The sequence below is a fragment of the Vibrio sp. B1Z05 genome (assembly GCF_052955985.1).
The window spans coordinates 1,614,798-1,672,468 of the sequence record NZ_CP130463.1; the positions used below are offsets into that span (position 1 = coordinate 1,614,798).

Here is a 57,671-nt window from a genome sequence, read left to right on the forward strand (position 1 = left end):
TCAGTGCATTATCACCAATCTCATTGATGGCTTGTTCCCAAGTGAGTTTTTTCCACTTGCCACCTTCGAGTTTCATTGGGTATTTAAGGCGTTTTTCGCCGCGACCATGCTCACGCAAAGCCGCACCTTTTGCACAGTGACCGCCAAGGTTAAAGGGATGATCAAAAGCGGGTTCTTGGCCAGTCCAGACACCATTTTGTACTTCGGCATAAATGCCACAACCTACCGAACAGTGTGAACAAATAGTACGTTTTATCTCTACATTAACATCACCAGTTTCTGGTTGGGCTTGGGCTTTTCTCATCATGCCCGGAGCAAGCATTCCAGCCCCAACCACGGCACCACCAGCGGCCAATGATGAATTACGCATAAAGGTACGACGGCTAATACCAAACTTTTTATTAGGGCTTGAGGTACTTTCAGAACGTTTAGTCAGTTTCATAGTGATGGGTTCCTAAAGTGAATTGTAGTAATCGCGGATATGCTGAGTTTCTCGATAACCCTTATTATCCTCCGACTGTTCGGCTTCCACCTTGGTCTGACTCGCCTGTGCAGATGTTGTTGCTGTGGTCATTATCGCACCGGCAACAACACCGCCACCTAGAGCCTTAATTGCTCTACGACGATGATTATCAATTTCTTTATTGTTTTTCATGACTCCATCCTCAACCTAATCCAACTCACTAGAACGAACAGCAATGCTCTGCTCACTCAACGCAACCTCTTCTAGCTCCATAAATTGGGCTAGCAGGTTTGCGACAACTCGATAAAACTCAGCCGCTTTCGCATCCTGAATTTGTTTCACTAAATCTTTATACCAACTGGCAATATGGCGATTAAAAAATACGCCTTGCTGAGGCGAATTATCCTCTACTAGCATCGCCATCACTTCGCACAACGCTGCCATGTGATCTTCTGGTTCTTTAACGCTGTCGTTACGCTCAAAGCCCAACGATGCAAGGTCTTGGCGCAATTCAATTAACGGTTTTTCCATTAACGCGCCATTTCGGTGCCATGAAGCAAAAGGCATCACTTCACCACGCCCAATACCAATAAATAAGTCTTGATATTCTTCTGCAACCGACTCAAGAGAAGTCTCTTTTGCTAACTGACAAAGCGCGCGCCAGTCAGCACTCATTGCACTTGACTCTTCCTCAGTATTTAACTGTGCCAACCACTGCATTAGCTGAGCATTTGGTGCTTGTCTAAACAATGTCGCTAGTAACAAATAAATGTCTGATCGCGGTGATTGTTGTACTTGGTTATGCATGCTCACCCTTAATATTTTAGCTGTTTTGTAGGATCTTTCGCCATTTCTTCATAAATATCGACAACTCGGCAGTCTTCACACATGGCAATTCGACGAATTGCTATCTCATCTGAAAAGTGGCTGTGCCCTTTTAATTTGCTCTGTAGCATGCTAATCATGGACTTAGGTGCAAACGCTTTTTCACAGCGTAAACACAGCGCCGGTTCATCTTTATTTAAAGTGAGTGCACTGCTGCGCTGCTGTTGATCCCAGTTAATTCTTGGGGTCAAATCCAAAGCCTTTTCAGGACAGGCAGCTTCACATAAGCCACATTGCACACAATCTTGCTCAATGAAATTAAGCATAGGGACTTGTCCTTCGTTGTGTAATGCCATAGTCGGACAAACCGCCACGCATGCCATACACAAGGTGCACTTATCGGTATCACACGCCACTGTGCCGTATGGAGCGCCCTGTGGCAGAGCTGCTTCTGTTTGGAGCGGAGTAAATGATTGCGCTAAGGCATCTAACGACTGGAATAACCTTGCGCGTTTATCACCTTCTATTTCCCCCACATGCACATTAAGAGGTGTTTCAATCAACACAGGTTTGGTTTGTCTAAGATCTTCAAGGTATAAAATATCGATACTTTCAGCATGAATACCAAGCTGTCTAAGCAAGGTCTTGGCCACCGTTACTTCTTCGTTTAGGACCCGAATGATCGTGGCAGGCATGCGACGACTGGCGGCAAACAACACTTGCGATGCGCCGTTACTCAGCGCGGCAAACCAAGTATCAATACCCACGGATGGTAGTTCATTAACCACAATAGGAATGACATTATCGGGTAACGCGCGTAGCGCCATTACGTTATAGGTTTCATGTTCTTCACTACAGAACAGCACAATAGGATTACTGCCACCTTGCGCCTGATAATTTTGTAAGGTGCGCTCTATAAACCCTTGGGTTTGGTTGGGATATGGCAAGGCGTATTCGATTGCGCCCGTAGGGCAAGATGTGGCACAAGTGCCCACTCCCTGACAAAGATAAGGATTGATTTCGATTTTGTAGCCAATTTCATCACGCCCTTCACTAGTCAATGCCCCTGCAGGACAAGACAAAATGCAACGCTCACAGCCTTTAACGCCACGCGAACTGTGCGCACATTTATCGGTATCAAGGCGGAAAAATTTGGGCTTATCAAAGGTTCCGATTAAAGCGTTGATTTCTTCAACAGCATCTTCAAGTTTTGGGTAGCCTCTGCCGACAGGGAAATATCCGACAGGAGGGACTTCAGTATCAATCAAAGCTTCTGCGCTAAAATCTAATACCACATCAAAATGCGGTTGCGCGATAGCGACCGGGGCAAGCTCTACTTTGGAAATAGAACTGCTTTGCAGAATATGAAAAGAGAAACGCCCTAGATATCCAGATAATTGGGCTAATGAGAAAAAGTATGGACTGATATCACCAGTTATCTTTGTGCCACTTGGCACAGCAAAGGTCACAGATGACATGGATGAAAATTGTTGTTGTAAGTTTTCTAAATTTTGCTCGGTAGCAATGATCAGTAACGCCCCTTGGCTTTCATAACTCACCGTTGGAGGAATAAGATTTGAAAGCTCTAACGTGTTGTTACAAGCGTAACTACGCGCTTGACCGTTGCTTGACGTTGATTGGGCCAAAAATTCCTTTAGCATTCTGATTCCGTAATTTAATGAAATAAGCGTGCCTAATATAAGCGCATCGTTTCATTAAGAATTGCAGATTTTTTGCATAAGGTTGTTAAATCCTTAATAAATTTGAGGTGTTAAACGGATAAAATTGTTAACTATGTGATTTCATAAGCATTTTAATTTAAAAAAATTTATTATTATAGATAATAATTCTCATTTAGATTTAACGATTATTTTGTTTAGTCATAGGTTCGTTATTCGCGATTTCATCCGAAGCATCTTGCTCTTGGTACTCCTCTTTGACTAACTGTGACGATGACGCCTCGTCCTCAAGCGTGAGTTCTACTTCTCGCTCTTCGCTAAGCGATGGTTCTTTGTCTACGTTCGGTTGATTATCTTCAGTTAAAACGCCATTGCTCGCGTCAGCTGTTGACGGCTCAATCAGGTCTTCACTTAATTGGTTGGCTTTTTCCGTCGTCCAGTGCCTTAACTTACTGGCAACCTCTGAGCTTAACGGTTTGATTTGACTAAAGTCTTGGTGATAATCATTTAGCTCATCTACTTCACTAAACTGCCCACTAAAGAATAAACTGCGTAACGCTCGCTTTTTAATTTCTGGCGCTGAATCTGAAGCAAGTAGAGCAGACATCGCATTGCCTTGCTTACGTTCTTCATCTTCAACATCTTCGCTTGCTAATTCATTATCAATGGCTTCACTTGCAATGGCTTCTTCTGTTTCCATCGTTTCTAATGAAGCCGGCTCCGCAGGAGCCGTCACTTCTGAAGGATCAACAAAATGCTCAATTTCATCTGTGGCTGAATTATCGAGAGCAAGACTGTCAAGCGGCCGTTCATCATCAGTCGCAAGCTCAACTTGCATGGCAGGTTCGATATCGTCACTTTTTTGCTGTTGCTCTTCGATATCGACGGGCGAAGCATGCTTATGTAGCAATCTTTCAAACAGACCTCGACTCATCGTAACTCTCCAAAGATAAACGGGTTTGATAACAAATTATTGACTGGCACGCCCTGCTCCCTTGCGTTTTTTACGCTTATGTTCGATTAGCTCGCCATGGCGAGCTAAATAGGCTTCCATCCACACTTGCACTGGTAAAGGAAGATCAACCGATAACACGAGATAATCACCGTCCAAATAGCTGCCCGCAACACTTTGTGAAACCGTGACGCTGACCAGACTTAACGTTTCGATGTCATTTTCCAATACCACAAACAACTTAGGGTTGTCGGAATTAAGGTTAAAACGGTAATCCGTACGTTCGTCTTTGAACAATTGGATCTCAGACTCTACTCCAAGGTCGCTAGCACAAGGGTCTAAAAATATCTCATCAACCTGCCAATTACTGGTTTGCCATTTAGAATTTTGTGTCTGATGTAGAATAATCTGACATCGAACAGGCCAATTATCTTCCGTTTTCATTACTACCTCGTTAAGCTAACTTATTATTATTTATATAGTTCTACATGAGTCGCCGTGATTGTGTGCAAGCCGATTTCCCTTCCTTGCCACATTTCTTCAATCACTATTCAGTATAGAAAAGGATATTCCAATGCCCCAAGCTCCTAATATCGTAGCGGTTGGCCAGCCCCCCTCGCAGACTCAAACTGTGACTGTTTTTGATGAATACGGAGAGCCTTTAAGTAAAGACATTGCGTGTGAATGTCCTCTTACTGTGCTGCTAAACTGGCGCGAAATTGTCACTCTGATGACTTTAGGTTCTCACCCCGGCCAATTGGTTCTGGGATATCTCAAAAACCAAAGCTTCTTATCAGACCCTACCCAACTTGATTCCGTGTTGATAGATTGGGAAACAAACAGTGTGGCAGTGGTCACCAAAGAAAACACAGATTTTCTGGAAAAAGCCTTAAAAAAGAAAACCGTCACCTCTGGTTGTGGTCAAGGCACCATGTACGGCAACGTCATGAAAAGCTTGGAAAACTACCAAGTGCCTCAAACTAACATTAAACAAAGTGGCTTATATTCGACACTGATGGCTCTCACTCACTACAACGACACCTACAAAAAAGCTGGCGCTGTGCATGGCTGTGCCATTTGTAAAGAAGGTGAAGTGATCTCTTTTGTGGAAGACGTTGGTCGGCATAACGCAGTCGATACCTTAGCCGGTGAAATGTGGCTCAACCAAGAGTCAGGACACGATAAGATTTTCTACACCACTGGCCGTTTAACCTCAGAGATGGTGATTAAAGTGGCGCAAATGGGTATCCCTACTTTGCTGTCTCGCTCAGGGGTCACACAAATGGGTTTAGAGCTTGCTGAACGTTTTGGTATCACCATCATAGCTCGTGCTAAAGGACTTCGTTTTCAGGTTTATCACGGCATTGAAAAAATAGAATTTGACGGCAAATCTGCCACTAACGACACACTAAACAAGGATCAATAAGCTATGTCTTTACATGCTCTTCTGCAACGCAGTAAAACCATCACGCTCACCTTAGCCTGTGCATTATTTTTTACTCTGCCAGCGCATGCCGACTCAAAAACACTGAAAATGGCTACCACTACCAGCACCTATCATTCTGGACTGCTCGATTACCTATTACCTAAATTTAAACAACAAACGGGTTATGAAGTGCAATTGTTGGTTACCGGTTCTGGAAAAGCGTTAAAAATGGGCGAAATGGGCGATGTCGATATTGTACTGACCCACTCACCAAAAGCTGAAAAAGCCTTTTTAGACTCACATTTTGGCGTAGATCCTCATGCGGTAATGTATAACGACTTCATTATTGTGGGCCCAAAAAATAATCCCGCCAAGTTAACCGATGCTGACAATGCAGCTCAGGCTTTACAGAAAATCGCTGACAGTAAGTCCGTGTTTATTTCTCGTGGTGATGATTCTGGCACCAATAAAAAAGAACTGGCTCTATGGGCAATCAATAATACCGCACACGACTGGTCTAATTACCGCTCAATTGGTCAAGGTATGGGGCCAACTCTTAACATGAGCTCTGAATTACAAGGCTATACTCTTACCGATAGAGGTACTTGGCTTGCGTATCAAGAGAAACTTGACCTTGCGATTTGGGTACAAGGTGATCCGGCTTTGTTCAATCAATATCAAATCATTCGCGTTAATCCTGAACGCTACACTGGGTTAAATGTTGCGGGTGCTAAAGCATTAAGCCAATGGTTTATTAGCGACAAAGCACAAAAGCTTATCAATGACTTCCAAGTAAAAGGACAAAAACTGTTTACGGCTAACGCTAAAACATCTCAATAATGGATATTGGTGAAACAAGTATAGAAGCAGTCAGGCTGCTTCTAAATTTTGACCCTACACTGTGGAAGGTAGTTTCTATCTCCTTCAGTGTGTCTTTGTTTGCGTTGAGTTTATCGCTATTGCCCGCTATCGGACTGGCATTGGTGCTCGCTTATGTCCCTTTCCCAGGCCGAAATTTTGTCACTTCAATCATTAATACACTGCAAGCCGTACCTACCGTAGTGATAGGGCTGTTACTGTATATGACCTTATCTCGCTCTGGGCCTGTTGGCGATTGGCAATGGCTATTTACACAAAAAGCGATGATTCTTGGGCAGATACTTATCGCAATGCCTATTCTTATTTCTATGCTTCAAGCTGGATTTCAAAGTGTCGACATGCGCAATGTTGAAACCTCTATCACGCTTGGGAAATCTTATCCGCAAATTTTTAGAGCATTGATGTGGGAAACCCGTTTTGCATTAATTGCCGCTGTGGTTACTGCATTTTCACGCATTGTCACAGAGGTTGGCTGTTCTATGATGGTGGGAGGGAATATTCTGGGTCATACACGTAATATTCCAACCGCCATAGCATTAGAGAGTCAACGTGGTGCGTTTGCACAAGGGGTTGCTTTGGGCATCGTGCTTTTGTTGCTTGCATTGATATTAAATTTTGTCTTAACCGCAATGCGCGGACAAAGTCATCTACGAGTCTAGAGGCAAGAATCAATGACCATACAGTTAAGAACTCAAGACTTATCCAAACGTTATGAAGACCGCGTATTATTTCACATTCCTCATTTGCAAATTGGCCCGAGTAACGCCATTTACTTAAAAGGGCAAAACGGTGTGGGGAAAACCACTCTGCTGAAAATTTTGGCAGGCTTAACCACGCCCAGTACAGGAACAATCAACGGCATTGAGATCTCGACCTTTTATCGGCTTTTTTCCCGTAAATTATTCCGAGATGTGGTCTATTTGCACCAATCCCCCTATATGTTTGATGCCACTTTACTGGAGAATATTCGCTATGCACTGCCCTTTGCCTCAAAACGTGGCTTACACAGTCGCAGTCAAGCGATTAATGCGCTTAGAATGGTAGGGCTTGAATCCCTTGCCGATGAACATTGCTCGGTATTATCGGGCGGCGAAAAACAACGTTTGGCGATGGCGAGAGCTTGGATAGTCAATCCTTCTATTTTACTCATGGATGAGCCTAGCGCCTCGTTAGATCTTGAGTCAACGCAAGGGATCATAACTCTGGCAAAAGATCTATTAGACCGAGGCGCAAGTATCGTGATCACTAGCCACCAGCAAAATGGGCTGACTAATCTTTGTGACACTCAATGGACCATTGAAAATCAAGGTCTAACGGTAACGCCTCACCTTAGAGTCATCGATGAAGAAACTAAAAAAATAAAATCAATAACAAATAATAAATTAGGTAACGAAACATGAAGTCAATAAGTTGGGTCGTTTTGGCCGGTGGTCAAGCCACACGAATGCAGGGACAAGACAAAGGGTTGGTCGAATTAAATCAAAAACCCCTTATCGAATATGTTCTAGAAGTTTTAAAATCGCACACTGATTCTATCTACATCAACGCCAATCGTTCACAAGAACGTTATCAAGAATACGCACCGGTATTTGCCGATCATTATCAGGGCTTTGTCGGCCCAATGGGTGGTATTCACGCCGGCTTAACCCATGTTGACAGTGAATGGGTGGGATTTGTGCCTTGTGATTGTCCGCAAATTTCGCCAACGCTTATCCAGCGCATGCAACAAGAAATCAGTGATGACGATGAGATCCTTGTCGCCCACGATGGTGACTTTGTTCAGCCCGTATTCACCGTTTTCCACCGTCGCGTGCTGGAGCGTTTACAGCAATTTTTAGACGATGGTGAACGCAAAATCATTCTCTTTTACGACCGCTGTAACACGCGCCAAATCGATTTTAGTGACATCAAAGGCAGCTTCGTAAACCTTAATTCTCAACAAGAACTCCAACAATTTAAGCAGTAATCTATGAAGACGATTCGTAATACTCCCATCCTTGGCTTTGCTGCTTTTAGTGGCACCGGAAAAACCACCTTACTTGAGCAGATCATTCCTAAATTGACTCAAGCAGGGCTAAAACTCGGCGTACTAAAACACGCGCATCATAATTTTGATATCGACCAACAAGGCAAAGACAGTTATCGCTTGCGTAAAGCGGGCGCAACACAAATGTATATTAGCTCGCGCTACCGTCATGCCATGATCAGCGAAACCCCTAACGAAGAAGCGACATTTGAAGAGTTGCTAGAGCAATTTGATCACAAAAACCTGGATATGATTTTAATCGAAGGTTTTAAAAGTCAGTCATTTCCCAAAATTGAACTGCGCCGTCAAGCGCTAGACAATCCATGGATGCACCCTAACGACGACAATATCATTGCCGTTGCCACCGATATTGATACCGAAAAAGAACTCAGTAAAGGCTTTAATGCCGCGCTACCTCAGTTTGATATCAACGATCTTGATGCAATAGCGAGCTTTATCATCCAAACCGTAGCGCCTTCCAAACAAAGTAACGCTGACGCCAGTGCTGCTGCGCAATGCTGCGATACCCTGTCACCGGCTTTTCTGTCGGTAGAACAAGGGATTGAGCGCATCTTAAATGCGGTATCGCCACTGACCCAAAGTACTACCGTAACAATCGACCACGCCTTACATCACGTATTAGCGCAAGACATTGTTTCGAGTATCAATGTGCCTCAGCACACCAACTCCGCAATGGATGGCTACGCGATTCGTGACCAAGATGTGGCGCTGGAAAGCTTTAAACTGGTTGGTGAAGTGATGGCAGGCCAAAGCTATCCATCTGAACTTAATGCCGGTGAAGCGGTAAAAATCATGACTGGCGCACCAGTGCCAAGCAACGGCACCACCGTCATCATGCGCGAGCAATCCGATACCTTTGAAAAAGACGGGCAACACTTTGTCACTTTTAACAGCGCATTAGTGAAAGCGGGACAAAATGTACGCTTAGCCGGAGAAGATCTTACCATTGGGCAAGCCGTATTTAGCCAAGGCCAAAAAATTGGCGCCGCCGAAATGGGCATGATTGCCTCTCTTGGCATCAATGAATGTGCGGTGATACGCAAGCTAAAAGTGGCGATTTTCTCCACCGGAGATGAAGTGCAGCACCCAAGCCAGCCGCAACAACAAAACTGTATCTATGATTCAAATCGTTACGCTTTGATGGGACTACTCAGCCAACTTAATTGTGAAATTATCGATTTAGGCATTTTAGAAGATGATCATTTAGCGATTGAACATGCAGTCTCTAAAGCCGCGGTAAGCGCCGATATGGTGCTGACTACCGGCGGCGTGTCTGTAGGGGATGCCGACTACATCAAAGATGTTTTAGAGCAAAACGGCAATATCGATTTTTGGCGCATCAATATGCGACCGGGTCGCCCTCTCGCTTTTGGCACGATTGGCGATACCCCTTTCTTCGGATTGCCGGGAAATCCTGTTGCCACTATGGTGTCCTTTATTAATTTCGTGCGCCCCGCTATCCATAAAATGCAAGGTGAAAGCAACTGGCAACCGACCAAATTGCGCGCTATTGCCAGCGAAGCTTTGCGCTCTCGCCATGGCCGCACCGAGTTTACTCGCGGTATCTATCAATTGAATGAGTTTGGGCAATTGGTGGTATCGAGCACAGGAAAACAAGGCTCTGGAATTTTACGCTCGATGAGTGAAGCGAACTGTTTGATTGAAATTGATCCGCTATACGCCAAAGTTGAGCCGGGTGAATTAGTCACCATCATTCCGCTTAATATCTAATCCATTTGCTAAAGGTTTATGGGGCTCTATTGATAGAGCCCTTTTTTATGCCGCTCAATTTCTAATATCTTAAGGAATATCAACATAGAGAATATCAACATGGGAATCATCAACATACACTGGCGGTTCTCGATTGGATTCAATACAATCAGCTAAAACCGCATCTTCACGTGCCAACGTACATAAATAGGTAGACCTTATCCCATGAGCAGCGACCCGCTTTTCACTCCATTTGAGCAATCCATCGCAGGAGTTGCGCTGCCAAAGCGATTCACATTCCCCTTTTATTATGAGCCTCACCCGCTAAGCGTGTTAGCTTCCGAGCAATTGCAAAAACAGCTGCACTCGGCTTTTGACTGCCAATTTGATTTAGAGCCAAGCTCGGCATCAAGCTCCCCCCAAAAACAAGGCAAAATGTTTGGCGTGCTAGTGGTAAAAAATCGCGACGGTGAGCTGGGTTTTTTAAGCGCTTTTTCGGGCAAGATTGATGATTCCAATCATCATCAGGGCTTTGTGCCACCTGTGTATGACATGCTCAACAGTGAAGGCTTTGTGAGACACGAATTTGACAAGATCAATGCCGTATCAAGTGAGCTAAACGCATTTACAAGCAGCGTCGATATAGCTCAGTTAAAAGCGCAGCTTGCCGAGATTAACCGCCAAGCCAGCGCGCAAATTCAAGCTCAGCAAGCGCAAATGGCAGACAGCCGAAAGCTGAGAAAGCAGCAGCGCTCACAAGCCAAGCAAGATTTAAGCTTTGATGATTACCAACAGCTAGAGCAGCAACTTGCCAAACAAAGTGTGTTTGAGAAAAATCAGCTCAAAGCAACTAAATCGCAGTGGGCGGAAAAACAAGCCAAGTTAACATCAGAGATAGAAGATGTTGAGCGTCAAATCAGTGAGCTTCGCTCACGCAGAGCGCATCTTTCTAACCAGATGCAACATAAGCTGTTCACTCAATATTCGTTTTTAAATGCCGATAATGAGCGCCAAGATCTCAATCAAATCTTTGCTCAAACGGCGTCTAAAGTGCCACCCGCAGGTGCCGGTGAATGCGCCGCGCCAAAGCTGTTGCAATACGCCTATTTAAATCGCTACGCCCCGATTTCACTGGCGGAATTTTGGTGGGGACAATCCCCAAAATCTGAGATACGTCAGCATAAACAGTTTTATCCCTCGTGCATGAGTAAGTGCCACCCTATTTTGTCGCATATGCTAAAAGGGTTACTGGTGGATGATAATCCGCTATTGGAAAACCCAGCCAAAGACAAGCCTCTGCCTATCATTTATGAAGATGAGCATATTGTGGTGGTCAACAAACCGGAAGGCTTTTTATCTGTTCCGGGACGCCATATCCAAGATTCGGCGTGGCATCGTCTGCAGCAGATCTATACCGATGCAGAAGGCCCGTTTGCCCTGCACCGCTTAGACATGGCGACCTCTGGGTTATTGGTGTTTGCACTGACCAAACGTGCCAACAAACATCTACAAAAACAGTTTATTGCCCGTGAAGTGACCAAGCGCTACGCGGCGCTCATTGATGGCGTAATCGATGGCACTCACATCAAAAATGAGGGAGATATTGAATTGCCAATGTGTCCCGACCTATTAGATAGACCAAGACAAAGGGTGAGCGTTGAACATGGAAAGCCCGCACATACTCATTATCAATTAATCGAGGTTGTGGACGGGAAATCAAAGGTATTTTTATACCCAAAAACCGGACGCACTCACCAACTTCGCGTTCACTGCGCACACAAAGATGGTCTTAACATGCCCATCATTGGCGATAGCTTATACGGCAAAAAAGACCTTAGACTGTATTTACATGCTCAACAATTAAGCTTCACCCACCCCGTCACTAAGGAGTGGATGACATTTACTGCGGATATTCCGTTCTAGCTTTTTCTTCGTTTTCTATTTATTTGCTTTCTATTTATTTGCTTTCTGCTCAGCAGACTGCTCGGATAATTGCGTCAATTGTTGCTGATAGGAAAAGTGCGCAACGATGCAGCGCAATACGCCGTAGTCGTATTTGCCTTCAAAGTGCTCAAATAACGGCTTTAGCTTTTGCTCGCTCAAGATATTAAGCAAAACAATCGCAGAATCTAACTGCTCAAGGGTTGAGTCATCCAGCTCAATCACTTGTTGTAATGGGCACAAACCAAGCTCTATCGCACTTGCCAGATGACTCAGCACCGTATTAGCCGCAATAGCGCGCTCTGCGGCGACCTGTTCAATGCTTTGATATTGATTGAACAGCGACAAACTGCTTTGCTCAGTCGCGCTTAACGTAGGCGCAGGTTTAGGTTGCTCATTAATAAGCTGCACAATTGCCTCACCATATTTCGCCAGTTTTGCCTCACCAAAACCAGAGATTTGCCCTAATGCCTCTAGGCTATCTGGGCGTTGTAATGCAATTTCGGCAAGGCTAGCATCGTGACAGATAATATAGGCCGGTACATTCTGCGTTTTTGCCAAACTGGCTCTAAGCTCGCGCAATTTTTCAAACACGCCTGAATCTTGTTCAGACAAAGCAGTGCTTTTCTTCGTGCTACTGGCTTTTTTCTTTTTGCTCTTACGCAATTCCCGAAATTCGATGCTTTGCTCACCACGCAGCACGGCGCGACAAAGCTCTGTCAGTTTTAGGTTGTTGTACATGCCTTCAACTTTTAGATAATTCATCGCAATGAGCTGGCGGAACACGCCTCGCCACTGCTCAGCAGTCAGTTCAGTACCGATACCAAAGGTGGATAAATTGTCATGCCCAAAGCGTTTAATTTTGTCATCGGATTTGCCTAGCAAAACATTCACTAAATGGGTCACGCCAAATCGCTGCTCGGAGCGATACACGGTTGAAAGGGCTTTTTGCGCCGCTTGGGTGCCGTCCCAGGTTTTTGGCGGATGCAAACAGTTATCGCAATTGCCACACGGCTGCGCGAGAGTTTCACCAAAGTAACCAAGTAATGTCTGGCGACGACAGGTACTCAACTCACAATAACCAAGCAGTGCATTAAGCTTACCCACCTGCACTTGTTTGTATTGCGCACTGCCGTCAGAGTTTTCCAGCATTTGCTTTTGCATCACTAAGTCTTGCAAGCCATACGCCATCCAAGCATTAGCAGGCGCGCCATCACGCCCTGCACGACCGGTTTCTTGATAGTAGGACTCGATACTTTTTGGCAAACTTAGATGACCGACAAAGCGTACATCGGGCTTATCTATACCCATGCCAAAGGCAATCGTCGCAACGATAATCACCCCATCTTCACGTAAAAAGCGTTGCTGATTTTGATTTTTTTGCTCGATGGACATGCCCGCATGATAAGGCAAGGCCACTCGGCCTTTTTCGGCCAGCCAAGCGGCGGTTTCTTCAACTTTCTTTCTCGATAAGCAGTAAATAACCCCTGCGTCTTGCGGATGGTTGTGTTCAATAAAATCCCATAACTCATGCTTAGCATTGGATTTTTCGCTGACGTGGTAACGGATATTGGGTCTATCAAAGCTGTGTACAAAAACCTTTGCATTGCCAAGTTGCAGCTGACTGATGATCTCTTGTCGGGTGCGCTCATCGGCGGTGGCGGTCAAGGCGATGCGTGGCACATTAGGAAAACGTTGCGGCAAGATAGACAGCTGTTGGTATTCAGGTCTAAAGTCGTGTCCCCATTGGCTTACACAATGTGCTTCATCAATGGCAAATAGGGAAAGATTCGATTGCTCCAATAGCGTTAACGTACGCTCCATCAAAAGACGCTCAGGAGAAACATACAGCAGTTGTATCTCGCCACGGGTGACTAAGGCTTCCACTTCCATTTGCTCATATCTGTCTTGAGTGGAATTTAAAAACGCGCACGACACGCCCACTTGTCTTAATGCATCTACCTGATCTTTCATTAAGGCAATCAGAGGTGACACCACTACCCCAACCCCTGAGCGCACAATGGCCGGAATTTGATAACAAATCGATTTACCACCACCGGTTGGCATTAAGGTCAGAACGTCTTGCCCACTGACTACACTATCCACAATCTCTTGCTGCTGATGACGAAAACTGTCATAGCCAAATACGTTTTTCAAAACGTCTAATGGTTGCAAAGAGTTTGGCTGTGAAGAGTGGCTGTATTCGGTATTAGTGTGTTCAAAGTGGCTCAAAGCGCGTCATCCTAATCGATGTGATAGAAAGGTAAGCATACCAATCGCAATTATTAACTGATCATTCTAGCGAGTTAGAATGATCAGTTAAACACTGCGTTGGTACAAGAAAAGATAGCAATGAGACACTATTGCCAAGACTGGCAATAGTGTGAATTTAGGGTTATTCAGGCTTTACTGACAACATTTCTTGCAATCCGCCGCCATTATGCACTTGTTTATAGCCTTGCGTAAGCAACAGTTGCTGCGCTTTTGCAGAGCGATTGCCACTTCGGCAATACACCACCAGCTGATCGCGACTTTTAATGAACGAAAGATCGGCGTGTGCCAGATTTTGCACCGGAATGTTAATCGCATTCTCTAGATGCCCGGCGGCAAATTCCTGCGGCGTTCTGACATCAATCACTACTGCCCCAGAATCAATCCAATCCCAAGCCATTTGCGCTCGTTCACTGGCGAGCGCAAATGTGGAAAACAATAGCGCGCACAATCCTAAAAATTTAAACATCTTTGACTAATTAACCGTTATTAGTAAATTTCCATAACCCAAGAGCCTAGCTTCTTCTCTTGCCATAGCTGGATAATAATCGGCTCTAACGCCACGATCACCCGTTGAAAATCTTCTGCGGTTTTATTGGAATTAAACCAGCCATTAATCGAGTCTAAATTAAACGCGAGTTGTTTTAAGTTGCCAGAGTTGGTCAACAGCTCTTCACCATTGGTGGCTTGCTCTTGCTGCGTTAATTGAATGCTCGACTCAAAATACTGGTCTCCAGCACGGTATAGATTCCATTCGTCGTTACGGGTTGCGATAAGGCGCATGTTCATTTCCCTGTAAAAAGTGGTGATTGGTTTAATAACACCATAGACACGCATCTAAGCAAAGGATGTATCTCACATTTACTTCCGTGCACAGATAAATTTAAAATAAAGGGGTAAACAAGATCCTGCAAAGTTGCTATTTACAGCACTGTAAAGAGTGCGACTTTTGTAGAAATTGGATAAAAACCTTAGTGTTTTATTATGAAATAAATCACACATACGACAGACTAAGTTATTGGCTAATATATAATCACATATACTAGCTTTTTATTCATAAGTAGTTAATGAAACCAAATTTTCCGTTTTTTTATACATTTTATTTGCATAAACAAGCGAAATTGGTAAGATGCTGACTGAAGAGATATAGGACAGTTTTTTAGCATGAGTATTCAAGTCAATCAGGTCAATAAATTCTACGGTGATACACAAGTACTGCACGACGTAAGCTTTACGTGCAATAAAGGTGACACTCTAGTATTACTCGGTCCAAGTGGAGCTGGTAAAAGCTCACTGCTCCGTATACTGAATCTGTTAGAAAGTGCTAACAGTGGCGATATGTCAGTAGCAAGTATGTCTTTTGATTTTGCAAAAGGCGTGACCGAAAAACAAGGTCTGCAACTAAGACACAAAGTGGGCATGGTATTTCAACAATACAACCTATGGCCACATATGACCGTCATTGAAAACCTAATTGAAGCGCCAGTGCGTGTAGCGGGTCTTTCGAAAGCGGCCGCCAAAGAAGAAGCCAAAAGAATTTTAGACATGCTGCAATTGGGTGATAAATCCGACGCATGGCCACTGCAATTATCCGGTGGTCAACAGCAGCGTGTCGCTATTGCTAGGGCCTTGATGATGAAACCCGATGTACTGCTGTTTGATGAGCCTACGGCAGCACTCGATCCAGAGATCACATCTCAAGTCGCCAAGGTTATCAATGACCTTAGCAAAACCGGAATTACACAAGTTGTTGTTACTCACGAGGTCGATTTTGCCCGTAAAGTAGCAAGTCATGTGTTGTATTTAGAAGATGGAAAAGTTGTGGAAAATGGCACTAACGAAGTGTTTAATAAGCCAACGACACAAAATTTCGCAGATTACCTTACCCACTAATTATACGCCTACAGACGCTGACAAGTTTTAGGCAGCGCAATGATTGGAGAAATACAAATGAAAAAAATCTTATTAGCATCCTTGATTGGTCTTACGTCAGCACATGCGATGGCAGCTCAGCAAGAAATTAAATTTGTAATGGAAGCGACTTACGCACCATTTGAATACGTAGATGCAAACAACGAAATCCAAGGTTTCGACGTTGATCTTGCAAATGCTCTATGTAAGCAGATTGAAGCGAAATGTACGTTCCACAACCAATCTTTTGATAGCTTGATCCCTGCCCTTAAGTTCAAACGTTATGATGCAGCTATCTCTGGTATGGATATTACTGAAGCGCGTCAACAACAAGTGAACTTCACTCAACCTTACTACGATAACTCAGCGGCTTTCATCGCGGTTAAAGGTAAAGTTGAAAACCAAGCTGCACTGAAAGGCAAACGCGTTGGTGTACAAAATGGTTCTACGCACCAATCATACCTAATTGAACAAAAACCAGGTGTGACTGCGGTTCCTTACGCAAGCTACCAAGACGCATTCATCGACATGCAAAATGGTCGTATTGATTCTGTATTCGGTGACACTGCAGTTGTGGCTGAATGGTTTAAGAAAAGCGACAAACTTAGCTATGTTGGCGAGCAAGTAACCAACAAACAATACTTCGGTAACGGTTTTGGTATCGCAGTCAATAAAGATAACCAAGCCCTGCTTGACCAACTTAATGCTGCACTGAAAACTGTAAAAGAAAACGGCGAATACAAAGCCATCTTTGAAAAGTACTTCGGTAAGTAATATGGAATTGACGGGTTACTCCGCGTCTCTCGCACAAGCAAGTTGGACTACGGTCCAACTTGCTTTTGTTAGTTTATGCGTGGGCTTAATTTTAGCCGTATTGTTTGCTTGTGGTGAGATGTCTCGCCATAAGTGGTTGGCATGGCCAACGACTCTATTTATCACCATTGTTCGAGGACTACCTGAGCTTCTGGTGGTGCTGTTTATCTTCTTTGGTTCTACTGAAGTTATCTTCATTATAACGGGAGAATTTGTCGACATTAGCCCCTTCATTTCTGGGGTAATTGCACTGGGTTTAATTTTTGCATCTTATGCATCGCAAACCATTCGTGGCGCATTAAAAGCAGTGCCTAGCGGACATATAGAAGCGGCAAACGCTCTAGGTTTGAGCCGTTCTCGCACCTTTATTAAAATCGTATTGCCACAAGCGGTACGTCACGCTATGCCGGGTTTGATGAACCAATGGCTAGTGCTATTAAAAGACACCGCATTAGTCTCTTTGATCGGCGTAACCGATTTGATGAAGCAAGCTCAGCTTGCCTCTGCAACGACTCACCAAGCCTTTACTTGGTATGCAACTGCGGCAGCCATTTATTTAGTTATTACGATTATTACTCAGAAAATAGTTAAGATCATAGATGCGCGCTTCTCTCTTCAAGACGCTTCTTCGAGTGCAGGAACAAAAGCATGAATTCACAACATTTCTACCAAATGCTTGACGGGTTGATGACCAGTGTACACCTCACTGTGGTTTCACTGATTGTTGGCTGTATTCTTGCGCTATTGATGACGCTAACCCTAATTCTGCGTACTCCAGGTGTTCATTGGTTGAGCCGTGGCGTCATTACCCTGTTTACCGGTACGCCATTGTTGGTACAAATCTTTCTGATCTATTACGGCCCAGGACAATTTGAAGCGATACATAACAGCTTTATTTGGCAATGGTTAAGTCAGCCGTGGTTTTGCGCTATGTTGGCATTGGCACTTAACACAGCCGCATACAGCACTCAATTGTTCAAAGGCGCATACAATGCGATTCCATCAGGGCAATGGCAAGCCTGCCGTGCACTGGGCATGAACAACGCACAAAGCCTTAGAGTATTGCTACCCTACGCGATTCGTCGCGCTATCCCAGCCTACTCCAACGAAGTGATTTTAGTATTTAAAGGCACATCCCTAGCCAGTACTATCACCATTATGGATGTTATGGGCTACGCACAACGCATCAACGCACAAACCTACGACACCCTCACCGTGTTCGGTGTCGCCGGTGTGTTCTACCTCAGCGTAAACGGAATACTCACTCTGATCTTCCGCCACATAGAACGCAAAGCCCTTGCCTTCGAAAACGCTCGCTAGCTAAATGCGGGGTCAGGTCTTGAAATTTGCACGCGTTGCGTGCAAATTTCAAGACCTGACCCCGCTCATATTTGCTCACAAAATAATCTAACAAACTGATTATTATTTGAATAATCACTAAATTAATTCCTTCCTTAGAATAATCTATTAAAATACACGTATACAAAAAGCGTGAGAATACCAATGAGCACAAGCCATAAACCATGGATAAACACTTATCCTAGCGACGTCCCAGAATTTATAGAGCCAAACAAATATAAAAATATTAATGAAATGTTTGATGACTCGTTTAACCGATTCGCAGATAAAACCGCGTTCATTAACATGGGTCACTCGCTCACCTATCAAGAATTGAATGATAAAAGTGACGCCTTCGCCGCGTATTTACAAACTGAGTTAAAAGCGAAAAAAGGCGACAGAATTGCGCTAATGATGCCAAACCTTCTTCAGTATCCAATCACTATCCTTGGCGCACTGAAAGCGGGATTGGTGGTGGTGAATGTAAACCCACTTTACACTCCAAGAGAGCTTGAACATCAACTTCGAGATTCTGGCGCTAGCATCATTGTCGCGGTGACAAACTTCGGTGATAGCTTACAAAAAGTGATTGACCAAACTAGCCTTAAACACGTCATTTTAACCAGTATTGGCGACCAGTTAGCGCCACATAAGCGCACCTTAGTCAATTTTGTGGTGAAGTACGTCAAGAAAATGGTGCCAAAATATCACCTGCCTAGCGCAATCTCATTACGCCGCGTGTTAACCGAAGGCAAGCGCATGGAGTTTAACGCGCCTAATATCGAACATGACGATCTTGCCTACCTGCAATACACAGGTGGTACCACTGGGGTTGCGAAAGGGGCGATGCTTACCCACAAAAATATCATTGCCAATGTACTGCAAGTGTTCGCCCACTTTGGCCCAAGAACTGCCAAAGAGAATGAGCTTGCGGTTACTCCCCTTCCTCTTTATCACATTTTTGCTAACTCTGTGAGTATGATGCTAATGATGTATATGGGCGGTACAAACCTGCTTATCACTAACCCTCGTGATTTAAAGAGCTTTGTTACCGACCTTGGCAAATACCCGTTTACCATGATTTTTGGTCTCAATACCTTATTTGCAGCTCTGCTCAACAACAGTAAATTTAAAGCACTGGATTTCTCTAGTGCCCAATTTACCATCGCTGGCGGAATGGCGACTCAAAAGCACACTGCTGATGAATGGCAAAAAGTAACAGGCATGCCCGTTATTGAAGGCTACGGCATGACAGAGTGCTCTCCAGTGGTTGCAGGCGGCGTTCACACCCAACAAGAGTATGTCTCTGCGGTAGGCGTGCCACTGCCAAGCACAGAGCTAAGAATTGTCGACGACAACGGACAACCTCTAGCCACCAATGAAGTCGGTGAAATTCAAGTACGCGGCGCACAAGTTATGAAAGGCTACTGGAAACAAGACGCTGAAACCAAAGCGGTTCTTACTGCCGATGGATGGTTAAGCTCTGGTGATATTGGCCGAATGGACCAAGATGGCGTTTTCTATATCGAAGATAGAAAAAAAGACATGATCTTAGTGTCAGGATTCAACGTCTTCCCAACCGAAATAGAAGAAGTCGCCACCCTACATCCCAAAATCGTAGAAGCCGCTGCAGTAGCCGTTGCCGATGACGTAGCAGGAGAACGCGTAAAACTAATCGTAGTCACAAGTGACCCTGTCACTGTCGACGATATCAAAAAGCACTGCCGCCAACACCTCACCGGCTACAAAATCCCTAAAGTCATCGAATTTAGAGACGAACTACCCAAAACCAACATAGGCAAAATCCTACGCCGCGAACTGCGTGACTAATTGCGGGGTCAGGTCTTGAAATTTGCACGGATGCATCTTTATCAAGCCACCGGATAATGAAAAACAGCAACTTTAGTTTATCGCTAATGGTTGCTGTTTTTTTATTGAAGAAGAAGTTATCCGAGCTATTTAACTGGGGATTTGTCTGATTTATGCAAATATCAAGACCTGACCCCCCCATTATATTGGACTCACATTTAACACACAGTCATAATAGTTAAATGCGTTAAGAAATAGTTTGGAACAAGATGAAACCGTATTTTGTTGTTCAACAGAAGATGCCCCTTTTACTACGTGATTTCGTTAGGCCATCAACCCTAGCTGCTCTGCTATTGGGGCTGGTTGTCACTATGCCTAGTATGGCTGAAGATATCACGGCTAACTCAACACAAAATGGCGGACGCCATGAAAATGGCGGTTATTTTGAAGTAGGCGCATCTGGTCTTGTGACCAATCAAGTGGATATTCGCGCTACTGAACACAAAGACTTTCAACCGATGTTGCTGCTCAGTGGTGTGTATCAATATAAAGGCCTATTTGCTGAACTGGTACACCTCTCTCAAGACGGTGCTAACCTTGGTTATAACTTCTGGAATTCTGAAGATTGGTCTGTTGATTTTTTAGCGGCTAATGTTGAAACCACTTGGCTACGAGACAAAGACGTCAATCTTAGCGCGCTCAATGAGGCTCAACGTAATAATTACCTAATGGCCGATGAAGGCATTTATGTTGGTGCGGGTCTTCGTGCTACCCGTTATTGGGATGACAATTATGTGTTCCAATTTCGCATTGTCAGTGATTACACTGACAATTTGGGCCTACAAAGCTCGATTAAACTCGGTAAGTCTTGGCAAGTTAAAAACTGGAACCTATACACTCTCGGTAGTGTTTCCTATCTCTCTAGTAAACTCACCAACAATATTTATGGCGTAAGCCGTGAAGAAGCAACCACGCAATTTGAACAATATGAAGCTGGAGCAGCTTTTAACTACGGCCTTGAATTTGGCGCAGCCTACCCTATTACTCAAAATGTGGTGTTCCGTTCGACCTATCGCGTAACCGCGTTGTCCGACGAAATAACGGATAGTCCCTTTATCAAAGCTGATTACAACTCGTTATTCAACGTGTCAATTAGTTATGTGTTTTAGGGGGCGATGTGAATAGACTACTCTACTGCTGTTTATTGTCGCTAGCTGGCACAACTCCGGTAATGGCGAAAGAAAAAGACGTCTCTTTTACTGCGACACCGGAACAATGTGTTGCACTACATAAGGGACAGACCTGTTATCAAGATATTGTTTTTCAATGGAAAACTCCGGCTGACGGCAAATTTTGTTTATTGCAATCTGAGACTGGTAAGCAAGTGATCTGTTGGCAAGGTCGTTTGATGCAACAATATCAATACAGTTTCAATAAAGATAAAACCACAAAGTTTCGCTTAATTGATCAAACTACAGCGCAGCCGCTCGCTGAAGTAAAAGTGGTGGTCACTTGGGTATATAAAGCCCCTAAGCAATCACAATCTGGATGGAGACTATTTTGACCGATAAAAAACACATATTAGTGGTTGAAGACGACGCCTCTCTTTCAGAATGGATTGGCGATTATCTTCTTGATCATGACTACAACATCACCATTGCCAGTCAAGGTGACTATGCACTAGAAATGATTGAAGAAGAAACACCGGATTTGGTATTGCTGGACGTCATGTTACCAGTAAAAAACGGCTTTGATGTCTGTAAAGAAGCCAGAAAATTTTATTCCGGCCCTATCCTATTTATGACCGCTTGTGTGGAAGACGGTGATGAAATCAAAGGCTTAGAAGTTGGCGCTGACGATTATTTGACTAAGCCCATCCGCCCTAAAGTAATGCTTGCTCATATTAAAGCCTTGCTGCGCCGCGCCAGTGATGAAGTGCCAAAAGAGCTTTTACAATTTGATTCTCTGACTTTAAATGCCACAGCAAAGTCGGTCACAATTGATGACCATCAACTGGATCTAAACTCTAACGAATTTGACGCTTTTTGGGCACTGGCCTCCAAAGAAGGCAGTGTTGTACCCAGAACTGAGCTTATTACCCAATTGCGCGGCATAGAATATGATGGCTTTGATCGCTCAATCGATATTCGCATTTCTCGTTTGCGTAAAAAACTGCAAGAAGCTCCCGCACAGCCTTATAAAATCAAAACGATTCGAGGTAAGGGTTACTTATTTTGTCGTGAAGACGAATAACCAAGTAGAAGTATTAGTATGAGAAAACTCATTGTCTCACTGGTAATAGCTGTTCTTGCATCGATAGTGATCTTAGGGTGGTCGATCAGTCAGTATGCACAGCAACATGATAGTAAAGTGGCCTCAGTGACTACCTCTGAACGCATACAGGCGCTTAGACTGGCCGGGAGTAGCTTCGCTCAAATACTTGATGATCAGCTGGGATATCCCCCAACAAATCTTATTGATACTTGGAATGAACATAATCAAGAACAGCTTTCACTTATCTCGGAAGCTCAGTTCCCATTACCTGCATCATTAAAAGCACAATTTGAGAATGACGGACAATTGCTGTTGCAATCCGATGAAGGGGTGTCTTTGCATTATCGACTGCCTAAAACCCATCAAGTACTCAATATCCAAACTCAATTAATACCACCTGAAGATCAGGGGCTAGATCTTAATAAGATGTATACCGCCCTCTTTTATACCGGAATAGTCGTTATATTACTGCTTTGGGTATCACCATTAATTAAGCAACTATTAAATTTGAGTAAAGCGACCAAATCTTTTGGTATGGGTAATTTACAACACCGCATAAAGATACAAAAATCCTCTTATATTTCCGAGATTGAGCAAGAATTTAATGGCATGGCAGACCGCATACAACAATTGGTCGACGACAATAAACTGTTAAGTCGCGCGGTGTCCCATGATTTAAAAACCCCGATTGCCCGCCTAAGGTTTGGTATTGAAGCATTAGAAGAAACCGACAATGAAAAGCTCAAACTTAAGTATTTTTCGCGCTTAAATCATGACCTTAATTCTATGGAAGAGCTTGTATCGACTCTCTTAAGCTACGCTAGACTTGATCAAGCCAATATTAAGCCAGAATTAGAGCCTATTGAACTCAATAGTTGGCTGCAAACAAAGCTAGCAAGTTACTCAATGGATAAACATAATCTCATCTTCAACCCTGATGCTGACCCTATTTGGGTGCAGAGCGATCCTATGTATCTCTCTATGCAAGTGGGCAATTTATTGAGCAATGCGGAACGTTTTGGGCAAAGTACCATCAAAGTTCAGATAACAACGACAGAGCATACCGTCATACTCAGTGTCGATGACGACGGCAAAGGCATTGATGAGCAAGAAGCAGCACAAGTGATAAAACCTTTTGTACGCGGCCAACAAAGCCGAGGCAACGCTGGCCACGGTATGGGACTGGCAATAGTCAACCGCATCGGTCACTGGATGGGCTCCCCTCTTACCATTCACCGCTCAAAAGAACTTGGCGGTGCCAGCATGCGCTTAACCTTCCTAATTAATAACAACAGTTGATGGGGCAAGGTGATGGGGTCAGGTCTTGAAATTTGCAGGTACGAGTCACTGAAACGAAACAGCGTCTATTTTTCCTTGCCTCAATAGTTAATTAACAGCCCTTAACTCTCTCCCTGTGACAGGCAAGCTAGAAACTTAATAAACCATTGAGTAATTGAAAGATAAATAGAAATTAAAGTATTAGGTTGATGTAGAAGACGTCTATTTTACGGCTCTATGACTGAACCAATAAATACTGGGTAGCACGTCTTTGGCATTCTAAGTTCGTCTAACCTTTCTCAATATCTGATCCACCAATCCATCAATCCATCAACAGTGACTCTCGCTATACAAAAGCCTACCCTCTTCAATCATGCAAATTTCAAGATCTGACCCCAAGAGATGGCCCAAAACAAAAAACGCCATATTAAGAAATATGGCGTTTTAGATATTATAAGTTATCAGTCAGGATGAAACTATTCGTTTACTTTTAGATGCTTCAACAAAAACTCAGTATCGTAAACGCGACCTGTTGGATTTGCAGGTTTTGTTTTTAGGCCGGTAACCTCGACAATACTTGTTCCTTCTTGCAACGTGCTTGACGTGTTGAACATAAAGTCTTTGTTAATTTTAGTTCCTACTCCTACACCGCCTACAGCATCACGAGTCGTCTGCTCAGTGGTATAGATAAAGTATGGGAAACCAGCATCATGACATAATTTAGCTGATTTATGCATGACGTATTTTCGCATCAAGGCTCTATCAGTGTGATCATTACCTACAAAACTAATCTGCCAGCTATCTGGTGCTATTTGCGTAGTTTCAAAACCTTGACCAAAGGTCCAAAAGCTTTTTTGAGTGTTGTACGGCGTAGCACACGCCGACAACATACAAGCAAATATGGCAATGACTGATATACGTTTAAATAGTTTCATCATTCATCCTCTACTTAGAATGTGTAATTCACACCTAGTGTTGTTGCCCATTGATTTTGAGTATCAATCAGTGGCGAGTCAGCAAAATCAGATGAGATGTATGAGTAGCCAGTTGATTGAGTAATATCAACGTGCTCAGTAACAGGGACTACCATTGCGTAACCTACTTTATAAGCAAATGCTCCGTCGCCTTTATATTCATGACGCTCAGCAGTCGCATCAGCAGCAGAAACGCCGCCATAGTAATTAACAAATTTTTCGCTGTAGTAGTGAACACCAGCATAAGGAACAAAATCAACGCTACCGAATGCCAATGGGTGGTAGTAAGTTAAGTCCGCTTGGAAGCTTTCGTATGCGCCAGTAACATCTTGTTGGAATTTACCCGCAAGAGTCCCTTGACCAAGATGAACGTCAGCGTTCAAACCTAGATCAGCACTCATGTCACGGTCTTTCATGCCTTTAAGAATAGTGGCATCATCAGCATCCAAACCAGGGTTAGTTGTAACAAATACACTCATGTTAAATGTATCTTCGTTAGTACCAAGGAAACGATAGTTAATACCGGTTAAATCCGCATTGAAGTCGACACCATGGTAACCACCATTGATGTAAGCACTGGTTTGATCTTTTTGACCTTTATACATTTTGCTACCGGTAATGACACCACCACCGATTACTGCATGGCCTTCGTGTGTGTAGATGTTACCGTTACGAATGTATGTGTTGCCAGTATCAGCTAATGCTGCATGTGATAATAAAATTGCAGAGATTGCTAAGCTAATTGTTTTCATAATTGATGCCTTTTTCGCTCGATTCAATTTACGTTGGAAACACTATATTTCATCGCGAGAAAAAAGTTTGTAACCGAATGTATCTTGGGGGTCAGGTCTTGAAATTTGCAGGACCTTGGGGGGAATTTAACTGCAGGCAGTTTATCGAGATAGCGATTAGTATAATCAAGGGGTATTAAGCCTCACTATAGGAAGCCACCCCACAACAAGCATAACCGATTGATTTTAGATAAGATTAATAGATGAAGTGAAAAAATGAATCTGCTTTTAAAGACATTTAAAATTATCAAACCCATTCAGAGTTAGTCGATAAGCAGAAAAGCGCCATTAAAGATTGTTAGTGTAACTTACACTTTTCTGCTTACTTTTACTGTGTCACTCACATGCTCAGGTATAAAGTTTCGTTATACCAATCATGCAAATATCAAGACCTGACCCCATGGTGCTGAGTCAATTGGAGATACAAACTGTCTTTTAACTCCATGCGTTTTAATTTGAGATCATGCATTTCATTGTCGTCTATTGGGCTACCTGAAACTTCAAGTTCGCGGATTTGATAATCGAGTTGATGATATTCCTCAAGCTTAGCTTTAAACACGGGATCATCATGGTTTAACTGAACGATATCGAGTTTTAGCTCAGGAAAATCAATAATAAAGGCGTGGTTTTCATTCAGCATTTTAAATCTCTCCTTTGATGTTATTCAACAAAGTATAGAAGCATTTATCCGACTATGATCTTGTTTACAGCGACAGAGGATCGATTGGCTTTATTGGTATCTACTTCGAGCATAACTACACTTGTAAAAACTAGCTGTGCAAATTTCAAGACCTGACCCCGCACTTCTTATATACTGCGCTTCTTTCAAAGGAATTATCGTTATGGAAATGCTTATTGTTTCATCGGAACAACAGAAACGTATGATTATGCTTTTTATTCGTAAGAAAGCATCAATGTCAGACAAAGCACTATTAAAAAATCTGGATGCCCATCAAGTTAACTCTTCGGTTTATCCCGCTTTTAAGCAGGCTTCTGATTTGCGTGTGGAGCGTATTGCTCTGCCTTTATATGATGAGAGAACCGCTAAACAAGAAGGTGGGGATTTCTTATATCGTTATCTTTCAAAAGGCTATATCTGCTTGGGTAACTATACCGGCGAGCCTAAACCTGACCTAACCCCATGGGGCGTGCGCTCGGTGCGTATGTTACCTAAAGTGGGCTTTGGTTTATAAGCCTTGTAAACCATCTCTCTATTTTCAACTTTACTTTAGCGTGCTTAAAGCACACATTGAAAGACAGAATACCGTTACACCACAGTTTAAGGATCAAGACACAATGAGTGAGCTAACCCCTCAACAAGAACACGCCATTGCCACATTTAAAGCCTGTATGCACTTCCCTGACAATGGATTTCATGACTTAATCATTGAACTGTGCAAAACCTATCAACTTTCATTTCAAAAAGTTCGTAAAGCGTTAGTAAGCTCGCAAGTAAAGCTGGAAAAGAAAATCCGCCATCACTTTGACAACGTTACCCCAGAAGAACTCACCAAGCAGGCATGGCTTGAGAGTGTTCATACGCAACTTAAAGAATTGGCCAAAGAAAATATCCCAGTGATGTCAGGCCTGCAAGGCAACGCTCACTACCAAAAAGCGCTGGCCTCTATCCAAGCGTCAATCCAAAGTGAAAATGAACGTGAAGCCACACTAGAAGATCTGTTTTTAGCTTATGAAAAACAAGTGTTTAAACCATTAGCGACTATGCTGCACACCACCCCGCTGTATTGGAAATTAATGCGCGCTGAAGAAATACAGATTATGACACCAGAGTATCAAAAGCACTTTATTGATTATCCTGATTATATGGAAGCGACTAATCACCTATTTGAACTGGAACAACAAGTAAGAGATCGAGTATTTAACTAATATACAAATTAATTAACACTGAATACTTAACAAAGCTTCCAACAGTAGCGTATTGATAATTAAGATAAAGGTTACGAATAATGCATTGTGATATATATGCGTCTTGATAAATTTGTCTGTAAAAGCACCGAGTTAAATAAAACAGAGGCATTGTTTCATATTCATAATGGGCATATTTCTGTCAATGGAACTATCGAGACAAAAGAACAGACCCAAGTACATGAAAACAATATCATAAAGTTAAATACTCATGTTCTTACACCTCGGCCGTTTCGCTATATTATGATGAACAAACTCAGTGGCACTATTTGTTCTAATATCGATGAAGTGTATCCATCATTATTTAATTCAATGCAAATTGAAAAGGTCTCTGAACTTCATATCGCGGGACGTTTAGATGCTGATACCACAGGAATGGTATTAATCACAGATAACGGCCGTTGGTCATTTGCTATCACCAATCCGCAGCAAAAGTGCCCTAAGGTATATCGTGTCACGCTTGCTAGGGATATCGCCGAGGACGCCAAATCACGATTCAAACAAGGGCTATCACTACAGGGTGAGTCAGTTCTTACCCGGCCATCGACATTAGAAATATTATCAGCAAAAGACGTACGCCTAAGTATTATTGAAGGGAAGTTTCATCAAGTGAAACGCATGTTCTCTGCAATAGGCAATCGAGTGGTTGCTCTACACCGAGAGCAAATAGGCACACTGACTCTAGATGTTGAGCCAGGACAATGGCGTTACCTTTCGCAGGAAGAAGTTTGCTCATTTCGAAAATAATCACTGTTAGTCACCAATTTAAATAAATTCCAAATTAGCTCAATAATAATTCAAATAATAGAAATCAAGTTACATATCGACTTATAAATAGAATTAATTTTTCGCAAATATAAAAATGGTTTTTAATATTTCATTTTTAATGATTGAATTCATCCCAAGCCAGCCCGCATTGGTTATTAAATGACGAAAAATGAAAGTTTTGTTCTTATATATGGACGATTTTGATTTTTTTATATTGATTTATATCAAAAGCATAAGTGAGTCATATACTATAAAATTTAGTAACACGCGTGTGAGGGAACTAACTCGCATAGATATGATTCAATTTTACGATCACCTTTATTAACTAAGTATTATCGTTTATTGGCTTATAGCTATTTGAGTTATCGCTAGTTAGGTTTAATGAGTTTGTTCGCTTTATAGTTAGTAAGGATTGCTGATTCTATAACTACTCAGAATATTCAACTGCCCGTATATAAATCTGCAGAAACTGCCGATTGCATTAAGAGTGGTTTATTAACCTTTGTATAGTGCTATTGGTTGTTTCCCAATCCCTCTCAATACGTACACACTTTCATTTTTATTGAGATATCAAATTGAACAGATCAAATCTAGTGGTAAAAAACGGAGTTTTACTTGCCCTACTTTCGCTAACTGCGACAACAACTTTGGCAAATGAAACGACTATAGCTAATACTCAAAATGCAGACGCTGATTCAAGCCAAACTTTCCAACCAGCGTTTACTGGTTATGTCGCGGGTACCTACTCCGATGATTGGGCAAGCGACTATAGAGACGATCGCAGTTTCTCTATTGACCTAAAATTAGGTTATCAGTTCACACCAAATTTCAGCGCAGGCGTTATTACCGGTGTTTACTACCTAGATACCGCTTACTGTTCTACACACACCAAAGATTACTGGTGTATGTCATCAACTTCTTTGTATGCAAAATACAACAACCTTTACAGCTTCTTTGATGATTTCACCACTATTGGTGTGCAAGGTCGCGTCATTTTACCAACCACACAATACTCCCAAGACACTAATCTGTACTTTGGTTTAAAAGGCTATGTGCCAATTTCATTTGATGTAGACCGCTATGTCGATGGTTTAAGCCTGTCTCTAACACCATCGGTCACTAAGTATTTTAATAAGTACAAAACTGCCGGCGGCCAAAACTTAACTGAATACACTTTGGCGTTAACCCTTGATACAACATATCAAATCTCTGACAAGTTTTACTTTACGGTGAGCTTAGATGACTACAACTACATTACCTATCAAGGTTCCACCACCTACCCAACCATCAGTCATACTGAAGAGTTAGGCTATCAAGCTACCGACAACATCTACGTCGGTGTGGGTTATACCAACAGCGCTCAATATTACGATCCTGAACACGGTCCAAGCCCAATTTCAGATCTGTTCGATGATAAAGACCCCCATTTTTACCTAACAACCTACTATACGTTCTAGGCAGTCAATACAAAGTAAGGAAATTAAATTGCTAGGTTATTTTATTAAGAGACTTTTACTGATTATTCCTACCTTTTTAGGAATAACAGTACTGATCTTTTGTTTGACTCGTTTCGTTCCAGGTGGACCTGTTGAACGAATGATCTCACAAATGCAAATGAGCGGTGGGGCTAAAACAGCCTCTCAAACCCTTTCAGAAAGTGAAATCAACGAGTTAAAAGCACTGTATGGAATGGATAAACCCGTCTATATCGCGTATTCAGACTGGTTGAAAGACTTGGTTCATCTCAACCTAGGCGTATCAACTCGTTACTATGATCCGGTGTGGAGCATGATTAAAGAGCGTATGCCGGTGTCTTTATTCTACGGTGTAATAGCGTTAATTCTTAGCTACGGTATCGCAATTCCTCTGGGGATCTACAAAGCGATTCACCATGGTAGCAAAGGCGACAATATCAGCTCGGTTATCATTTTCATTGGTTATTCGATGCCAAACTATGTGCTCGGCGTGCTATTGCTCTCCTTACTCGCCTTTTATTTTGATGTACTTCCTCTCGGGGGGTTCACCAGTAATAACTTCGAAGAGCTCACCCTATTTGGCAAAGTACAAGACTTGTTTTCTCATGCCATTTTACCGGTCATTTGTTACACCATCGCCGATGTTGCCATCTTGACTATGACAATGAAAAACAACTTGCTTGAAAACTTGTCAGCCGATTACATCAAAACAGCGGTAAGCAAGGGCTTAACCTACAAAGACTCGGTTTACAAACACGCATTAAGAAACAGCTTAATTCCTATTGCGAGCCATTTTGGCTCAGTGATTAGTGTATTCCTTGCCGGCTCATTCTTAATTGAAGTGGTATTCAATATCGACGGTATTGGACTGCTTGGCTACGAAGCTATTATTCAACGAGATTACCCTGTTGTAATGGGTATTTTGTCTCTCTCTGCACTGCTGCTTATGTTCGGTAATATCATATCGGATCTGTGTGTAGCGGCCGTTGATCCTCGCGTTAAGTTTGGTAAATAATGTTTAACTTTGATGAATTAACTAAAAAGAAAATTGCACGCTTTTGCTCAATTAAGCGAGGCTATTTTTCTCTTATATTTTTAGTACTGTTAGTTGTACTGTCACTGTTTTCAGAGGCTCTGATCAACAGTAAAGCCTTGGTGGTTTCTTACCAAGGACACCTTTACTTCCCAACGTATTCTAAGATGCGTACCGGTGAAGATTTTGGCGAACAATATGGTTACGAAGCAAACTATCGCGACCTACAAGCTAAATTTGAAAAAGCCGACAAGGGCGACTGGGTCATCATGCCTATCGTACCTTGGAATCCGCTAGAGCAAGATTACTCGAACGGTTTCCCACCTAGTGCACCCAATGCACACGCGCAACACTATCTTGGCACTGATAACTCAGGACGAGATGTACTGGCGCGCTTGGTGTACGGTTTCCGTATCGCTATTTTCTATGCCTTCATAACACTGGCTATTTGTTACTTTATTGGCGTAATTGTCGGCAGTGCCATGGGGTATTTAGGCGGTAAATTTGACCTTATCATGCAGCGTATTATCGAAGTTTGGTCGATGTTACCCATGCTGTACGTGATCATGATTTTAGTGTCGATAATGAAGCCAAACTTTGCTTTATTTGTCTTTATCAACGTTCTGTTTGGTTGGATTCCCATCACTTGGTACATGCGTTCCATTTCTTACAAAGAGCGAGCGCGTGAATACGTACTGGCGGCCAGAGCACAAGGTGCTGGCACATGGCGCATCATCACCAAGCACATTCTACCGAACACGCTAGTAATGATTGTCACTTTGGCGCCGTTTACCATCGTTGCCAACATTTCAACGCTGACTGCTCTCGATTATTTAGGTTTAGGCTTAACTCCCCCTACCCCAAGTTGGGGTGATTTATTGCAACAAGGTAAATCCAACCTTGATGCATGGTGGATCATGAGTTCCGTAGTGTTCTCGATTGTGGGAATTCTCACCATGATTACTTTCATCGGTGAAGCTATTCGTGAAGCCTTCGATCCTAAGAAACAAACTAAGTACAGCTAATATCATGAATCTAAATACACTAAAACTATCAACGTTATTGGTTGCGCTATTAGGAACAACGCTATTAGCGCCTGTTTACGCCAATGCCGCGCCAGCCACATCAGCGCCAGCAACGACTCAACAGGCAAAACAAGCTCCGCAACTGCCTAAAGACTTAAAATGGATATCAAATCCTGATCTGCCTTTGTTTGCCAGTGAAAAAGCAAAACGTGGCGGCACGCTTAATTTGTATGTTCCGTCATACCCATTGACTATGCGTACTATCGGCCCAGACTCAAATACGGCATTTCGTTCATATCTAATGGATAATCACCCGGGCTTATTGGGCATTCATCCAAATACGCTACAACCTTATCCTGAGCTTGCTGAGCAGTGGGCATTTGGTAAAGACGGTAAAACGATGTATTTCCGTTTAGACCCAAAAGCGACTTGGTCTGATGGTGTGCCAATCACCGCAGATGACTATGCGTTTCTGTTTGAATACGTAAAAAACAAAAACGTACACGCGCCGTTTTATAGCAACTATTACACTGAAAAAATCGTTAATTTAACCGTCTACGACAAATACACCATTTCGTTACAGTCGTCTGATGCGTTACCAGAAGCGCTACTTATCGACCGCATTAACTTGCAACCTAAACCAAGACACTTTTTCAAAAATGGTATTGGTAAAAACTACATCCGCGAATACAACTGGAAAGCAGAGCCGACCACTGGCGCTTACTACGTATCGGCACTTAAAAAAGGCCGTACAATTGAGATGTCACACGTTAAAGATTGGTGGGGCTATCATAACCGCTACCTAAAAAATCGCTTTAACGTAGATAAGATTCGTTTCTCTGTTATTCGTGACCCAGATTTAGCGTACCGCTACTTTGAAAAAGGCGAGTTAGATGTGTTTAACATCAACTCTCAGAAATTATGGTTTGATAAAACCAACTCTGAACCTTTCCAAAAAGGCTACATTGTAAAATCTATGCTTAATAACGAAGTGTCTGTAGGCGCTTCAGGCTTGTGGCTTAACATGGTCGATCCTCTGCTTAAGGACAGCGAAGTTCGTGAAGGCGTCGCATACGCCATCAACTTCGAATCTGTGATTAAGCACGTACGTCATGGTGAAGCTACACGACAAAACGGCTTTGGTACGTTAGTAGGCGCTTATGCCACGCCAAAAGATGTCGGTGTTAAGCCCTTCTCCCCTGTCGAAGCGAAAAAACACTTCGCAAAAGCCGGTTATAACACTTTAGGTTCGGATGGACTGCTGTACAACAAACAAGGCAATTCACTACAAGTGACCTTGACTTACCTAAGTCCGCGCAATACCGCTGATGTTATCATCCTCAAAGAACAAGCAAAAAAAGCCGGCTTAGATCTTGAGCTTAAATTGGTTGATGGCTCTACAGGATTTAAATCGCTATTAGAGAAGAAATTCCAAATGGCTTACTTGTCTATGTCATCAGGCTTATATCCTGCATACCGACAATATTTCCACTCCAGCAATATTGTTCCGCAAACCAACAACTTTTTCAGTTTTGCTGATCCAAAAATGGACAAGTTGATTGCCAAGTTTGACCAAGCTTCTACGGTCGCTGAGCAAGTGAAACAATCGAACAAAATTCAACGCATGGTAATGGCATACAACTGCTTTATCCCTGGAACTGTGTCGCAATTCACTCGTGCGGCGCATTGGCGTTACGTTCGCCTACCAGACAAAGTAGGTACTGCACAATCTCGATTCTTATTCGACGAAAGTGGCCTTGATCTGGGATTAATGTGGATCGATACCGATCTAAAACATGAAGTTCTACAAGCAAAAAGTGAAGGTAAAACCTTCCCTAAAATGACGCATTTAAGCACTCAAGTCATCGGTCAATAAGGTCTAAGTATGTCAAATAAAGTATTACTGTCACTGCACAACGTGACTACTAAGTTCAATACCGATGAAGGCGATATTACTGCACTCAACGGCGTGACGTTTGATGTTATCAAAGGTCGCACCCTTGGTATCGTTGGTGAATCTGGCTGTGGTAAAAGTATCACTGCAGCATCAATCATGAACCTACTGCCCCAGCCTTACGGTCGCGTGACTGAAGGTGAAATACTGTTTGAAGGTCGTGATATCACCAAACTTAACGAAGCCGAGCGCTGCAAACTTCGTGGTCATGATATTTCAATGATCTTCCAAGATCCGATGACGGCACTAAACCCAGTAGTCCGTGTCGGCAAGCAAGTGGAAGAAGTGTATGAACTGCATAGCACGAAATACACCACTGAGGCTACCCGCCGTCAGGCCGCCCTAGAAATGTTCAAAAAAGTGGGCATTTCTGAGCCGGAAAAACGTTTAGATGTTTACCCGCATGAGCTTTCAGGTGGTATGCGTCAACGTGTCATGATTGCGATGGCGCTCGCCTGTGAGCCCAAAGTATTGATCGCTGATGAACCTACTACTGCATTGGATGTGACCATTCAAGCGCAAATTCTTGAGCTGATGAAACGCATGCAAGACGAATTGGGAATGGCGATTTTGTTCATTACCCATGACTTGGGCGTAGTGGCTGAAATTTGTGATGACGTTGCGGTTATGTATGCCGGTAATGTCGTTGAACAAGGCGATGTTTATCAAATCTTTGGTAAACCTACCCACCCTTATACACAGGGATTGTTGGCATCAATGCCGACCGTCTCTTCTATACCAAAAACGCAGCTCACTACCATTGAGGGCAGCGTACCACAATTAAAAGATATGCCGTCTGGTTGTCGCTTCGTCAACCGTTGTACTAAAGCAATGGATCATTGTCATAGCACTAGACCCGAGCCGGCATTGGTTGAACCTGGCCATCTTGTTTCTTGTCTTGCTGTTAAAGAGGTTATGTAATGACTCAAGCAACTCCTTTACTCCAAATTAAAGATTTGAAACAGCACTTTTTGGTCTCCAACAAACTGTTTCAACCCAAAAAATACGTATATGCCGTGGATGGCGTCTCTTTTGACCTCTATCCCGGCCAAACCATTGGTCTTGTCGGCGAATCTGGGTGTGGTAAAAGCACCGTAGGGCGTACCTTGCTTAAATTGTACGAGCCAACTGCAGGCAGCATCTTCTTTGAAGGTCGTGACATCACGAACTTAAATGCCAAAGAGATGACTTCACTTCGCAAAGAAATGCAGATCATATTACAAGACCCTCTTGAGAGCCTAAACCAACGCCATACTGTCGGGGACATCATCAAAGAACCCTTCGAAATTCATGGCATAGGCACAGCAAAAGAGCGAGACCAATGGGTTTCAGAATTGTTAGTCAAAGTAGGATTGCGACCTAACGCCGCTTCACGTTTCCCACATGAATTCTCTGGTGGCCAACGTCAACGCATTGGTATCGCAAGAGCAATCGCGCTAAAACCTAAACTGATCGTGTGTGACGAATCAGTCTCGGCCTTAGACGTTTCTGTTCAAGCGCAAATCGTGAACCTACTTCTTGACCTACAAAAGGAAATGAACATCGCATTAATTTTTATTGCGCATGATCTTTCTGTAGTCCGACATGTTTCGGACGTAATTGCCGTAATGTACTTAGGAAAGTTTGTGGAAATAGGCAACGCTGAAGATGTTTTCAACACGCCTAAACACCCTTACACAGAAGCACTGATTTCTGCCATTCCTCAACCCGATCCTTGGGCGAAAAAAGACAGAATAATCCTTAATGGTGATATTCCTTCTCCAATGAATCCACCAAAAGGGTGTGCGTTTTCAACAAGGTGCCGTCTTGCTGAAAAAGGATGTTTTGAACGCTCCCCTACTCTAAGTTGCGACGAGCACAAAGTAGCATGTCATTTAGTATAATTATTACCAGGATATAATAATGAATAAGAGCTTATTAGGTTGCAGTATACTTGCTGCAACCATAGGACTTGTAGGCTGTGGTCCCAAGGATGAGGCGTATGACAAGGTTGATCGCTCCCCTTACGAGCTGAAAGTTTCAGATCTCAATACACTATCAGCGAAGACCTTTCTATACCGTCGTATGCTAGGCGAAACACCACGTTACCTTACTGCAGTACGTGGTAAAGTGCCTAATGACGTCAAGTTAGTAAAATTCCGTATGACTGAAAACGGACTTCAAGTTGTACAACTCGACACCGACAATGTAGGTGACGGACACAGTGGTCGTTTTGACACAGAAAACAACTATCGCCCAATTCTGACCATTGGCGGTAAATACGTAGACTACAAATGTTCTGAAGACAGCTACGATAAATGTACTAACAAAGAAGAAGTGGATTCAAGTGAGTCATTAACTTGGGACCAAAAACATTACTTCGTACCTGACTTTTCTGACGTCAGCATTGCAGAGCAAGATTACAACGACTTGTTCTCTCTAAGCTGTGCGGTAAACCCTGTCAGCTCTGTATTGGCAAAAGTACCTGCTGAACAGTGGAAAGGCTACCTTCTTGACCTTAAAAATGGCGTAATCAACTTTGAGTTGAAATCGGTTTACTCTGTACCGAGCGCAAGCTGTATCCCTAAATTCGCCAGCGATTGGGATGTGGATAAGCTAAGCTTTGAAACCACTGAATACTTCTCAATGGTTGAGCGTGATAAGATCGTTTCTAAAGACTACAAAGCGATCCCATACCAAGAAGAAGACGGTAACACCTTTGGTTTCTTTACCACTTCACACACATACCGTGATAACGAATACCAATCAGATCAAACTGGCTACAAACGCACCTATCTAAACCGCTTTGATCCGAATAAAGAAGAAGTAAATTACTACTTATCTAACAGCTTCTGGGATGAAGATAACGCCGTATTCCTTGCCGCGGCTAAAGAAGCGGAAGCTATCATCAACACCCAAAACAGCATGTACCACACAGGGTTGCCTCACATCAACTTTGTACAAGCTAAAGACAAACGCTACGGTGATTTACGTTATAGCTTCCTAAGACTATTTGACCAGCCTCTAGATAATGGCCTATTGGGTGTAGCAAACAGCAGTGATGATCCACTCACAGGTGAAATCGTAAGTGCTGGCTTCAACCAATTTAGTGGTAACTTCCTAGGCAATGCTGCGTTCTCTTACGATATTTTCGTACGTGACTATAACCTTGGTCGTTTAAACCCTGATTCTGTAAAAGAAGCAACTGGTGCAACCTACCCTGATGCTCCGCTACAAAATACTAAGTTGGAAGGCGTAACGGATTACACTCACGCAACCAACACTGAAGCAAGTATCACAGCAAATGCCGCTCAAGCTCCTGCTGATATTGCAAATGCAATTGACACGGCGGCTAAGCCACGAAATCAAGATGATTTGATTAAAGAAGCTGACGCACGATTGGCTGCTGCACTGCAAAACGGTTCAAATCTACTGCCAGTGATGGAAGACACAATGACTCGAGTTGCTCAACAGCCACTTAAGTTTAGTGAATTGCAAGATCTATCAGAGAAAGTAAATGCTGACACTAGCAATATCCAATCAAACCAACAAGCAGTAGCACACGCCAACAATATACTTAAATTGTATAACGACCGTATGGACTACAACTCTCAGCACAATATTTTAACTGCTGACGCAATGAATCTTGGCGGTAACTATGGCGTGCTACCGAAAGGCGTTAAAGGCTATGCAATTGATTGGAAACAACCTGAACTTTGGGTTGACGGCATTGTAGGTGGCAAACTTAAGCAACTGAAACAATTGCCTAAAGATCTTCGTCACGACATGGTTGTTAAAACCGCTGCGGTTGGTTTTGTAGGTACTATTATCCATGAGTTTGGTCACAGTATTGGTCTTCGCCATAACTTCAAAGGCTCTACGGATTACAAACACTTCTACACCAAAACGGCTATTGCTAAACAAAAAGCAGCGCTGGCTAAACTAGGTTATCCAAATGTAAGCCTTTCAACGTCAACCAGTACTCAAATGGAGTACATGAATGACATGTTTGGCATGGGCTTTGGTCCATACGATTTAGCGGCAATCCGCTTTGGCTACCGTCGTGAAATCCAAGACAACCGTGCTACAACTGTTGATGACTGGGATAAAGCAAGCTACTGGCACTCACTAAAAGATCTTGACCAAAAACGTCGTGATGAGTGGGCGCAAGACATCAACAATGGTAAAACTCGCACCGGCTCTGTGAACTTATTAAGTGAACAGCTAGCAGGTAAAGTGAATAGCAAATCTGACGACAATGGCTACAGCAACTTCTTTGGTTGGAAATACTGTACCGATGGTCATGTTGACTTAAACAGTGACTGTAACCGTTTCGATATTGGCTTTAACTATGACGAAATTGCTCAGTACTACGTTGAACGTTACCTGAACTACTACACACTACGTAACACTCGTTCAGATCGCGCTAATTACTTTGACACTAACTACAATGCGTACATTAGTTCTCGTAAAAGTGGCTTTTCTAGAATGCACGAGTTCATCGAAGATGTTGGTGGGCTTGAAAAACGCATCAATCTTCGCGATAACTCACTAGATACTTGGTGTGCGAATGATAGCTCTGCTTGGTATTGTGACCGCGTAAATGCTAAGAACCGTATTGCGAAATTCTTGTTACAAGTAGCAAGTCAGCCTGATGCTGCTGTATTGATTAACTTCAAAGACAGCAACGGTAATCTTGTTTGGTCTAAGCCTAGTGTCAGTAACCTAAGTTACCTACTGAGCAAATACGACGACCTTGACCTATCAAGTTTAGATGACGCAGATAAATTGCAACCTGGGCAAGTTATTAGTCAATACTCAGATGCCCCTAAACTGCTTGACCTTATGGCTGTTCAAGTTGGTATCAAAAAAGAGTATTGGGATAAATACTCCCAGTTTACGCCTGTAATTAAATTTGTTGGTCGTAGCCTAAACAGCTCAAGTGCTAAAGTAGCCGACCCTGAACATCCATACTCTAACGAAGTGGATAAACTGGGTATCTGGCCTGATCGCTTAATTGCAATTCAACAACTTGTTACTCGTCATACTGACCGTAATACTAGTTCTTTGACTCACCAAGCTATGGTTGACTTTGCGCCAATCAATAGATTGTTCAAAGGCATGTTATGTCGTATGGCAATGGCTGATGTTGATGGCACCTATGCTAAAGCAATGTCTGACATCGATGGTTCTGACATCACTAAAGTAGTTGGCCCTGAAGCAAACTGTAATGCATTGGCGATTGATCAAATCACTAATTCATACCCACAACTGCCAACTGACTTTGACCTGACTACAGGGGAAACCCCAACGACTCATTGGAAGTGGGAAGGTATCTCAAGTGTTGATGATTTCTACCCTGCGTATGATGATGTGGTATACCAAAACATCGAAGCGCTAAGCCCAGATGTCACTAGTGCCGTTCTTGGTTTTGGTTTTGACCGTAACAACGGCGTAACTAAAGGTGAAACAAATCTGTTCCACGCTCTACTTAACCAAGTAGCGCTATATTCAACAGACAGTGACACCAATAGTAAAGATGATGCACGTCTATTGCGCGAATTTGTAGGCATTCACTTAGCCTCTGATTACGTGCAAGGTAAAGATCATCTGATCAATGGTAAGCACTACACCATCACCAGTGAAAATATCTTGGCTCTTAGCTTGTTGCATGACATGACTAGAATCAACGCTAAATTAGCGGCGTTGAATCTATCATCTGCAACTGCAGACCAAATTGCAGCATATAAAACACTGGCTTATCGTAAAGCTCGTGATACTAAAGCGTTGGAACAACTTCCTGTTGTTGAATAAACCTCGCTGATATATATAACAAAGTCGCCTTTGGGCGACTTTATTTTTTTAACCCAAATGAGTTAGAAATCGATGGAAAATAAAATTCTAGAACTTAAAAAACTGACCGAGCTAAACGCCGTACCGGGCAACGAAGGTGAGTGTCGCAAATACATGGCGCAACGCTTTGAAGGCGTTGCAGACGACGTTGTATTAGACAACATTGGCAGCATTATTGGTAAAAAAGTGGGCGCAGAAAATGGCCCTCGCATTATGCTTGCAGGCCACATGGATGAAGTGGGCTTCATGGTCACTGAAATCAACAAAGACGGTTTTGTAAAATTCACCCCACTCGGCGGTTGGTGGAACCAAGTTATGTTGGCGCAACAGCTGACAATTACTACCGGTGCTGGCGAACATATCCACGGCGTTATTGGCAGTAAACCACCGCATATCCTTAAACCTGCAGAGCGTGCTAAGCCTGTTGAAATTGACGCTATGTTCATCGATATCGGTGTTGCGACAAAAGAAGAAGCTGAAGCTCTAGGTATTAAACCTGGCGATATGATCACCCCTTATATCGAATTTCGCGAAATGGCGAACAAAGACTACCTACTAGGTAAAGCGTTTGATAACCGCATTGGTTGTGCTATTGCTTTGGATGTTATGGACAACCTAAAAGACGTTGCTCATCCAAACCAATTGTTCTCGGTTGGCACAGTACAAGAAGAAGTAGGCCTGCGCGGCGCGCGCACTGCATCTAACTTAGTTCAACCAGAAATCGCGATTGCTGTCGATGTAGGTATTGCCGATGATACTCCTGGATGTGACAACAAAGGCGTAATGGGTAAAGGTCCGCAACTGACATTAAAAGATGCATCAATGGTCGGTCACAAAGGTCTGCGCGAACTGTGCATTACTATTTGTGAAGAGCTTGATATTCCGTTCCAATACCAAGTATTAAACGGCGGCGGTACTGACGCAGGTATGATGCATGTATCTGGCAATGGTGCACCGTCTATTTCAATCGGTATTCCATCACGTTATATCCACTCTCATACTTCGATGATCCATAAACAAGATTACAACGCGACCACTAAACTTATCACTGAACTTGTGAAACGTTTAGATCGTGATACTGTCAATCGTCTATTAATGGACTAATCATACCAGCGGCGCCTTTTAGGTGCCGCTTTGCTTTATTTAATGTGGATTTTTCCTCTTTAATACCTTCAATCTTCCCCCTACTCATATTTCAGATTTAGCCATTACCCCCTTAACAAAACCTTGCTTTGAGTTCCAGTGAATTTCGTAATCTTATTTACCGATTTGAAATGCAACACATGTAATGCGCTAACATAGCGCGTCACGATTTTTTTGCTTTAACGCTTAGCTCGATTTAAGTGCTATCCAACAATTTTTATAAAGTCGTGACCATAAGTAGAGCTCAATAAGGAAACACCTCCTTTTAGCTCACTTAATATCGCAACTTTTGAGCCGTATTTTCGTCTTTAAAAGTCAGATAAGAATTACGTAACGTTGAGTGTAACCACATAACCATATGCAAGTAATGCTGTCTCAAGGCGAAGCCGTTTCGCACCTAGTAACTGCGTTCAGTAAGCTCTTGTATAGGGATATACATCCAAGTGGATTAACACTTATGGCAAGTTTAAATAGGAACAAAATATGAGAAAAAGTCTGCTGCATTGCAGCTTAATACTTGTTTCCGCCAGCCTTTTTGGTTGTGGCCCAGGTAATGAGTCTTATGACACGGTCGCCAAAGACCCTGACATGATTTCAAGCGCTGACATCGAGCAAACCGTCACAGCTGCTGATGGCTTAACACATGCTCGTCGTTACCTTTACCTACGCACTATTCGTAAAGCACCGCGTTACTTTGCTTCTTTAGGCAGTAACACGTGGTACAACGATACCAAACTTGTCACTTTACAACGTTCTGAAAACGGGATTGAAGTGTTACAAGAAGACAAAGGTGCTATCGGTGACGGCCAAGAATATTCTCCATATAATAATCCTGAAGATCTTCGTCCATTAGTGACTATCAACGGTAGCTACATTGATTATAAATGTGCGACTGACAGTTATGATAAGTGTACTAACCAAGAAGAAGAAAATACTGATGCCGATGTGAAATGGGATCAGAAAAAGTACTTCGTTCCTGATTTAGCTAACATTACCGTTAAAGACCTTGGTTTCAACGACATGGATATTAGCCGTTGTCTGACTGAAGTTGGCGAACCACGTATTGTTCACCGCACAGAAAAAACAGCAGACGGCAAAAAGGTCACTTGGAACGGTCATGAAATCGATCTAAAAAATGGCGTTATCAACTTAGAAATCGCACAAGATTACACGGCAAGCACATCTGCTGCCTGTGCAGACTTCTCACCACAAGACAGCCTAGACAACTACTCACTGACAGTAACTAGCTTTGTTTCGATTGTTGCACTCGATTCTCCTCGTAAAGATGGCGACGCTCATTCCCGCACTCTAGTTTCTGAAAACTACAAACCTGTTCCTTACGCAGAGCAAGAAACCTCTACATTTGGCTTCTTTAAAACTCGCATTGATCATAACGATACCTTTAACGAAGACGACCAAAATGGTCAGTTCCGTCAATACCTAAATCGTTGGAACCCTGAAAAAGCGAAACTGCATTACTATCTATCAAATAACTTCTATGAAGCGAAGAACGCACCGTATCTAGCGGCAGCAACTCAGGGCATTGCCTTAATCAACGCAGAAAACGAAGTATTTAACACTGGCGTTCCTCAAATTGAATTGGCTCCAGCAGGCGATCGTCAATCTGGTGATTTACGCTACGCAATCATCGAACTTGCCGATGAACCATTAGCGAATGGCCTATTAGGTTACGCGCCAAGTGCCGTAAACCCACTCACTGGTGAAATTATTTCTGGTGTGGTTAACCAATATAGCGGTAACGCAATCAATGTGGTTCCGCCGTACTGGCAACGTCTGCGTCGTGCATACAACCACGGCAAAATGTCGCAAGAACAATTTGATGAGCTAGTTGCTAATCCAATTAAATACAAAGCGACCAAATCTGGCTTAACGGCTAACCAAGCTCGTTATGTTATCACCCCTGTACTGCCTGGCTCGAACGGTAGCTACTTATTCGGTGAGAAGTTAAACCATTTAGCGAACGTACTTGCAGGCGGTTTTGACGCACTGTCTAACAGTCAAGTGATGGAATTAGCTCGCCACAAAACACAAAGCGATATCATTGCTGACCGTGAAATGGGCGAAACAGTATCCCTAGAACGTCAAGCTCAAGCTAAACAAGAAGACATGTACACCCTTGGCCGTAACAACATGTTGAGCGTTCAAGCGCTTGAACATACGGCATTTGGCAACGGCGATTACCGCACCCTGCCACAAGGCGTACGTGAATTACCTGGTGAGGCGGCAAACAAATATCGTATCAACTGGAATAGCGATAATTACTACACCGATGCTACCCATACTAAGCTGAAAAACTTCAAAGATTTGACTGTTGCAGATCAGCAAGATCTAAAAGTGAAACTATCAGCGGCAATTTTTGCAAGTACACTAACTCACGAAATGGGACACAGCCTAGGCCTACGTCACAACTTCTTAGGTAGTGTGGACGCAGAGAACTACAACTTCAATGACGCGCAAATGGCTAAATTGAAGCAAAAACTGGCCTCTGTGGGTTATCCAAACATTGAACCGCATTCAAACTCTAGTAGCCGTATGGAATACAGCCTAGACGCTTACTCTACAGGTTACGGCCCTTATGATATGGCGGCACTACGCTTTGGTTATGCGCGTAAAGTTGAACTTTCAAGTGCTGCACTAACCGCATATAAAGGTGCGAAAAACGCTGGACTAGAAGACACACCAATTGAGGGTAACTACATCTCCCTTAAACCGCGCGATCAAAAACGTCGTGCTGAAATTGCCGATCTAGACGGTCGCGGTGAAGGCTATGGTCATTACTCACGTGGTGTTACTGATGCTAAACTGAAGAAAGTGCTTAAGAGCTTCCAATTCTGTACAGATGAGAATGTTTTCTTAGGCAACACTTGTAACCGCTTTGACGCAGGCTTCACCAGCGCACAAATCGTGCACAACAAAATTGACGATTACGAAGCCAGCTACACCAGAAACAACACCCGTAATGGTCAAGAAGACTATGGTATGGCGTACCTAACGTCTTACATACTAGGTCGAATGAACACCTTCAACTCGCTACACGCGTTTATTGAAGATTCACACGATCTATTAGGCTCTGGTGAAGATTCTATGAGTCTTGATCACCAAAATATTATTCACAGCATTATTACGCAGTGTCGTACTCAAGATCCTGATACTGGTAAATACGATCCAAGCAACCTATCTATGCTGATGGCCACCTACAACGATGAACATATCGCATCGTTAGTATGTGACCTAGTTGCAGGTACCGATAACGCACGTCAATTCTTATTGACTACTGCCCTATCGCAAGTGAATCGTAACATTTCAGCCTACTATGAAAGCGAGACTACTGATTCAACAGGTGCTACTGTTCCGACTCCAGGTCTTTTGAATCTTCCATTTGATCTCGTTAAGTCAGAGTATGTTAAAGCACACGGTCCATTAGACCTTGAACCAGGTGAAGTGATTGTTGATGGCGATACTCATCAAGAGCTATTAAACAAAATGGTGCAAAGTGCGCTAGATCAATTAGGTCCAAACAACCGTTTACTACCTAAAGGACCTAGCAAGCACTATACACTTGATGGACAAAGTATTGATATCACACCTAAAGGTGTGGAATTTACTGGACACTCATTAAATAGTTTAACTGCAGACATTGCCGATCCTAACCATCCGTACATTAACGATCGTGATGTATTGGGTGTATGGCCAGACAAACTACTGGCGGTGAGAACACTACTAGGTCGTTTCCACCCACGTTTGAAAACGTCAAGTACAACAGCTGCACTAGCAGATAGTAACTTTGCCGGCGAAATCTTAAAAATGGGTATTTGTCGTCAAGCATTAGGTAATACATTTGGTGACTCTAATGATCCTAACGAAGCGCAATGTTACCAAGTACTTAGCGGTGATATTTATAATAGCGGTTCAGTTGCAACCAATGGTGTAATGGATAAAGAAGCAATTACCGCAGTAGTGACTGGCTACGCGGCACAAAATATCAATTACAACGTATCGGCTGACTGGGCAACAACGAACATAGAAACTATGCCAACGTTCGCTTACGATGCAGCACAATACTTCAACCTTCCTATTTCAGGAAATATCAGTATTTTGCGCGCTATGCTTAACCAGTTTGTGCTTGGTTCAACCACCAAAAACACAGATCTTGGTCTGCAAGCGGCAAGTAAAGGTTACCGTGAGTTTGCAAGTGTTTACACAGAAGATGCAATTTATTCTTATGAAACACCTATCACGTTTGATTTTAATGATAAAACAACCTTTGCTGATGCAGCTGATGACTTTTCGAAGTTATTACACCATACAGCAACAGCTCAAAGCTTAATTGTTCATCTTCCTAACTCAAATAGTAAGTTCGTTCTTAAAGAGAACAACCGTTTAGGTTTGGTATTGTTAAATGGATATATTCAAACATTTATGGCAAGAGCGCAGAATAAAGTTGCAGCAGAACAAGCTGTCCTTGACGCTAAGCTGACTCGTTTGCAAACTATCTTAGAGACTATGCCTCGCACTGACAGCGATGCTCAGTTAGACGATACGTCTGTTCTAACCAACATATAATGTGTTGATTCTAAGATAGACTAGAATGGAAGCGACGCCCTCGGGCGTCGCTTTTTTTATTTGGGAGCTAATGGATACCTACTACTGTCCTTACACACGATTGAAATTAATAGGATCTTAACTTAGCTCAACAAGATAGAAGACGGATTGATATACAAAGAAGCAACTCTAGTGACAACAAGAAATATAGGATAATATTACGGGGAATACGCTCTGAGCACTGACACAAAAAGGCCCAAGACGAGGACCTTTTAATTAAATCGAGCTGTGAATATTTGAATGTACCATTGATGACCACGAAAAATTCGAGTCATGAAAATACAATTCGTTGTAAAAGCATACTTTAGACTCTAGGCTACTTATACCTTAAAACCTGCATGGTACACGTAGGCTAAAAAATCTAAGACTTACGCTTGATAAAGAAAGATTTTTGATTATTTAATAAAGAGTAATTGTCATCATAAGCAAGAACTTATCAATTATTCATTGTTTATAGATGAATATGGTTAACCAAACTTCTTCTTATTATATAAACCCGAAACTAACACAAAGTTGAGCGATAATAATTAAAGCACCGATAACACTGACCGCTATGACACTTTCATCCCCACCCTTCACGCGATAATATTTCTTATTAGGAAAATCTCTTCGCGATTTCAACACCATCGCTGCCGGAAGAAAAATAGCTAGAACCACCAAAGCGATAGCAGCATAACCTAGCGCCATAATGAACCCTTCAGGATAAAAGAGCGCAAATGCTAAAGGTGGAAGATAAGTCAGCAATGCTACATGTAAACGGTTGCCTTTAAATTTCTTTTTCGTTGAGTCTTGGATAAATTCAAATAACCCTAAACTCACTCCTAGAAATGAAGTTACCAGCGCTAAGTCAGCAAAGAAACCCACAATCACAGATAAGTTTGAACCACCAAGTACCGCCGATAAGCTATGTATTAAGCTATTCAAACTATTATTTTCAACTAGTTCAACTTGCGGCACTACACCTAGTGAACATAAAAGCCAGAAAATGTAAATTACCAATGGAATGCAAGAACCAATCCACATTGCTTTTCTTAGATCGTTAGTGTCACCATCTAAATAATTTACAATGGCTGGAATACTTCCATGAAAACCAAATGATGTGAAAATGACAGGCAAGGCTACAACAATTAATCCTGCTTGCATTGGGGTACTTAATAAAAACGCACCATGGATATTAGGCGCTAAAGAAACGATAACAAACGCCATCGCCAATAGCATTAAACCAAATAATACGCGGTTTACCTTATCGACTAAATGAGTCCCCACTACCACGACCAAAGCGACAAATACACCAAACACTATAGCGCCAAGTGCAGGCGACATTTCAATGCCGGCAATTTGATGAACTCGATCGGTTAACTGAGATCCACCACCTGCCATATACGCAGCTGACAATGAATAGAAGAGGAATAACATAGAGAAGCCAGCAATTAACTTGCCTTTGTCTCCGAGGAATTGTTTAGCGAGGGTATGTAGAGTGGCGGTTTTGTCTGAGAATTGATGGACTTCGAGCATTAACAGTGCGGTGTATGTCATTAATGCCCAGAGCCCAAACAAAATGACAAGAGAGGTGGTAAAGCCTAAGCCCGAGGACACTAAGGGTAGAGATAACATACCGGCACCGATTGAAGTACCTGCGATAATTAATCCTCCACCAATTACCCTGGACCTACCTGGCGAATCGCCAGCATATATTGTTGTTGTTTTATTCATAATTATATTTCTTTCACGTTATTGTAGATAGAAAAGGCCCTCGAACGAGGGCCTAGGGTTTTTTATTGTTATACGTAGTTAAAGCGAGCGGTAAAGAAGCGCAATTGCTCTGGCTCGTAGTTGAACTCTAAGCCTTTTATTTCATGAGCTTTTTTGTACAGTTCAATAATGCCGTCTGCGACTACATCCATGTGTGCATAAGTGTAAACACGACGAGGGATTGTAAGACGGATTGTTTCTAGTTTCGGGAAGTAGTGCTCCCCTGTTTCACGGTTACGACCTGCAGATACAATTCCGCGTTCCATCGTACGACAGCCTGTTTCAATATAGACAGAAGCCGCAAGTGTTTGTGCTGGTAACTGATCTTGAGTCAAATGCGGTAGGAATCGACGTGCGTCGATAAATACAGCGTGACCACCTGTAGGTTCAATCATTGGAACGCCTGCGTCACGTAGACGATCTGCCAGGTAACGAATTTGCTTAATACGGTGGTCCAAGTAATGGAAGTCCATCGCTTCTTCGATACCGATAGCAAGAGCAGACATATCACGACCCGTCATACCACCGTATGAAGGCATACCTTCAAATACCACAACCCACTCTTTCGCAGAGTTAAATAGCTTCTCATCACGCAGTGCTAAGAAACCACCACAGTTTTGAAGACCATCTTTCTTCGCAGAACATGTTGCGCCATCCATATAAGAGAATTGCTCAAGCATGATTTCGTGAATGGTTTTATCTGCGTAACCTTCTTCTTGCTCTTTAATGTAGTAAGCATTTTCCGCACAGCGAGTTGCGTCGCCCATGATCTTAATGCCGTGAGCTTTACAGATTTCGCTTACCGCTCGCATGTTACCCATAGAAACTGGTTGGCCACCAGCAAGGTTAACTGTGATTGCAAGACAAACGTAAGGAATGTTTTCTGCGCCGACTTCTTCAATAGCTGCGACAAGTTTATTAATGTCGATATCACCTTTAAATGGTACATCTAATTCTGCATCGTGTGCTTCATCACGAATGATATCAATAAATTTCGCACCATTATGCTCTTGGTGGAAACGTGTTGTGGTGAAGTACATGTTACCTAGAACATATTGTTGTGGGACGTCTTTGCCTTTTGGAATAGCGATAGTAGATAAGATGTTTTCAGCGCCGCGACCCTGGTGCGTTGGGATTACAAACGGGAAGCCATACAAGCGTTGGATGGCAGCTTCAAGACGATAAAAGTCTTTAGAACCCGCATAAGCCTCATCACCTGTCATTAGAGAAGCCCATTGACGATCAGAAAGTGCTGATGTACCAGAATCGGTTAGGAAGTCGATATATACATCTTCACTACGTAGAAGGAAAGTATTGTAGCCAGCTTCTTTCATCTTTTCAGCACGCTCTTCGCGGCCAATCATAGACATAGGTTCAACAGTTTTGATTTTGAACGGTTCTGCTGGATATTTCATGTTTACGCTCCAATTTATTTTAATTAGTTTTATTTGGTTTTCATTTAAAGGGTGAGGGTAATTAAGTTTATATAACCTCGTTGTTTACGTCGGAAATAAATATAATAACAACGAATAAATAATAAAAGCTTAGTATCAGAAAGATGTGACAGTTAATAAATATTAATAATATATTCGATATTAAATATTAATTTTGCAAATAACCCCTATTGAATGTGTTTCTTTTTTATGCGCAAACGTGAAGAAGCGTTAATTAACAGAAAAACTTGTGAAAGATCACACCAATAACAGCAATTGTTTATTAAATTGCGATTGATTGTTTTTACTTGTGAATATTTAAATTATGCAAAATAAATAGTTAGTGTAATTTCTCTAACATTAATAACTAACGCGACAACCATTTCACAACAAAAACACACAAATAAAAAACAAAAAGCATTGGTTTGGGAGGTATTCTCAATTTATTTCGAGTAAAGAACTTTTGATTAAAAATACGAGCGAAATTCACCCGCAACGCTCACTTTGTGTACTGGATCGACTATTAAAAACGCAAAATGTAAAGAATACACAAAATAAAAGCATGTAATGTGACTGATTTCATACGCACCTAAGATTATATTAATTGAATTGATTTTATTTATGATGGAATTTAATTGATAGCCATTTAAACATTTCATTAACAACACAAATGCCTATTATCAAGTATCAATCCAAAAAGTAATACAAGGGATAATTATTCACGAAAATAATATTTAGTATAATAAAATAATATTTATCAGAGATTGGTAATTAATTGATAATAGTTTTTATTTAATATAACCAATTTATAAATAGAATCCGCTATAACTTACATACAACAAAAGCCTCGCCTTAATTACAAATATATAATTCAATTTATTTCTAATTAAAGTGAGTGCGTATTTTTATTATAACCCAGCACGATGCCCTAAAATGACTGCGTTCAAAATGCCTATTAATCACACAAATCGAATGAAAGAAATGGCACTCAGTTGCATAAAAGGCATTCTACACCTGCAGCAGACTATCGAAGCACTACCGGGGGAATGAAGCTACTAATTTCCATAACAGCGCTTAAATCGGTCGGATTATCGAGGATGATACTGTGACTATGCTTTTGTGAAGCTGTAAGGCATCCACAACATAGGTAAGATAGTGACGCTACAGCAGCAGTTCATAATCAATAGTGAAGGGTTTTGACAATGGCCTGCATAAACGTACGCTACGTAATTGGGTGTCCGAGATCATTAAACCACTACAGTGCTGTATACCGTTGGTTCTAACAGTAAATCTAAAGTAATAGATGCCATAGTTAGACTTGGTTAGATACATTGTGTCTGTGTCCTGTGTCCGTGTTTAGGGAACAGGTAGACCTAAAACGACAAAACCCTCGCCGAAGCAAGGGTTTCTAATGTGGCGGGAGTGAGACATCAAACCTAAATCTTTAAATGCATGATATTAAAACCATTTGATCAACATTAACTATGCAAGTATTACCTTGGGTATTACTAAAAGCAACTTATACCACCATCAGCCACATATACAAATCCCAGAGGTTAGTTTTACTCAGCAACCACTTTGTTTTTCTCAAGTAGATTTACCTGTTTTCTAGAAAGCCCAGCTTTTCCATAACGGTAGCACAAGTAATCTGAGATATCCTGCTCATGGGTAGACATCACTACTTGTCTATCTCTTAGCTCAACTCGGAGCAAATCACTCAATGATGCTATGTTGATCTCGTCCATACACTGGGTTGGATCATCAATGAACACAAATGCCGTTTTAGCATATTTTTTATTAAGCGCAAGAAATAGAGATAGTGAAAGAGCACTGATTTGACCACTACTCATCGACAGCGCTGCATCATGCTCAGGATCACGTACAGTGGTAAAGTTCATTGCAGCTGTTTTTCGTTTTTTACCATCTGGTGTATCAATAAATACACCTAGTCCGCTTTGATAGTTTTGTAGCAATCGCCCACTATAGATATGGAAAAGTGACTCCATCTGACCAAGCGTTTGATTAGTATAGTTTGTACGCGCGTGTTTAAGCTGGGTTTCTATGTCTTCTAGCTGTGAACATAACTCTTCTAAATGCTGGGATTTTTTACGGTAAAAATCTACATCCTTTTGCCGTGCAATAATCGACGCATTTATCGTCAACTTATGCTGTTGCTTGATGTAGTTTTTCTTCTGTTCAATCTGCGCTTCTGTCAACTGTTCAAGTTTGCTTAGGTCAGAAAAATGAGCTTTAAAGAAGTCAAACTCTTTAGTTGACAGCATCTCATCCTCAGGCTCCAGAGATTGAAGAATAGCGGTATTCACTGCTGAAACTTGTTTCGATTGGTCCTCTGGATCTGTGGCATATACCCTTGGTAATTCAATCCCTTGCTGTGCCAACTTTTGTCCAATCGAGACTAACCTCTGTATTTGGTGCTCATATCTAGCCAACTCCGAATGCAGTATTGCATTAAACTCACGTCTATTTGACTCTAGCAACGGGATATACTGAGCTTTTAATGGTTTTAAAACCGCCTCTAACGATTGGTAGCATTGATTGATTTGTAAACCAATCTTATTTATTTTTTGCTCTAACAAAGTCGTCTTTGCGTCGATAGCCGAAAGTAATAACTCGTTCTCTTGATAATCGACACCACAAAGTGGACATTCATGCTCACTACTATCAACTTTTTGAGCCAATTTTGATCGTAGCTGCATCACTTCTGCTTGTTTTTTGCTCACTTCACTGTGACCCAAGTGAAGCTTATTTTTGTCTTCAAGCAGTTGATTAAGTTTGGCTGATTCTTGCTCGTCAAGGCGAGATGAAATAAGTGAACCATGTGATGAAGTAAGCTTTGATACTTCAACCTCCAACGCACGACAAATTTTTTCTAATCTATCTAGCTCCGCTTTGTCTTTATTTAAGCCTGGTAGCTTGTCGAAATGATGAAAGAGCCTAACGGCCAAACCAAACTCGGCTCGTTTAGTGAAATCAATTTTAAGTTGATTCCTTACCCTCTTAGCAATCTCTTGCCGGCTAGCATGGACATTAGTTAACAAATCAAGTTGTTCCAGTAGCTGTTCTAAGTTTTTTAAGTTATCAACAGAAAACGGAACCTCAATGTCCCACTGAGGAGTAACCTTTGACTCCGTTAACTTAGTGAAGGCTACCGGAGCTACGTCACCGACCGTTAAAGTTTGCTGTAACTCTTCTAGTCGAAGTTTTTGCTTAGCATACTCATCTCCAGCATATTTAACCTGCTCTTTGGACTCCGACTTTAACTTACCAATATTATCAATTTTTGTATCTAGCTCATCAAGGTTGAGTAGGTGGCTTATTTGATCCGTTCTTTTATCGCTATTACAGCCATCAGGAATAACAATTGATTTGCTATCTTGTTGTAAGTAGTTAAGCACAGGGAAATTTTCTAGAAACTTAGCGCCAAGTTTCTCCGACCAAAACTTTTCCTCATCGTCTATTAACTTAGGGCTTGCAGTACCATCGAAACCAGATAGCTCATACAGCTTAAATTCATTGAAGCTATTAGGTTTATTCCCACTTGAATCTAAATCTTCTTGCTTAGCTAGCCTCATCACATAAAGTGTTTCACAACCCTTTTTAAGCTCTGCAATAATAGATATCCCATCTTGGCAATTATGGTTTTGGAATATACTACGGCGGTACTTTTTGTTACCACCTTTGAGAGCACGATGCCTAGCCGAGATTCTCGGGAGTTCACTACAAAAAAGCAGTTGTTTGGCGTCAAATAGGGACGTTTTACCAAAGCCATTCGGTCCATCATAGATAACTAGATCAGACGAATAGTTTTCTGAAAACTCCGTAAATACCTTGAAGCCATTAATCTTCAGCTTGTGAATTCGCCATCTTGCCACGAATGTACCCCTCAACTATTGCTTTGTAATTATTACCATTGCTTGAGATTAGCGTTTCAAATTCATTGCTAATCGACAGTAAACCTATTTTTTTTAAGTAGTCGTCTGCCAACTGACAAGGATCATCTAGTTCAGACTCGTCTACAGGAACAGATAAAAAAGGCAGCTTAATAAAAATACGACTAGCTATACCGTATTCAGACTCAGCCAAAGGTGACTTTTTATAAAGACTAAATTTACTTTGATCTTTTATTAAATTAGAAATGCTATTCACATCCATATCATTCAAAAGGGCCAATTCTCCTTGTGAGTAATACAACACATGCTTTTTAAAGCTATAGCCATCCTCTTCCAGAGAAAAGACTTCGCTTTCATAACCAACGATATCCGTTAAACGATCTAACTTAAACAGAACCAAAACATCTGTGTTTTTAGCAAAAGCAGGGGATTCCCTTAGCTCGTCCGGAGTATTTGCCAACACCCATTGGTTCAGTTCACTCGGTTTCATCAATTTTGCAACTTGTACTACGACCAAAAACCGTTGGTAATCCGGTGATGTTGCTCGATAAAAAGAAAACTGTTCTGCCTCATGTTCAACTAACTCAAACTTACAAGGAGAGTTATTTGATAATGTTTTAATTATTCGATTAATCATTTATTTCATCACTTGCGTCGCGAACTGACACAAACCTCACATTGTTAATCTTGGTAAGCCTATTTCCATCGTCCTCACTGATATCAGTGAACTTTCCTACATTGCCGGACTGATCACTCAGTTTGAATGGGCTGCTATTCATTTCGACAATTAGGTTTTCATAGTCGTAAAGTACATCCTGCACTACTGGATTACTACGCATACCAGAAACATTGTCTTGAATTTCATCAATATTAAGCTGCTGATTTGTTCGCCTGAACTGCATTGCTGTTGGTAAAAAGCTACCAAGTTGGCTCTTATAATAATGCGGCAAGTCTTTTGCGGTTCGAATACCTTGTATTTCTGCGATTATATCAAGATACATTTCTACAGTATTCACACTAAAGCCATCCAGCGATATATTCTTTTGGTTAGGTACTTTGGAAAAAAACAGCCTAGATAATCTATCAATTTCCATGCTAGCAATAGCATATCGACATCTACACAAGTCATTTAGGTCAAAATTAGGGGTGTCTTGGTGAAGCGCTAATAAGTTATCTGTTCTATCTAAGAGCGTTTTTCTGAATCTGAATAATATTGCGTTATGATCACTGTCATGAATTGCTTCAGAATGAAGACACTCTTCTATTTCCGCAAAATAAATTGGAATCGAATCGGCTGCTTCAAACTTTTTTATTCCTTCATGCTGATTGCGATGATGAGCTAAGTTTACACGTGCAGCCAACAGCATTTGCAATTTTGCTAGCTTATGCTCAAGGAGCTGCTCTGTGAGGGTTAGACCATTTGATTCTAGATACTGTGTAGCGATTTCATTGAGCCTTATATCTAGAGTACCTGTTTCGATATAGCAACGCTCATCATGGTACGAATAAAACTGAACGAGAAACTCCCCCTCGGAAACACTTGCCTGTCTATCAGAGAAATCGTCAAGTTCCATAGAAACATGAAACCACCTCACAGTATCGTCATTACACCTATCGGTTACTTTTGAAGCTTGCTGTAATGCTGACTCATATGCTGACCGATACCGACTTTGCATCGTCTTAACCTGATGAAGAGATAAGACTTCCTGATTACGACCGTAGATAACGAAATCTTCTAATGTTTCTACTTTAAGACAATATGCCTCATTATCCCTTTGCAAAAGAAGACGTATTGCATGATAAAGTGCAACTTTCCCTTGATAGACAAATCCGCTCCAGGCTGGGATAGCACTACTGTTAGCTATCTGAGAGGAAACTTCCGTCAATCTTAGTTTTCCTTATGATCGTAAAAGAGGCTCAAAGCGTTGCTTTGAGCCTCTACTATTAATGAATTAACGTTTTCAAGCTTTCATAGCTATCTACAACGTCGTATCTGACTTTTTTCTCACTGAACTTTTCATTCACTGCTTCAAAGAACTTTCTTGCACAATCTAACTTGGCAAGCTCAGCACCTTTTAACTGGAGAGACTGCATTGAGCCTTTCGTTTCAGCAATGAAGTAAACATGCTTAACTGCCCCTTCTTGAAACGCAATGGCCCAGTCTGGGTTGTAGCTACCCAAAGGAGTTGGGATAAAGAAGCCTCTTGGCAATTTCGCATATACGCTAACCTCAGTGCGAGTATCCAGATCTTCAACGAACTTGCGCTCTACTTTAGAATCTGTAATTACGTAGTCGTAGATATGGCGTTTCAGCTTCTCACCGGCGTTAGAAAAATCTTCTGAGCCGTTTGCATCGAAAATACTGGCTTCAAACTTCTCTTCTAGAGTGTCATATGCCAAATGTTCAATGACCATAGTCGCCTTCTGTTCATTGATCAGTTGTGCAGCCTTTGCGATAAAGTCTTCCGGGTTGTTTCTGAACTGGCCAAAAACATGGCTTCCAATTCCACGTAAAATATCAGCTACCGTACTACGTTTTAGTTTGGTTAACTCAGCTACCTTACCAAGCAAATCATATCTGACATTAGATTTAACCGACGCATGATACTCAGCACTTTCCGTTTCTTCTACTTTGAAACTTTGACCAGCCTTCATTTGCTCAGCATCAACATGCGCTATCTGTTCACCTCGAACAATATCGAAATGAAGCTTTTCAACTCGCAGTTTACTATCAAGAACAGGGATAGACTTTGATACCAGTTCATCACTATCGAACTCAACGTTGTAAATGGCTTTGTGGTTGATGCGTGCCCACAGTTCCTGAAACTCTTTCTTGTCAAAGTTATTGTTAAGCTCATTTCTTTTCGCTTTCCGATCATCTGCGATATCAGGAAGCTGAGCATCAGAGTATACCGAATCAATTAGATCGAAGATCTGCTCGGCATACGGCTGAAGGCTCTCTGGAAGCGCGGCTAGTTGCTCCTCGCGTTTTGCATCATGGTAGGTGTCGGATATTCTATCGTTGTCATCTGAATAGTCATTCTTAAGCAAATAGCGGTATATCTGTTTTGCCATCTCTGGCGTCACTTCAATATCACCTTCCGGTGTAGCTAATACCTTACCTGTAAAATACTTTTCATCAGCCTGTCTTGGCCTTGAGGATAGCGAACTACTTATATCTTGCTGTAACCCACTCACAAAGTCTTTGTAGCTCTCACTAGCGACTACGGTTAAGTGGTTGATATCATGAACTATGGATGGATGATCGACACGTTCTCCATCTTGGTCTACTGCCAAGCGCAAACCTCGACCGACTTCCTGACGTCGTGAAATAGTGTTATCGCTGTGCTTGAGAGTACAAATCACGAATACATTAGGGTTATCCCAACCCTCTCTTAAAGCAGAGTGAGAGAAAATAAATCTTGTTGGCTCAGATAGATTAAGTAAGCGCTCTTTATCTTTCAAAATCAGATCGTAAGCATCGACATCATCGGACAACCCTTTGTTATCACCACTCCTGTTAATTTTGGGATCAACCAGTCGTTTCTTCTTGTCGATAGAAAAATACCCCTGATGGATACCCGATACCGAATCTCGCTTCAAATAACGAGCATATGCCGTATCCGCATGCTCTCCTTTTGAATTAAGAGGGATATAGTCATTTACGAGTAGTTGGTACTCTTCTTCGAAGATACGTGCGTATTCGCCTTTTTTAACTGGCTGATCGTAATCGCGATATTTAGCAACCTCGTCGATAAAGAACAGACTTAACACCTTAATACCTTTATCAAACAATCGGACTTCTTTGTCTAAATGCGCTTTTATCGCTTCACGGATCTGCATTCGGCGTAATGCAATTTCACTCACATCACCTATCGCATCACCAACAGTCAGCTCTACACCATTTAAGAAGCTGACTGTATCTGTAACGGCATTGATATCCGAAACAACAAAGTTATTTTTGTACTGTTCTAAATTATCAGACAGATCGTAAAGGTTATCGCCCTTACCCAACTTGCGCACAACACGTTTAATGCCTGAGTTATTCCTCACTTCAAACTCGACACGAGCGACTGGAGGTTTCTTAGGCGAAATTTCAATATTTTCTAGGTACAGGTACGCGTTAGTTCCTGAGAGGCCTTTTGTGGTAATCCCCCTTACACCAATCTTCTTCACCAACTTCTGGTTATACGCATCAACAGCATCAAGACGGTAGATTTTATTCCGTTCGACACGGTGTGTTGCGGAGTAACGAAGAATAAACAGAGGGTTAAACTCGGCTAAGGACTCTAGGGTTTTCTTACCTTCCATCTTTTGCGGTTCGTCCATAATCATGATCGGACGGTTGGCTTTGATGACATCGATAGGTCGACGGCTTTGAAAATCGTCTAACTCCTCGTAGATTCTACGAGCATCTTTTCCGCGAGCATTAAAGGCTTGAACGTTGATGACCATTACGTTAATGCCGCCATCAGATGAAAAATTTTCAATCTCATGGAGTTGTTTCGAGTTATAGATAAAAGGCCTGATTCGCTTACCGTAATCCTCTAGAAAGTGATCTGCAGTGATTTCCAGCGACTTATAGACCCCTTCACGAATTGCAATACTCGGCACGACAATAATAAACTTGGTCCAACCATACTGCTTGTTTAGCTCAAATATCGATTTTAAAAAGCAGTAAGTCTTACCAGTACCAGTTTCCATCTCGACATCTAGATTGAGATTTGCACCCGAGGAGTATTTAACTGACTTACCGTTCACGTCTTTAAAATCAAGCAGACCTGTTGACTGAGGTATGTTTTGATGACGTTGAACCTGTTGCACATTGGCAAGTAGCTGCTGTTCATTGAGCTGCATTTCAGCATTTTTAAATGCATTTTCATCAAAATCCTGCTTTTGCTGACGAGCACCTGTGTGGTCGGCCTTTTCTACACCAGGATCCATACGATAGCGGCTAGCTGCGTCATTGGGTAACTGACCTTTGAAACAATCCACAATAGCTTGAACGGAAGCAGCCTGATATTTTTGATGTTTGAATTTAAGCTTCATTTTGTTCCTCAAGCTTTGCTTCTAGTTGCTCTAACCAGCCGTTAAACAACGGACACATCTCACGCATTTTTTGGATACCAATGCGCTGTGCAATGGCAATACCTGTTGTCGTTTTGGCAAATTTTCCGTAAGGAGCCCATCCATCTAATCTCTTAGATGGTGCTGTTTCTGGGCTATTATTGATAAATTCTGGTTCCCCACATTCGGTAAGAACTGCATCAACCACCTCCGTGTCGATGTTCATCTCTGCCGAGAGCACTTCACTGTCTGAAAATAGTAAGGCTTCAAATTCATGCATTGCAACATAGGGAATAAAGCGTCCATCTGAGCGATGACCACCAAATAGCTCATTGACCGCTTGCTTAG

47 protein-coding genes (2 of these 47 cut by a window edge) are annotated in these 57,671 nt (G+C 42.2%); 28 read left to right on the plus strand and 19 right to left on the minus strand.

Annotated features, from left to right (window positions below; all coding sequences use genetic code 11):
- From QV280_RS07360 to QV280_RS07385, 6 genes are all read right to left on the minus strand, one after another.
- Nucleotides 1–442, minus strand: partial view of a formate dehydrogenase subunit alpha gene (locus QV280_RS07360; RefSeq protein WP_023403687.1) — the start only. Its footprint begins 2,414 nt before the window's first position; 442 of the gene's 2,856 nt are visible here — the first part of the coding sequence; it begins with the start codon at nucleotides 440–442; its stop codon lies beyond the left edge, outside the window.
- 12 nt (nucleotides 443–454) lie between these two features.
- A complete protein-coding gene (locus QV280_RS07365; RefSeq protein WP_023403686.1) occupies nucleotides 455–655 on the minus strand; it encodes a hypothetical protein in 201 nt (66 codons plus the stop codon).
- Between the two features lie 15 nt (nucleotides 656–670).
- Nucleotides 671–1,270, minus strand: coding sequence for a TorD/DmsD family molecular chaperone (locus QV280_RS07370; RefSeq protein WP_023403685.1), 600 nt, complete (start codon nucleotides 1,268–1,270; stop codon nucleotides 671–673).
- Nucleotides 1,271–1,278: 8 nt separating this feature from the next.
- A complete protein-coding gene (locus QV280_RS07375) occupies nucleotides 1,279–2,949 on the minus strand; it encodes a 4Fe-4S dicluster domain-containing protein (RefSeq protein ID WP_023403684.1) in 1,671 nt (556 codons plus the stop codon).
- Between the two features lie 199 nt (nucleotides 2,950–3,148).
- A complete protein-coding gene (locus tag QV280_RS07380; RefSeq protein WP_152819801.1) occupies nucleotides 3,149–3,901 on the minus strand; it encodes a DUF3306 domain-containing protein in 753 nt (250 codons plus the stop codon).
- Between the two features lie 36 nt (nucleotides 3,902–3,937).
- Nucleotides 3,938–4,363 carry a DUF3305 domain-containing protein gene (locus tag QV280_RS07385; RefSeq protein WP_023403682.1) on the minus strand — a complete coding sequence of 142 codons (426 nt, stop codon included), beginning with the start codon at nucleotides 4,361–4,363 and terminating at the stop codon, nucleotides 3,938–3,940.
- Between the two features lie 130 nt (nucleotides 4,364–4,493).
- Between QV280_RS07385 and QV280_RS07390 the strand changes: the two genes are divergently transcribed.
- From QV280_RS07390 to QV280_RS07420, 7 genes are all read left to right on the plus strand, one after another.
- A complete protein-coding gene (locus QV280_RS07390) occupies nucleotides 4,494–5,345 on the plus strand; it encodes a formate dehydrogenase accessory sulfurtransferase FdhD (protein ID WP_152819800.1) in 852 nt (283 codons plus the stop codon).
- Nucleotides 5,346–5,348: 3 nt separating this feature from the next.
- Nucleotides 5,349–6,185 (plus strand): substrate-binding domain-containing protein, encoded by an 837-nt coding sequence (locus QV280_RS07395; protein ID WP_152819799.1) that lies wholly within the window; start codon nucleotides 5,349–5,351, stop codon nucleotides 6,183–6,185.
- Complete coding sequence (locus tag QV280_RS07400) at nucleotides 6,185–6,883, plus strand: ABC transporter permease (RefSeq protein ID WP_023403679.1); 699 nt, start codon at nucleotides 6,185–6,187, stop codon at nucleotides 6,881–6,883. Before QV280_RS07395 ends, QV280_RS07400 begins: the two co-directional genes overlap by 1 nt.
- 12 nt (nucleotides 6,884–6,895) lie before the next feature.
- Nucleotides 6,896–7,624, plus strand: a complete 729-nt coding sequence (locus QV280_RS07405) for an ABC transporter ATP-binding protein (protein WP_023403678.1) — start codon at nucleotides 6,896–6,898, stop codon at nucleotides 7,622–7,624.
- Nucleotides 7,621–8,190: a molybdenum cofactor guanylyltransferase MobA gene (mobA, locus tag QV280_RS07410; protein WP_023403677.1), complete on the plus strand. Its 570-nt coding sequence runs from the start codon at nucleotides 7,621–7,623 to the stop codon at nucleotides 8,188–8,190. Before QV280_RS07405 ends, mobA begins: the two co-directional genes overlap by 4 nt.
- Before the next feature lie 3 nt (nucleotides 8,191–8,193).
- Complete coding sequence (locus QV280_RS07415; protein ID WP_023403676.1) at nucleotides 8,194–10,002, plus strand: bifunctional molybdopterin-guanine dinucleotide biosynthesis adaptor protein MobB/molybdopterin molybdotransferase MoeA; 1,809 nt, start codon at nucleotides 8,194–8,196, stop codon at nucleotides 10,000–10,002.
- Between the two features lie 204 nt (nucleotides 10,003–10,206).
- Nucleotides 10,207–11,904: an RluA family pseudouridine synthase gene (locus QV280_RS07420; protein WP_023403675.1), complete on the plus strand. Its 1,698-nt coding sequence runs from the start codon at nucleotides 10,207–10,209 to the stop codon at nucleotides 11,902–11,904.
- Between the two features lie 30 nt (nucleotides 11,905–11,934).
- Here the strand turns inward: QV280_RS07420 and recQ are convergent, their stop codons facing one another.
- From recQ to QV280_RS07435, 3 genes are all read right to left on the minus strand, one after another.
- Nucleotides 11,935–14,154, minus strand: a complete 2,220-nt coding sequence (recQ, locus tag QV280_RS07425; RefSeq protein ID WP_152819798.1) for a DNA helicase RecQ — start codon at nucleotides 14,152–14,154, stop codon at nucleotides 11,935–11,937.
- A 163-nt stretch (nucleotides 14,155–14,317) separates the two neighbouring features.
- Complete coding sequence (locus QV280_RS07430; RefSeq protein ID WP_023403673.1) at nucleotides 14,318–14,662, minus strand: rhodanese-like domain-containing protein; 345 nt, start codon at nucleotides 14,660–14,662, stop codon at nucleotides 14,318–14,320.
- Nucleotides 14,663–14,682: 20 nt separating this feature from the next.
- Complete coding sequence (locus QV280_RS07435) at nucleotides 14,683–14,976, minus strand: hypothetical protein (RefSeq protein ID WP_152819797.1); 294 nt, start codon at nucleotides 14,974–14,976, stop codon at nucleotides 14,683–14,685.
- A gap of 381 nt (nucleotides 14,977–15,357) precedes the next feature.
- Between QV280_RS07435 and artP the strand changes: the two genes are divergently transcribed.
- From artP to QV280_RS07480, 9 genes are all read left to right on the plus strand, one after another.
- A complete protein-coding gene (artP, locus tag QV280_RS07440) occupies nucleotides 15,358–16,086 on the plus strand; it encodes an arginine ABC transporter ATP-binding protein ArtP (protein ID WP_152819796.1) in 729 nt (242 codons plus the stop codon).
- 57 nt (nucleotides 16,087–16,143) lie between these two features.
- The gene (locus QV280_RS07445) at nucleotides 16,144–16,878 is read left to right on the plus strand and encodes an arginine ABC transporter substrate-binding protein (protein WP_152819795.1); all 735 of its coding nucleotides are present in this window, start codon (nucleotides 16,144–16,146) and stop codon (nucleotides 16,876–16,878) included.
- A gap of 1 nt (nucleotide 16,879) precedes the next feature.
- Nucleotides 16,880–17,569 (plus strand): arginine ABC transporter permease ArtQ, encoded by a 690-nt coding sequence (gene artQ / locus QV280_RS07450; RefSeq protein WP_023403669.1) that lies wholly within the window; start codon nucleotides 16,880–16,882, stop codon nucleotides 17,567–17,569.
- On the plus strand, nucleotides 17,566–18,237 hold the full coding sequence (artM, locus tag QV280_RS07455; protein WP_023403668.1) for an arginine ABC transporter permease ArtM: 672 nt from the start codon (nucleotides 17,566–17,568) through the stop codon (nucleotides 18,235–18,237). Before artQ ends, artM begins: the two co-directional genes overlap by 4 nt.
- A gap of 183 nt (nucleotides 18,238–18,420) precedes the next feature.
- Nucleotides 18,421–20,085 (plus strand): long-chain-fatty-acid--CoA ligase, encoded by a 1,665-nt coding sequence (locus QV280_RS07460; RefSeq protein ID WP_023403667.1) that lies wholly within the window; start codon nucleotides 18,421–18,423, stop codon nucleotides 20,083–20,085.
- A gap of 248 nt (nucleotides 20,086–20,333) precedes the next feature.
- Nucleotides 20,334–21,233 carry a MipA/OmpV family protein gene (locus QV280_RS07465; RefSeq protein ID WP_205530074.1) on the plus strand — a complete coding sequence of 300 codons (900 nt, stop codon included), beginning with the start codon at nucleotides 20,334–20,336 and terminating at the stop codon, nucleotides 21,231–21,233.
- A gap of 8 nt (nucleotides 21,234–21,241) precedes the next feature.
- A complete protein-coding gene (locus QV280_RS07470; RefSeq protein ID WP_023403665.1) occupies nucleotides 21,242–21,628 on the plus strand; it encodes a DUF3019 domain-containing protein in 387 nt (128 codons plus the stop codon).
- Nucleotides 21,625–22,317: a response regulator gene (locus QV280_RS07475; RefSeq protein WP_152819794.1), complete on the plus strand. Its 693-nt coding sequence runs from the start codon at nucleotides 21,625–21,627 to the stop codon at nucleotides 22,315–22,317. The genes QV280_RS07470 and QV280_RS07475 overlap by 4 nt, the downstream gene beginning before the upstream one ends.
- Before the next feature lie 18 nt (nucleotides 22,318–22,335).
- Complete coding sequence (locus QV280_RS07480) at nucleotides 22,336–23,637, plus strand: ATP-binding protein (protein WP_023403663.1); 1,302 nt, start codon at nucleotides 22,336–22,338, stop codon at nucleotides 23,635–23,637.
- Nucleotides 23,638–24,092: 455 nt separating this feature from the next.
- Here QV280_RS07480 and QV280_RS07485 read toward each other — a convergent pair whose 3' ends face one another.
- The 3 genes from QV280_RS07485 to QV280_RS07495 all read right to left on the minus strand — a co-directional run bounded on the left by QV280_RS07485 (nucleotide 24,093) and on the right by QV280_RS07495 (nucleotide 26,021).
- On the minus strand, nucleotides 24,093–24,554 hold the full coding sequence (locus tag QV280_RS07485; RefSeq protein ID WP_023403662.1) for a CC0125/CC1285 family lipoprotein: 462 nt from the start codon (nucleotides 24,552–24,554) through the stop codon (nucleotides 24,093–24,095).
- Between the two features lie 11 nt (nucleotides 24,555–24,565).
- Nucleotides 24,566–25,342 carry an outer membrane protein OmpV gene (gene ompV, locus QV280_RS07490; protein ID WP_023403661.1) on the minus strand — a complete coding sequence of 259 codons (777 nt, stop codon included), beginning with the start codon at nucleotides 25,340–25,342 and terminating at the stop codon, nucleotides 24,566–24,568.
- Nucleotides 25,343–25,766: 424 nt separating this feature from the next.
- Nucleotides 25,767–26,021 carry a YdcH family protein gene (locus tag QV280_RS07495; protein ID WP_023403660.1) on the minus strand — a complete coding sequence of 85 codons (255 nt, stop codon included), beginning with the start codon at nucleotides 26,019–26,021 and terminating at the stop codon, nucleotides 25,767–25,769.
- 202 nt (nucleotides 26,022–26,223) lie between these two features.
- Between QV280_RS07495 and QV280_RS07500 the strand changes: the two genes are divergently transcribed.
- The 12 genes from QV280_RS07500 (at nucleotide 26,224) to QV280_RS07555 (ending at nucleotide 45,121) form a co-directional block, all read left to right on the plus strand.
- A complete protein-coding gene (locus tag QV280_RS07500) occupies nucleotides 26,224–26,574 on the plus strand; it encodes a hypothetical protein (RefSeq protein WP_023403659.1) in 351 nt (116 codons plus the stop codon).
- 103 nt (nucleotides 26,575–26,677) lie between these two features.
- The gene (locus QV280_RS07505) at nucleotides 26,678–27,268 is read left to right on the plus strand and encodes a hypothetical protein (protein WP_152819793.1); all 591 of its coding nucleotides are present in this window, start codon (nucleotides 26,678–26,680) and stop codon (nucleotides 27,266–27,268) included.
- Between the two features lie 96 nt (nucleotides 27,269–27,364).
- Nucleotides 27,365–28,054, plus strand: a complete 690-nt coding sequence (locus QV280_RS07510) for a pseudouridine synthase (protein WP_152819792.1) — start codon at nucleotides 27,365–27,367, stop codon at nucleotides 28,052–28,054.
- 596 nt (nucleotides 28,055–28,650) lie between these two features.
- Nucleotides 28,651–29,532, plus strand: a complete 882-nt coding sequence (locus tag QV280_RS07515) for a hypothetical protein (protein WP_152819791.1) — start codon at nucleotides 28,651–28,653, stop codon at nucleotides 29,530–29,532.
- 28 nt (nucleotides 29,533–29,560) lie between these two features.
- Nucleotides 29,561–30,565, plus strand: coding sequence for an ABC transporter permease subunit (locus tag QV280_RS07520; RefSeq protein ID WP_023403655.1), 1,005 nt, complete (start codon nucleotides 29,561–29,563; stop codon nucleotides 30,563–30,565).
- The gene (locus tag QV280_RS07525; protein WP_023403654.1) at nucleotides 30,565–31,608 is read left to right on the plus strand and encodes an ABC transporter permease; all 1,044 of its coding nucleotides are present in this window, start codon (nucleotides 30,565–30,567) and stop codon (nucleotides 31,606–31,608) included. Before QV280_RS07520 ends, QV280_RS07525 begins: the two co-directional genes overlap by 1 nt.
- A 4-nt stretch (nucleotides 31,609–31,612) precedes the next feature.
- Nucleotides 31,613–33,484: an extracellular solute-binding protein gene (locus QV280_RS07530; RefSeq protein ID WP_023403653.1), complete on the plus strand. Its 1,872-nt coding sequence runs from the start codon at nucleotides 31,613–31,615 to the stop codon at nucleotides 33,482–33,484.
- Nucleotides 33,485–33,493: 9 nt separating this feature from the next.
- The gene (locus QV280_RS07535) at nucleotides 33,494–34,483 is read left to right on the plus strand and encodes an ABC transporter ATP-binding protein (RefSeq protein ID WP_152819790.1); all 990 of its coding nucleotides are present in this window, start codon (nucleotides 33,494–33,496) and stop codon (nucleotides 34,481–34,483) included.
- Nucleotides 34,483–35,445 (plus strand): ABC transporter ATP-binding protein, encoded by a 963-nt coding sequence (locus tag QV280_RS07540; RefSeq protein ID WP_023403651.1) that lies wholly within the window; start codon nucleotides 34,483–34,485, stop codon nucleotides 35,443–35,445. The genes QV280_RS07535 and QV280_RS07540 overlap by 1 nt, the downstream gene beginning before the upstream one ends.
- Nucleotides 35,446–35,464: 19 nt before the next feature.
- Nucleotides 35,465–39,355, plus strand: a complete 3,891-nt coding sequence (locus tag QV280_RS07545) for a zinc-dependent metalloprotease (RefSeq protein WP_152819789.1) — start codon at nucleotides 35,465–35,467, stop codon at nucleotides 39,353–39,355.
- 72 nt (nucleotides 39,356–39,427) lie between these two features.
- Nucleotides 39,428–40,498: a M42 family metallopeptidase gene (locus QV280_RS07550; protein ID WP_152819788.1), complete on the plus strand. Its 1,071-nt coding sequence runs from the start codon at nucleotides 39,428–39,430 to the stop codon at nucleotides 40,496–40,498.
- Nucleotides 40,499–41,020: 522 nt separating this feature from the next.
- Nucleotides 41,021–45,121, plus strand: a complete 4,101-nt coding sequence (locus QV280_RS07555; protein ID WP_152819787.1) for a zinc-dependent metalloprotease — start codon at nucleotides 41,021–41,023, stop codon at nucleotides 45,119–45,121.
- A 525-nt stretch (nucleotides 45,122–45,646) separates the two neighbouring features.
- Here QV280_RS07555 and QV280_RS07560 read toward each other — a convergent pair.
- From QV280_RS07560 to QV280_RS07590, 7 genes are all read right to left on the minus strand, one after another.
- The gene (locus QV280_RS07560; protein WP_152819786.1) at nucleotides 45,647–46,873 is read right to left on the minus strand and encodes an aromatic amino acid transport family protein; all 1,227 of its coding nucleotides are present in this window, start codon (nucleotides 46,871–46,873) and stop codon (nucleotides 45,647–45,649) included.
- Nucleotides 46,874–46,941: 68 nt separating this feature from the next.
- Entirely contained in the window at nucleotides 46,942–48,327 is a 1,386-nt protein-coding gene (locus tag QV280_RS07565) for a tyrosine phenol-lyase (protein WP_152819785.1), read from the minus strand.
- Between the two features lie 1,580 nt (nucleotides 48,328–49,907).
- Entirely contained in the window at nucleotides 49,908–52,238 is a 2,331-nt protein-coding gene (locus tag QV280_RS07570; protein ID WP_152819784.1) for an AAA family ATPase, read from the minus strand.
- Nucleotides 52,204–52,893, minus strand: coding sequence for an ABC-three component system middle component 1 (locus QV280_RS07575; RefSeq protein ID WP_152819783.1), 690 nt, complete (start codon nucleotides 52,891–52,893; stop codon nucleotides 52,204–52,206). The genes QV280_RS07570 and QV280_RS07575 overlap by 35 nt, the downstream gene beginning before the upstream one ends.
- Entirely contained in the window at nucleotides 52,886–54,142 is a 1,257-nt protein-coding gene (locus tag QV280_RS07580) for an ABC-three component system protein (RefSeq protein WP_152819782.1), read from the minus strand. Before QV280_RS07580 ends, QV280_RS07575 begins: the two co-directional genes overlap by 8 nt.
- A 58-nt stretch (nucleotides 54,143–54,200) precedes the next feature.
- Nucleotides 54,201–57,305 carry a type III restriction-modification system endonuclease gene (locus QV280_RS07585; protein WP_152819781.1) on the minus strand — a complete coding sequence of 1,035 codons (3,105 nt, stop codon included), beginning with the start codon at nucleotides 57,303–57,305 and terminating at the stop codon, nucleotides 54,201–54,203.
- Nucleotides 57,295–57,671, minus strand: partial view of a DUF4276 family protein gene (locus QV280_RS07590; protein ID WP_152819780.1) — the 3' portion only. It continues 316 nt past the right edge of the window; the window shows 377 of its 693 coding nt (coding positions 317–693); its start codon lies beyond the right edge, outside the window; its stop codon occupies nucleotides 57,295–57,297. The genes QV280_RS07585 and QV280_RS07590 overlap by 11 nt, the downstream gene beginning before the upstream one ends.

Coding starts and splice junctions, on each gene's coding strand:
- artQ (WP_023403669.1), top strand. CDS start 16,880: ATGGAATTGACGGGTTACTCCGCGTCTCTCGCACAAGCAAGTTGGACT.
- QV280_RS07435 (WP_152819797.1), bottom strand. CDS start 14,976: ATGCGCCTTATCGCAACCCGTAACGACGAATGGAATCTATACCGTGCT.
- QV280_RS07530 (WP_023403653.1), top strand. CDS start 31,613: ATGAATCTAAATACACTAAAACTATCAACGTTATTGGTTGCGCTATTA.
- QV280_RS07585 (WP_152819781.1), bottom strand. CDS start 57,305: ATGAAGCTTAAATTCAAACATCAAAAATATCAGGCTGCTTCCGTTCAA.
- QV280_RS07430 (WP_023403673.1), bottom strand. CDS start 14,662: ATGTTTAAATTTTTAGGATTGTGCGCGCTATTGTTTTCCACATTTGCG.
- ompV (WP_023403661.1), bottom strand. CDS start 25,342: ATGAAAACAATTAGCTTAGCAATCTCTGCAATTTTATTATCACATGCA.
- QV280_RS07370 (WP_023403685.1), bottom strand. CDS start 1,270: ATGCATAACCAAGTACAACAATCACCGCGATCAGACATTTATTTGTTA.
- QV280_RS07400 (WP_023403679.1), top strand. CDS start 6,185: ATGGATATTGGTGAAACAAGTATAGAAGCAGTCAGGCTGCTTCTAAAT.
- QV280_RS07545 (WP_152819789.1), top strand. CDS start 35,465: ATGAATAAGAGCTTATTAGGTTGCAGTATACTTGCTGCAACCATAGGA.
- QV280_RS07560 (WP_152819786.1), bottom strand. CDS start 46,873: ATGAATAAAACAACAACAATATATGCTGGCGATTCGCCAGGTAGGTCC.
- QV280_RS07550 (WP_152819788.1), top strand. CDS start 39,428: ATGGAAAATAAAATTCTAGAACTTAAAAAACTGACCGAGCTAAACGCC.
- QV280_RS07380 (WP_152819801.1), bottom strand. CDS start 3,901: ATGAGTCGAGGTCTGTTTGAAAGATTGCTACATAAGCATGCTTCGCCC.
- QV280_RS07460 (WP_023403667.1), top strand. CDS start 18,421: ATGAGCACAAGCCATAAACCATGGATAAACACTTATCCTAGCGACGTC.
- QV280_RS07495 (WP_023403660.1), bottom strand. CDS start 26,021: ATGCTGAATGAAAACCACGCCTTTATTATTGATTTTCCTGAGCTAAAA.
- QV280_RS07405 (WP_023403678.1), top strand. CDS start 6,896: ATGACCATACAGTTAAGAACTCAAGACTTATCCAAACGTTATGAAGAC.
- QV280_RS07480 (WP_023403663.1), top strand. CDS start 22,336: ATGAGAAAACTCATTGTCTCACTGGTAATAGCTGTTCTTGCATCGATA.
- mobA (WP_023403677.1), top strand. CDS start 7,621: ATGAAGTCAATAAGTTGGGTCGTTTTGGCCGGTGGTCAAGCCACACGA.
- QV280_RS07465 (WP_205530074.1), top strand. CDS start 20,334: ATGAAACCGTATTTTGTTGTTCAACAGAAGATGCCCCTTTTACTACGT.
- QV280_RS07445 (WP_152819795.1), top strand. CDS start 16,144: ATGAAAAAAATCTTATTAGCATCCTTGATTGGTCTTACGTCAGCACAT.
- QV280_RS07500 (WP_023403659.1), top strand. CDS start 26,224: ATGGAAATGCTTATTGTTTCATCGGAACAACAGAAACGTATGATTATG.
- artM (WP_023403668.1), top strand. CDS start 17,566: ATGAATTCACAACATTTCTACCAAATGCTTGACGGGTTGATGACCAGT.
- QV280_RS07540 (WP_023403651.1), top strand. CDS start 34,483: ATGACTCAAGCAACTCCTTTACTCCAAATTAAAGATTTGAAACAGCAC.
- QV280_RS07505 (WP_152819793.1), top strand. CDS start 26,678: ATGAGTGAGCTAACCCCTCAACAAGAACACGCCATTGCCACATTTAAA.
- QV280_RS07415 (WP_023403676.1), top strand. CDS start 8,194: ATGAAGACGATTCGTAATACTCCCATCCTTGGCTTTGCTGCTTTTAGT.
- QV280_RS07485 (WP_023403662.1), bottom strand. CDS start 24,554: ATGATGAAACTATTTAAACGTATATCAGTCATTGCCATATTTGCTTGT.
- QV280_RS07555 (WP_152819787.1), top strand. CDS start 41,021: ATGAGAAAAAGTCTGCTGCATTGCAGCTTAATACTTGTTTCCGCCAGC.
- QV280_RS07420 (WP_023403675.1), top strand. CDS start 10,207: ATGAGCAGCGACCCGCTTTTCACTCCATTTGAGCAATCCATCGCAGGA.
- QV280_RS07565 (WP_152819785.1), bottom strand. CDS start 48,327: ATGAAATATCCAGCAGAACCGTTCAAAATCAAAACTGTTGAACCTATG.
- QV280_RS07375 (WP_023403684.1), bottom strand. CDS start 2,949: ATGCTAAAGGAATTTTTGGCCCAATCAACGTCAAGCAACGGTCAAGCG.
- QV280_RS07525 (WP_023403654.1), top strand. CDS start 30,565: ATGTTTAACTTTGATGAATTAACTAAAAAGAAAATTGCACGCTTTTGC.
- QV280_RS07535 (WP_152819790.1), top strand. CDS start 33,494: ATGTCAAATAAAGTATTACTGTCACTGCACAACGTGACTACTAAGTTC.
- QV280_RS07395 (WP_152819799.1), top strand. CDS start 5,349: ATGTCTTTACATGCTCTTCTGCAACGCAGTAAAACCATCACGCTCACC.
- QV280_RS07385 (WP_023403682.1), bottom strand. CDS start 4,363: ATGAAAACGGAAGATAATTGGCCTGTTCGATGTCAGATTATTCTACAT.
- QV280_RS07575 (WP_152819783.1), bottom strand. CDS start 52,893: ATGATTAATCGAATAATTAAAACATTATCAAATAACTCTCCTTGTAAG.
- artP (WP_152819796.1), top strand. CDS start 15,358: ATGAGTATTCAAGTCAATCAGGTCAATAAATTCTACGGTGATACACAA.
- QV280_RS07390 (WP_152819800.1), top strand. CDS start 4,494: ATGCCCCAAGCTCCTAATATCGTAGCGGTTGGCCAGCCCCCCTCGCAG.
- QV280_RS07510 (WP_152819792.1), top strand. CDS start 27,365: ATGCGTCTTGATAAATTTGTCTGTAAAAGCACCGAGTTAAATAAAACA.
- QV280_RS07365 (WP_023403686.1), bottom strand. CDS start 655: ATGAAAAACAATAAAGAAATTGATAATCATCGTCGTAGAGCAATTAAG.